At 48.9% G+C, this 48,756-nt stretch carries 49 protein-coding genes, 2 tRNA genes and 1 pseudogene; 25 read left to right on the top strand and 27 right to left on the bottom strand.

Going from position 1 to position 48,756, the window contains the following annotated elements; translation table 11 throughout:
* Positions 1-592: 592 nt before the first annotated feature.
* On the top strand, positions 593-1,693 hold the full coding sequence (gene trmA, locus BLP64_RS09330) for a tRNA (uridine(54)-C5)-methyltransferase TrmA (protein ID WP_092593793.1): 1,101 nt from the start codon (positions 593-595) through the stop codon (positions 1,691-1,693).
* A gap of 1 nt (position 1,694) precedes the next feature.
* On the opposite strand, the gene BLP64_RS09335 is transcribed toward trmA, so the two are convergent.
* From BLP64_RS09335 to efp, 3 genes are all read right to left on the bottom strand, one after another.
* On the bottom strand, positions 1,695-2,069 hold the full coding sequence (locus tag BLP64_RS09335; RefSeq protein ID WP_092593794.1) for a MerC domain-containing protein: 375 nt from the start codon (positions 2,067-2,069) through the stop codon (positions 1,695-1,697).
* Positions 2,070-2,130: 61 nt separating this feature from the next.
* Entirely contained in the window at positions 2,131-3,105 is a 975-nt protein-coding gene (gene epmA, locus BLP64_RS09340; protein ID WP_092593795.1) for an elongation factor P--(R)-beta-lysine ligase, read from the bottom strand.
* 10 nt (positions 3,106-3,115) lie between these two features.
* Complete coding sequence (gene efp / locus BLP64_RS09345) at positions 3,116-3,685, bottom strand: elongation factor P (protein ID WP_092593796.1); 570 nt, start codon at positions 3,683-3,685, stop codon at positions 3,116-3,118.
* A 122-nt stretch (positions 3,686-3,807) separates the two neighbouring features.
* On the opposite strand from efp, the gene epmB reads away from it, so the two are divergent.
* On the top strand, positions 3,808-4,797 hold the full coding sequence (gene epmB / locus BLP64_RS09350) for an EF-P beta-lysylation protein EpmB (protein ID WP_233340145.1): 990 nt from the start codon (positions 3,808-3,810) through the stop codon (positions 4,795-4,797).
* On the opposite strand, the gene BLP64_RS09355 is transcribed toward epmB, so the two are convergent.
* From BLP64_RS09355 to BLP64_RS09365, 3 genes are all read right to left on the bottom strand, one after another.
* Positions 4,794-5,318 (bottom strand): DUF3016 domain-containing protein, encoded by a 525-nt coding sequence (locus BLP64_RS09355; RefSeq protein WP_092593798.1) that lies wholly within the window; start codon positions 5,316-5,318, stop codon positions 4,794-4,796. The two genes, epmB and BLP64_RS09355, sit on opposite strands and share 4 nt — an antisense overlap.
* 287 nt (positions 5,319-5,605) lie before the next feature.
* On the bottom strand, positions 5,606-7,237 hold the full coding sequence (gene groL / locus BLP64_RS09360; RefSeq protein ID WP_092593799.1) for a chaperonin GroEL: 1,632 nt from the start codon (positions 7,235-7,237) through the stop codon (positions 5,606-5,608).
* Positions 7,238-7,251: 14 nt separating this feature from the next.
* Positions 7,252-7,545 (bottom strand): co-chaperone GroES, encoded by a 294-nt coding sequence (locus BLP64_RS09365; RefSeq protein ID WP_092593800.1) that lies wholly within the window; start codon positions 7,543-7,545, stop codon positions 7,252-7,254.
* Between the two features lie 183 nt (positions 7,546-7,728).
* On the opposite strand from BLP64_RS09365, the gene cutA reads away from it, so the two are divergent.
* The 10 genes from cutA to purD all read left to right on the top strand — a co-directional run bounded on the left by cutA (position 7,729) and on the right by purD (position 17,523).
* Entirely contained in the window at positions 7,729-8,052 is a 324-nt protein-coding gene (cutA, locus tag BLP64_RS09370) for a divalent-cation tolerance protein CutA (protein ID WP_092593801.1), read from the top strand.
* The gene (locus BLP64_RS09375; RefSeq protein ID WP_092593802.1) at positions 8,049-9,818 is read left to right on the top strand and encodes a protein-disulfide reductase DsbD; all 1,770 of its coding nucleotides are present in this window, start codon (positions 8,049-8,051) and stop codon (positions 9,816-9,818) included. The genes cutA and BLP64_RS09375 overlap by 4 nt, the downstream gene beginning before the upstream one ends.
* A 144-nt stretch (positions 9,819-9,962) precedes the next feature.
* A complete protein-coding gene (gene aroQ / locus BLP64_RS09380; RefSeq protein WP_092593803.1) occupies positions 9,963-10,427 on the top strand; it encodes a type II 3-dehydroquinate dehydratase in 465 nt (154 codons plus the stop codon).
* 31 nt (positions 10,428-10,458) lie between these two features.
* Positions 10,459-10,911: an acetyl-CoA carboxylase biotin carboxyl carrier protein gene (accB, locus tag BLP64_RS09385; protein ID WP_092593804.1), complete on the top strand. Its 453-nt coding sequence runs from the start codon at positions 10,459-10,461 to the stop codon at positions 10,909-10,911.
* Positions 10,912-10,935: 24 nt separating this feature from the next.
* Positions 10,936-12,291, top strand: coding sequence for an acetyl-CoA carboxylase biotin carboxylase subunit (accC, locus tag BLP64_RS09390; protein ID WP_092593805.1), 1,356 nt, complete (start codon positions 10,936-10,938; stop codon positions 12,289-12,291).
* Positions 12,291-13,172, top strand: a complete 882-nt coding sequence (gene prmA, locus BLP64_RS09395) for a 50S ribosomal protein L11 methyltransferase (RefSeq protein ID WP_092593806.1) — start codon at positions 12,291-12,293, stop codon at positions 13,170-13,172. Before accC ends, prmA begins: the two co-directional genes overlap by 1 nt.
* 124 nt (positions 13,173-13,296) lie before the next feature.
* Positions 13,297-14,262, top strand: coding sequence for a tRNA dihydrouridine synthase DusB (gene dusB, locus BLP64_RS09400; RefSeq protein ID WP_092593807.1), 966 nt, complete (start codon positions 13,297-13,299; stop codon positions 14,260-14,262).
* An 18-nt stretch (positions 14,263-14,280) separates the two neighbouring features.
* Positions 14,281-14,574, top strand: a complete 294-nt coding sequence (gene fis / locus BLP64_RS09405) for a DNA-binding transcriptional regulator Fis (protein WP_092593808.1) — start codon at positions 14,281-14,283, stop codon at positions 14,572-14,574.
* Positions 14,575-14,642: 68 nt separating this feature from the next.
* Positions 14,643-16,214: a bifunctional phosphoribosylaminoimidazolecarboxamide formyltransferase/IMP cyclohydrolase gene (gene purH / locus BLP64_RS09410; RefSeq protein WP_092593835.1), complete on the top strand. Its 1,572-nt coding sequence runs from the start codon at positions 14,643-14,645 to the stop codon at positions 16,212-16,214.
* 22 nt (positions 16,215-16,236) lie between these two features.
* Positions 16,237-17,523, top strand: coding sequence for a phosphoribosylamine--glycine ligase (gene purD, locus BLP64_RS09415; protein WP_092593809.1), 1,287 nt, complete (start codon positions 16,237-16,239; stop codon positions 17,521-17,523).
* 61 nt (positions 17,524-17,584) lie between these two features.
* Here purD and maoP read toward each other — a convergent pair whose 3' ends face one another.
* Entirely contained in the window at positions 17,585-17,950 is a 366-nt protein-coding gene (maoP, locus tag BLP64_RS09420; RefSeq protein WP_092593810.1) for a MaoP family protein, read from the bottom strand.
* 126 nt (positions 17,951-18,076) lie between these two features.
* The gene (locus BLP64_RS09425) at positions 18,077-19,363 is read right to left on the bottom strand and encodes an acetyl-CoA hydrolase/transferase family protein (protein ID WP_092593811.1); all 1,287 of its coding nucleotides are present in this window, start codon (positions 19,361-19,363) and stop codon (positions 18,077-18,079) included.
* A 56-nt stretch (positions 19,364-19,419) separates the two neighbouring features.
* Here BLP64_RS09425 and BLP64_RS09430 point away from each other — a divergent pair, with 56 nt between their 5' ends.
* Complete coding sequence (locus BLP64_RS09430) at positions 19,420-19,791, top strand: DUF423 domain-containing protein (protein WP_092593812.1); 372 nt, start codon at positions 19,420-19,422, stop codon at positions 19,789-19,791.
* Between the two features lie 20 nt (positions 19,792-19,811).
* Here the strand turns inward: BLP64_RS09430 and BLP64_RS09435 are convergent.
* From BLP64_RS09435 to orn, 3 genes are all read right to left on the bottom strand, one after another.
* A tRNA-Gly gene (locus tag BLP64_RS09435) sits at positions 19,812-19,887 on the bottom strand.
* Between the two features lie 140 nt (positions 19,888-20,027).
* Positions 20,028-20,103: transfer RNA gene (locus BLP64_RS09440), tRNA-Gly, on the bottom strand.
* Between the two features lie 103 nt (positions 20,104-20,206).
* The gene (gene orn / locus BLP64_RS09445; RefSeq protein WP_092593813.1) at positions 20,207-20,773 is read right to left on the bottom strand and encodes an oligoribonuclease; all 567 of its coding nucleotides are present in this window, start codon (positions 20,771-20,773) and stop codon (positions 20,207-20,209) included.
* 91 nt (positions 20,774-20,864) lie between these two features.
* Here orn and rsgA point away from each other — a divergent pair, with 91 nt between their 5' ends.
* Together rsgA and asd are read left to right on the top strand one after the other, a co-directional pair.
* Positions 20,865-21,923, top strand: coding sequence for a small ribosomal subunit biogenesis GTPase RsgA (gene rsgA, locus BLP64_RS09450; RefSeq protein ID WP_092593836.1), 1,059 nt, complete (start codon positions 20,865-20,867; stop codon positions 21,921-21,923).
* 35 nt (positions 21,924-21,958) lie between these two features.
* Positions 21,959-22,789, top strand: a complete 831-nt coding sequence (gene asd, locus BLP64_RS09455; RefSeq protein WP_233340148.1) for an archaetidylserine decarboxylase — start codon at positions 21,959-21,961, stop codon at positions 22,787-22,789.
* A gap of 68 nt (positions 22,790-22,857) precedes the next feature.
* On the opposite strand, the gene BLP64_RS09460 is transcribed toward asd, so the two are convergent.
* From BLP64_RS09460 to nudC, 4 genes are all read right to left on the bottom strand, one after another.
* The gene (locus BLP64_RS09460) at positions 22,858-25,959 is read right to left on the bottom strand and encodes an efflux RND transporter permease subunit (protein WP_092593814.1); all 3,102 of its coding nucleotides are present in this window, start codon (positions 25,957-25,959) and stop codon (positions 22,858-22,860) included.
* A gap of 5 nt (positions 25,960-25,964) precedes the next feature.
* The gene (locus tag BLP64_RS09465; protein ID WP_092593815.1) at positions 25,965-27,023 is read right to left on the bottom strand and encodes an efflux RND transporter periplasmic adaptor subunit; all 1,059 of its coding nucleotides are present in this window, start codon (positions 27,021-27,023) and stop codon (positions 25,965-25,967) included.
* 121 nt (positions 27,024-27,144) lie between these two features.
* Positions 27,145-28,215 carry a uroporphyrinogen decarboxylase gene (gene hemE, locus BLP64_RS09470; RefSeq protein ID WP_407681269.1) on the bottom strand — a complete coding sequence of 357 codons (1,071 nt, stop codon included), beginning with the start codon at positions 28,213-28,215 and terminating at the stop codon, positions 27,145-27,147.
* A 38-nt stretch (positions 28,216-28,253) separates the two neighbouring features.
* Positions 28,254-29,081, bottom strand: a complete 828-nt coding sequence (gene nudC, locus BLP64_RS09475; RefSeq protein ID WP_092593817.1) for an NAD(+) diphosphatase — start codon at positions 29,079-29,081, stop codon at positions 28,254-28,256.
* Between the two features lie 89 nt (positions 29,082-29,170).
* Here nudC and rsd point away from each other — a divergent pair, with 89 nt between their 5' ends.
* A complete protein-coding gene (gene rsd, locus BLP64_RS09480) occupies positions 29,171-29,644 on the top strand; it encodes a sigma D regulator (RefSeq protein ID WP_092593818.1) in 474 nt (157 codons plus the stop codon).
* Positions 29,645-29,659: 15 nt separating this feature from the next.
* On the opposite strand, the gene BLP64_RS09485 is transcribed toward rsd, so the two are convergent.
* Positions 29,660-30,424, bottom strand: a complete 765-nt coding sequence (locus BLP64_RS09485; protein ID WP_092593819.1) for an FKBP-type peptidyl-prolyl cis-trans isomerase — start codon at positions 30,422-30,424, stop codon at positions 29,660-29,662.
* 87 nt (positions 30,425-30,511) lie between these two features.
* Here BLP64_RS09485 and BLP64_RS09490 point away from each other — a divergent pair, with 87 nt between their 5' ends.
* Positions 30,512-30,745 (top strand): SlyX family protein, encoded by a 234-nt coding sequence (locus tag BLP64_RS09490; protein WP_092593820.1) that lies wholly within the window; start codon positions 30,512-30,514, stop codon positions 30,743-30,745.
* Positions 30,746-30,812: 67 nt separating this feature from the next.
* Entirely contained in the window at positions 30,813-31,691 is an 879-nt protein-coding gene (locus BLP64_RS09495) for a phosphoribulokinase (RefSeq protein WP_092593821.1), read from the top strand.
* Here BLP64_RS09495 and BLP64_RS09500 read toward each other — a convergent pair.
* The 8 genes from BLP64_RS09500 to rpe all read right to left on the bottom strand — a co-directional run bounded on the left by BLP64_RS09500 (position 31,688) and on the right by rpe (position 39,214).
* Positions 31,688-32,533 carry a 23S rRNA (adenine(2030)-N(6))-methyltransferase RlmJ gene (locus tag BLP64_RS09500; RefSeq protein ID WP_092593822.1) on the bottom strand — a complete coding sequence of 282 codons (846 nt, stop codon included), beginning with the start codon at positions 32,531-32,533 and terminating at the stop codon, positions 31,688-31,690. The genes BLP64_RS09495 and BLP64_RS09500 overlap by 4 nt on opposite strands.
* Positions 32,534-32,935 carry an OsmC family protein gene (locus BLP64_RS09505; protein WP_176754966.1) on the bottom strand — a complete coding sequence of 134 codons (402 nt, stop codon included), beginning with the start codon at positions 32,933-32,935 and terminating at the stop codon, positions 32,534-32,536.
* 39 nt (positions 32,936-32,974) lie between these two features.
* Entirely contained in the window at positions 32,975-34,444 is a 1,470-nt protein-coding gene (astD, locus tag BLP64_RS09510) for a succinylglutamate-semialdehyde dehydrogenase (protein ID WP_092593824.1), read from the bottom strand.
* Positions 34,444-35,472 (bottom strand): arginine N-succinyltransferase, encoded by a 1,029-nt coding sequence (astA, locus tag BLP64_RS09515; protein WP_092593825.1) that lies wholly within the window; start codon positions 35,470-35,472, stop codon positions 34,444-34,446. Before astA ends, astD begins: the two co-directional genes overlap by 1 nt.
* 18 nt (positions 35,473-35,490) lie before the next feature.
* The gene (locus tag BLP64_RS09520; protein ID WP_092593826.1) at positions 35,491-36,705 is read right to left on the bottom strand and encodes an aspartate aminotransferase family protein; all 1,215 of its coding nucleotides are present in this window, start codon (positions 36,703-36,705) and stop codon (positions 35,491-35,493) included.
* A 193-nt stretch (positions 36,706-36,898) separates the two neighbouring features.
* On the bottom strand, positions 36,899-37,516 hold the full coding sequence (locus BLP64_RS09525) for an anthranilate synthase component II (protein WP_092593827.1): 618 nt from the start codon (positions 37,514-37,516) through the stop codon (positions 36,899-36,901).
* 3 nt (positions 37,517-37,519) lie between these two features.
* Positions 37,520-38,524, bottom strand: a complete 1,005-nt coding sequence (gene trpS, locus BLP64_RS09530) for a tryptophan--tRNA ligase (protein WP_092593838.1) — start codon at positions 38,522-38,524, stop codon at positions 37,520-37,522.
* 15 nt (positions 38,525-38,539) lie between these two features.
* Entirely contained in the window at positions 38,540-39,214 is a 675-nt protein-coding gene (gene rpe, locus BLP64_RS09535; RefSeq protein ID WP_092593828.1) for a ribulose-phosphate 3-epimerase, read from the bottom strand.
* Positions 39,215-39,352: 138 nt separating this feature from the next.
* Here rpe and BLP64_RS09540 point away from each other — a divergent pair, with 138 nt between their 5' ends.
* Both BLP64_RS09540 and BLP64_RS09545 read left to right on the top strand, forming a co-directional pair.
* Positions 39,353-39,664 (top strand): hypothetical protein, encoded by a 312-nt coding sequence (locus BLP64_RS09540; RefSeq protein WP_092593829.1) that lies wholly within the window; start codon positions 39,353-39,355, stop codon positions 39,662-39,664.
* A complete protein-coding gene (locus BLP64_RS09545) occupies positions 39,645-39,866 on the top strand; it encodes a DUF2970 domain-containing protein (protein ID WP_092593830.1) in 222 nt (73 codons plus the stop codon). The genes BLP64_RS09540 and BLP64_RS09545 overlap by 20 nt, the downstream gene beginning before the upstream one ends.
* Here the strand turns inward: BLP64_RS09545 and prlC are convergent.
* Positions 39,823-41,898, bottom strand: a complete 2,076-nt coding sequence (gene prlC / locus BLP64_RS09550) for an oligopeptidase A (RefSeq protein ID WP_092593831.1) — start codon at positions 41,896-41,898, stop codon at positions 39,823-39,825. The genes BLP64_RS09545 and prlC overlap by 44 nt on opposite strands.
* Before the next feature lie 97 nt (positions 41,899-41,995).
* Here prlC and BLP64_RS09555 point away from each other — a divergent pair, with 97 nt between their 5' ends.
* Positions 41,996-44,305 (top strand): S9 family peptidase, encoded by a 2,310-nt coding sequence (locus tag BLP64_RS09555; protein ID WP_233340146.1) that lies wholly within the window; start codon positions 41,996-41,998, stop codon positions 44,303-44,305.
* Here BLP64_RS09555 and BLP64_RS09560 read toward each other — a convergent pair.
* Complete coding sequence (locus BLP64_RS09560; protein WP_176754965.1) at positions 44,269-44,997, bottom strand: M48 family metallopeptidase; 729 nt, start codon at positions 44,995-44,997, stop codon at positions 44,269-44,271. The two genes, BLP64_RS09555 and BLP64_RS09560, sit on opposite strands and share 37 nt — an antisense overlap.
* Before the next feature lie 128 nt (positions 44,998-45,125).
* Here BLP64_RS09560 and gorA point away from each other — a divergent pair, with 128 nt between their 5' ends.
* From gorA to BLP64_RS09570, 3 genes and pseudogenes are all read left to right on the top strand, one after another.
* Positions 45,126-46,484 carry a glutathione-disulfide reductase gene (gorA, locus tag BLP64_RS09565; RefSeq protein WP_092593833.1) on the top strand — a complete coding sequence of 453 codons (1,359 nt, stop codon included), beginning with the start codon at positions 45,126-45,128 and terminating at the stop codon, positions 46,482-46,484.
* Positions 46,485-46,611: 127 nt separating this feature from the next.
* Complete coding sequence (locus BLP64_RS10925; RefSeq protein WP_233340147.1) at positions 46,612-46,797, top strand: transposase family protein; 186 nt, start codon at positions 46,612-46,614, stop codon at positions 46,795-46,797.
* A pseudogene (locus BLP64_RS09570) lies at positions 46,760-47,197 on the top strand (ISAs1 family transposase); the annotation flags it as partial. The gene BLP64_RS10925 and the pseudogene BLP64_RS09570, both read left to right, overlap by 38 nt.
* A gap of 68 nt (positions 47,198-47,265) precedes the next feature.
* On the opposite strand, the gene BLP64_RS09575 reads toward BLP64_RS09570, so the two are convergent.
* A complete protein-coding gene (locus BLP64_RS09575) occupies positions 47,266-47,994 on the bottom strand; it encodes an ankyrin repeat domain-containing protein (protein WP_092593834.1) in 729 nt (242 codons plus the stop codon).
* A gap of 165 nt (positions 47,995-48,159) precedes the next feature.
* Between BLP64_RS09575 and BLP64_RS09580 the strand changes: the two genes are divergently transcribed.
* The coding region (locus tag BLP64_RS09580) for an ISAs1 family transposase (RefSeq protein WP_143001093.1) at positions 48,160-48,756 on the top strand (597 nt) is incomplete at its 3' end.

Raw genomic sequence — 48,756 nt, forward strand, 5'->3', positions numbered from 1 at the left:
CGCCAGCGTTCAATCTGAGCCATGATCAAACTCTTCAATTTAAAGTGTTTAATCGACCCATTGAATCAATGACTTAATAAAGCTTTGTTTGTTAAGCACCTCTTCAATCAGTCAGGTGGTGTCTAAGACACCTATTTCTCTGCACTGAATTCTCGGAAGTGCCCACACAGTTTGCTTGGCTTGGTAAATTGTTAAAGAACGTTCGCTCGTTTCGAGCAAGGCTGCGCATTATAGAGCCTTGGCGGTTTTAGTCAAGCTCTTTCGAGCTTCTTTTTTCTGACGTTTGACCGCTGCTTGGAGGGGCCTTGTTGCTCACCTCAAGCGTGGGGCGCATTTTAGAGATTTCAGCGCCTGCGTCAAGGGGAATTTAGACTTTTTTTAAGGTTTTTGAACTGACTGCTGGTTTTGTGAACGAAGCTGACAATAAACGACCAGAAATGTACAATTACGTAACAATTTGGACGGTTCCTTGTATCTTTCATTGTGTCTTCCATTGCTCATCTTCATGTGGACATTTGAAGCTTGGTCGTTACAATTCGCCCTTCTTGTCATTCAACGCATCGAATCAATGCACCGAGATTAGGAATCCTTCATGGCGTTAACCACTACATACCCCGAACACTATCAGCAACAGCTCATTGAGAAAGCAGAGCTGTTGACACAGATGCTGAGCCCTTTCAACCAGGCCGCTCTCGAGGTATTCCCGTCACCGCCTGAATACTATCGCATGCGTGCTGAGTTTCGAGTTTGGCATGATGGCGATGATTTGTACTACATTATGTTTGATAGCTCAACGCAACAGCGGATTCGCGTGGACCAGTTTCCAATCGCGAGTCAGCTCATCAATCAACTAATGCCGGCGTTGCTCGATTACATTCGGGAGCGCCCCACATTACGCTACCGCCTCTTTCAAGTCGATTTTTTATCCACCACAACGAATCAAGCCGTTGTATCATTGCTATACCATCGTTCACTGGAAGAGGATTGGCAACAAGAAGCAGAGCTCCTGCAAGAACACCTCAGTCAATTCGGTACTATCTATATAGTAGGGCGAGCACGTAAACAGAAACTGGCCGTCACCCAAGACTGGGTCATTGAAACTTTAAATATCCAGGGAACGCCCTATCACTTTCAACAAATTGAGAATAGCTTCACGCAACCCAATGCTGCGGTCAATCAACAGATGATTCAATGGGCTTTAGCAGCAACTCAAAACGCGACGGGGGATCTGCTTGAGCTCTATTGTGGCAACGGGAACTTCAGTTTGCCCCTAGCGCAAAACTTTAACTGCGTGCTTGCGACTGAAATTAGTAAACCCTCCGTTGCTTCCGCACAATTCAACTGCCAATTGAATAACATAGATAATGTCACTCTCGTGCGGATGTCTGCGGAAGACTTTAGTGCAGTCATGCAAGGTGAAAAACAGTCCCGCCGCTTACCACCAGAGGTTTATCAAAGTTTTCATTGCCAAACGGTGTTGGTGGATCCGCCACGAGCGGGGCTCGATGAGGCAACGTTGGAACTGGTGAGCCACTACCCAACCATCATGTATATCTCATGTAATCCAACCACGCTGGTTGAGAATTTATCCGAGCTAACGAAAACCCATGATGTTGTCAAAGCAGCACTCTTTGATCAGTTTCCCTATACCGCCCATATGGAAACGGGTGTGCTACTACAACGAAAGCAGTGAACTAAACAGACAAGCCGTCTGATAAACGAACCAGACGTAGGTTGAGCCAGTGGGCGGCAATAATTAACCCTGCGCCCACTAAGATAATAAGGGGTTCGCCCATGGCACCAAAAATATCTTTGTGCCAATAAATAACGCCGCCAGCAAATAACATGGTCAACGGATAAAAGCGAGCGTGTTTACGCATGCCGGCGAGCAATGCAATTAAGCCAACCACAATACTGGTGCTTAAGATAATACGTTCCAGCAGTGTCGCTCCAATAAATGACAAGCCGATCAGCGAGAGAACGGGTAATATCACCGGCAACAACAGACAATGCAACGCACATAAGGTCGTTACCCACATCCCTGTTTTATCTAATGATTGCTGCGTCATAAACTGATCTTCTCTTCGACATCGTACCTAAAGCGACTGTTACATTATAACATTACTTTGGTTAGGCGCAAGTCACATCGAAGGGTAAAATTTGACGAATCGCAGATTTTTTTGTTTGCAAAAGCAGCAGACGATCAACCCCCAGCGCCACCCCTGAACACTCAGGAAGTCCGGCCGCTAAGGCGTGTAATAAACGATGGTCGACGGGTTTTTGGGACTTCCCAAAGTGTGCACGTAGCTGATTATCTTGGGTAAATCGCTCACGCTGCACCTCGACATCGGTTAATTCCTGATAGCCATTCGCCAGTTCCACGCCCCCCACGTACACTTCAAAACGCAAAGCCACGCGAGGATCCTCAGGGTCAACTTGTGCTAAAGCTGCTTGACTGGTCGGAAAATGACTAATAATGGTGATTGCGGCGGGCGTCAATTGCGGCTCAATCACCAAGGCCAACGCCAGCTGTAAAAGCGTGTCTCGGTCCTGTTCCCGTTGCGCCAAATCCGCCACATGCGAATAATGACTCAAGCATGTTTGTAATTCTGCAACGCTCGCAGTGAGAGGGTTTATCGATAAGTAGTGTTGGAACACTTGTTGATACGTGAACTGATGAATCGGCCGCTCACCTAAGACGGTTTCTAGCAACGTCACGACTTCGGCAATCAGATCCGACATCTGAAACCCAACTCGATACCATTCCAGCATAGTGAACTCAGGATTGTGATGCCGCCCGACCTCATCATCACGGAATACTTTACTCAGTTGATAAATCGAAACTTGATATGCCGCCAACAGGCGTTTCATGGCGTATTCAGGAGAGGTTTGCAGATAAAACGTGTGCTCGGGATAACGGCTGATGTGGGTGACCAGATTTTCAAGATGCAAATCAGTGACGCCGTAACGGCTTAGGAGTGGGGTGTCTACTTCAAGGACATCGCGCGTTTCGAAAAACGCGCGAATCGTACGAAATAATGCAGCTCGCTGTTTGAGAGCAGCCAAACTTGCGCTGGGTTGCCACTGATCAGTGAGCTGCGTCATGTCTGAGTCCTTATTTTTGGACGCGCGACACGTACTCGCCAGAACGGGTATCGACTTTGACGATTTCGCCAATTTGTACGAATAAAGGAACGCGAACCACAGCGCCAGTGCTCAACGTGGCTGGCTTGCCACCGGTTCCTGCAGTATCCCCTTTCAAACCAGGGTCCGTATCCACCACTTCTAATTCCACGAAGTTTGGTGGCGTCACGGCAATCGGGCTGCCGTTCCATAAAGTTAAAGTACAAACATCTTGTTCAACTAACCATTTGGTCGCTTCACCCACGGCTTTTTCATCGGCCGCAAGCTGCTCAAATGTTTCGTTGTTCATGAAGTGCCAGAATTCGCCATCGTTATACAAATAAGCCAATTCCATATCGGCAACATCTGCGCCTTCCACAGACTCGCCTGATTTGAAGGTTTTCTCAACCACTTTACCGCTAATGAGTTTACGGATTTTGACACGGTTGAATGCTTGCCCTTTACCCGGCTTAACAACTTCGTTTTCGATGATGTTACAAGGCTCACCATCTTGCATGATCTTCAAACCAGCTTTAAATTCGTTGGTGCTGTAATTCGCCATACTTTCCTCATTAATAAGCATACGTGGAGCGATTTCGCGGGCAATAATAAACCATATTGCGATTATTTTCAGGTAAAATAATTAATACTCTGTCATAAACTTATTTGTCGTTGGTATCTAAATTGAATGTCACCTCGGTTCGCCCTCAATGGCAGCAAGAATTAGCGCAATCATTTACTGACCCTCAGCAACTTGCTCAGCACCTCAATTTGCCCTCGCAATGGGTCGAGCAGCATCAAGCAGCTCGAAGACTCTTTCCATTACGAGTAACGCGGCATTTTGCTAATTTAATGCAGCGCGGAAATACACAGGACCCCTTGCTGATGCAAGTCATGCCCCATGCCGATGAGTTTATCGAGCGTGATGGGTTCATCGCGGACCCATTAGCGGAGCTCAACGCGGGGCAATACGGAGTGCTCCACAAATATAAATCACGTGTGTTGGTGATTCTACGAGGCGGCTGTGCGATTAACTGCCGCTACTGTTTCCGCCGCCACTTCCCCTACGCTGACCACCATTTTGGTCCTGCAGAATTAGAGCAGTTAATCGAGCTCATTCAAAATGATGCCAATATTAATGAGGTGATTTTAAGTGGGGGTGACCCGCTGATGGCTACGGATAAGCAGTTGGACCAGTTACTCACTCGACTCGAACAATTGCCACAACTCAAACGGATTCGTATCCATTCACGATTACCGGTGGTGTTACCGAGCCGACTGACGCAAGAATTAGCGCACCGGTTGGCAGCAAGCCCATTGCAAGCAATTCTCGTGTTGCATATTAACCACCCACAGGAAATATCGCCGGCTCTAAAACAAGGGCTCGCACTTTGGGCTGATGCTGGCATCACGCTATTAAATCAAAGTGTTCTGCTGGCACAAATTAATGCTGATGCAGACGTTTTAACAGAACTCTGCGAAGCGCTCTTTGCTGCGCGAGTTTTGCCTTATTATCTGCACCAGCTCGATCAAGTGGCAGGAGCCAGTCACTTTGCTGTGAGTGACGAGGTTGCACGTGCGCTGTTACACCAATTGCAAGTCAATTTACCCGGCTTTTTGGTGCCTAAATTAGTCCGCGAAATTGCCGGTGAACCGAGTAAAACACCGCTTTAGTTGCTGCTGTTGGTAAAGCTGGAGTTGAACCAATCTTTCAGCAGTTCCTTTTCTAAATACAAGGAGTCACGGCCGGTTGCTAACAGACTCCGAGTATTTCGAATCGGGCTGACTTTGCGCAAGACCAGGTTCTCTTCAGCTTTAATAACCTCATCCGTTGCCGTCAAATATTGATAACTAATCACCAGTTTGGGAGATGAAATATCATCTAGAACCCGATAATAATCCACATTCGCCGCCCCATAAGTGGGCTCAATTCGTCCTGCTAAATCCACATCCTCAAAGGTCACAATCAACTTGTGCTCCTTTGGCAAGGTTGCCGCAAGCTCCTGCAAATACTCAGTTAACTCACCTTTTGTTCGAGTCGCAAAAGGCTCTTTCGGCTGGTTAGCCGACTCAAAATCCGTGTATTCGTCCGTATCTTGCCATTGCACCTCAACTTGTGCAGGAAATGCGTTGGCGGCACTCATGCCAGCCAAAACCAATCCAATACTCAATGCCAATTGTGTGATTGTTTTCATAATCGCCTCCTCATTCGTGCGGCTTGATCATCACATACTATTATATGACCTTTGCTAATAAAGACGCACAGCGGCACCGATTTGTGACACACCACACCGACTTCGCTGCCCTTGTTGCTAAGATGCTGAAGTCAGCGCCACGGTTCCGACATGTGCTGAAGCCTATGATATGTTGAGTGATTTAATCAACCATATGGCTCCATAATCCAGCCCGTGCAAGCAAACAAAAAGGGAGATGCCGAAGCACCTCCCTTTTTTAATGTCTACATTGCTGTCGACCAGTGGGCTTACATCATGCCCATGCCACCCATGCCGCCCATGTCTGGCATTGCTGGTTCGTCTTTCGGCAGTTCTGCAATCATGGCTTCAGTGGTGATCATCAAAGATGCAACTGATGCCGCGAATTGCAATGCTGAACGAGTAACTTTGGTTGGATCCAAGATACCCATTTCAAGCATGTCGCCGTACACGTCTTGACCTGCGTTGTAACCGTAGTTGCCTTCACCGTTTTTCACGTTGTTTGCAACCACTGACGCTTCTGCGCCCGCGTTATTGGCAATTTGACGTAAAGGAGATTCCATCGCACGCAAGGCTAGCTTAATACCAACGTTTTGATCTTCGTTATCACCACGTAAATCAGCTAACTTGCTCGCCGCTCGGATGAGGGCAACACCACCACCAGGGACTACCCCTTCTTCAACGGCAGCACGCGTTGCATGCAATGCGTCTTCCACACGAGCTTTCTTCTCTTTCATTTCAACTTCAGTTGCTGCACCAACTTTGATGACCGCAACACCGCCAGCTAGTTTAGCCAAGCGCTCTTGCAGCTTCTCACGGTCGTAATCTGAAGAGGTTTCTTCAATTTGCTGGCGAATCTGAGTGACGCGGCCTTCAATCGCAGCTTGGTCGCCACTACCGTCAACAATGGTGGTGTTGTCTTTGTTAATCACCACACGCTTGGCAGTACCGAGGTCGCTCAAGTCTGCTTTCTCAAGCTCCATGCCAATTTCTTCAGAAATCACATTACCGCCAGTCAACACGGCGATATCTTGCAACATTGCCTTACGACGGTCACCAAAGCCAGGGGCTTTCACCGCTGCAACTTTCACGATACCACGCATGTTGTTGACAACTAAGGTTGCCAAAGCTTCGCCTTCCACATCTTCGGCAATGATCAACAATGGTTTGCCTGACTTCGCAACGCCTTCTAATACCGGTAACAACTCACGAATATTAGATACTTTCTTGTCGACCAATAAGATGAACGGGCTATCTAATTCAACGGTGCCGTTTTCTTGGTTGTTGATGAAGTAAGGTGACAAGTAGCCACGATCAAACTGCATCCCTTCAACCACTTCTAACTCATCTTGCAATGCTTGGCCTTCTTCAACGGTGATAACACCTTCTTGACCAACTTTTTCCATTGCTTGAGCAATCAACTCACCAATGGTGCTGTCTGAGTTTGCTGAAATCGTTCCAACTTGTGCAATTGCTTTTGAGTTATTGCACGGTTGTGACAAGTTTTTCAGTTCTTCAACCGCAGCTGCAACTGCTTTGTCGATACCACGCTTCACGTCCATTGGGTTCATGCCCGCAGCAACCGCTTTCAAGCCTTCATTCACAATCGCTTGCGCTAACACGGTCGCAGTGGTGGTACCGTCACCTGCTTCATCATTCGCTTTGGACGCAACTTCTTTTACCATTTGTGCGCCCATGTTCTCGAACTTATCTTCTAGCTCGATTTCCTTCGCAACAGAAACACCATCTTTCGTGATTAACGGGGCACCGAAAGATTTGTCTAAAATCACGTTACGGCCTTTTGGACCTAAGGTGACTTTCACTGCATCAGCAAGAATGTTGACACCTTTCAACATGCGCTGACGCGCGTTGTTACCAAACTTAACTTCTTTAGCTGCCATAATTCATTTCCCTCTTAAGCTTCGATAATCGCTAAAATGTCTGACTCAGACATAATTAGGTATTCTTCACCATCGATTTTCTGTGTTTTCACACCGTAGCTTTCATTGAAAAGAACGATGTCACCTACTTTCACATCCAGAGCCTTCACATCGCCGTTATCCAAGATACGGCCGTTACCGACTGCAACAACTTCACCACGTGTTGATTTTTCTGCTGCTGATCCAGTCAGTACAATTCCGCCCGCAGACTTTGCTTCTGCTTCTGAGCGTTTGATGATCACACGATCATGTAAAGGACGAAGTTTCATCGTTGATAACTCCTTAACCTACAGTTTAGGGTTGATAACAAGACCTCAGAACCATTCTGAGGTCGTTAAAAATGTCTTGTGCCCTTGTTATGGGGGGTAAAAAATTGATATCAAGGTTTTCTGATAATTTTTTTTGAATTTCGTATACTGAATCCAAACCACAACTTAGGATAGGGCCTAGGTATGACGACCGAATTCCGTTTAGTAATCTGTAGTTGTCCGAGTAAACCCGTCGCCACCGCCTTGGCGGAGAAAGTTTTAAGAGCACGTTATGCTGCTTGCGTAAACATTAGTGCACCTTCCACATCCATGTATTGGTGGAATGACCACCTGCACGCCGACGACGAAGTATTGCTGCAAATCAAGACCACCGCAGATCAACTTGAAGCCTTATTTCAATTGCTTCAAACTGAGCATCCGTATGATGTTCCAGAAATTATTGCACTCAACATTAGCTCAGGCTCAGACGCCTATCTCAACTGGATAAAACAGGTTACCCAATCATGATGTTCACCTGGTTTCGCTGGCTACTAGTATTTGGAGTTGCAAGCTTCATCGCAACCGGCTCCGCACAATCTCAGTTCCAACTAAAAGTGGATGACCCTTTCGCTCAACAAACTCAGTTTCTGCCCGTTGACGAAGCGTTCCAGTTTGACTTTCGTCAGCAAGGCGAACAACTGCGCTTGCAATGGCGAATTGCCGACGGTTATTACATGTATCAGCATCGGTTTATGGTGCAATCTCCGGTGCAGCTCAGCGCAACACCGGAACTCCCCGAGGGGGAACCTCATGTAGACGAATTCTTTGGTGAAACCATTGTTTACCGTCAACAGGTGGAGTTGACCTACGCCCTTGCCCATGCCGCACCCAACCAAGAGTTTGTTATCTCCTATCAAGGTTGTGCAGATGCCGGGCTTTGTTACCCTCCCACTGAAAAAACCATTTACTTAACCGGTGTTCAAGGAGATGGGCGCCCGGTGATTGATTTTCAACAAGTCACTGAAAATTCCCAGCAGGTCAACCAGTCGAGTTTTGTCGAAACCATTACTGAACAGCCGCTCTGGTTGGTACTCATTTTGTTTGTGGTCTTTGGGATAGGGCTCGCATTTACCCCATGCGTGTTGCCAATGTATCCAATTATCTCAGCCATTATTATGGGGCAAAGCAATGCCGCCGCGGCGACCAGTCAGCCGCTCACTACCCGGCGGGCATTCACCCTGAGTTTGGCTTATGTACAAGGCATGGCTATCACCTATTCGTTATTGGGCGTCGTGGTTGCCTTAGCGGGATTACGCTACCAAGCCATGCTTCAACACCCTGCTATTTTGGTGGCCTTAGCCATTATTTTTGTGCTGCTATCGCTCAGTATGTTTGGGTTATACACCATTCAGCTACCGCAACGATGGCAAAATTATCTCAACCAAATGAGCCAGGGCCAGCGTGGTGGAGCGCATTCGAGTGTCTTTTTGATGGGCGCTATTTCGGGCTTAATTGCGTCGCCATGTACCACAGCACCGCTCTCTGGCGTGCTCTTGTTTATTGCCCAATCCGGTGATTTAACCGTCGGAGCAGCAGTACTTTATGCATTAAGTATCGGCATGGGGCTACCACTGCTGGTATTCGGTGTGACCGGGGGCAAGCTGCTTCCCAAAGCCGGCGCCTGGATGAACACCATCAAACGTATTTTTGGCGTGGTACTGTTAGGAGTCGCTATCGTCCTCGTCGAACGGTTGCTACCCTATGTGGTTGCCGATTGGTTGTGGATTGCCTTCGTAGTGGGCAGTGCGCTTTACCTGATTGGTACCGATTGGCGCGAGTTACCCCGCAAAACTGCCATCCGTTTCGCGACTCTTTGGGCTATTTTGGGCAGCGTCTTAGTCTACAGTTGGTGGCCTCAACCCCATCACCAATTGCCTTTTATCCAAGTGCATTCAGTGGCTGAAATTGAAGCCCAAATGACGCAAGCTGCATCCCAACAACAACTGGTGATGCTCGATTTGTACGCCGATTGGTGTGTGGCTTGTAAAGAATTTGAACGCGATACCTTTAGTGCAGAGGTGGTGGTAGCAGCCACCGACAATGTGATTTTGTTGCAAGCTGATGTCACGGACAATACGCCTGCGAACCATGATATTTTGGCGGAATACCAAGTCATGGGCCTACCTTCTATATTATTTTTTAAAGATAACAAAGAAGTAGAGCGTTCACGGGTGACTGGGTTTATGGCAGCCGACCCCTTTGCGCAACACATCGAGGCGTTAAAAGAACGTTGAATCTTGCAGCGATTAGCGGTGATAAGACCAGTATTTTGCTGCGTAATTTCATTTTTTCTCTATAATGCCGAAATATTTGTTGAACTAGAGGTCGAAAATGACCTCTAATATCAATATTGATAGTTCGCAGCAGATCGCAGCATTATGACCGCAAGTAATGAGAGAAAAAATAAAGTCCTTGTCCTGAATGGGCCCAACCTAAATTTATTAGGAACACGGGAGCCAGAAATTTATGGCACTACCACTCTGACACAGGTTGAACAGCGGCTTCATCAATGCGCTGAAGAACTTGGATTGCAGCTTGAATGTCGCCAATCAAATGCTGAGCATCAGCTCATTGATGACATCCACGCGGCCCAACAGATTGGGGTTGATTACATTGTGATCAATCCAGGCGCGTTCGCACACACAAGCATTGCATTACGTGATGCCCTCGCTGGCGTCGCAATACCATTTATAGAAGTTCATCTTTCCAATATTCATGCTCGCGAACCATTTCGCCAGCATTCGTACTTAGCAGATATTGCCGTTGGAGTTATTTGTGGCTTGGGTGTTCAAGGTTATGAATTAGCATTACACGCAGCCGCACGTCAGCTCACGGGGCAATAACGGACATCAAACATTGGGGTTAACAACCATCATGGATATTCGCAAAATTAAGAAGTTGATCGAACTGGTAGAAGAATCAGGCATCGCTGAATTAGAAATTACTGAAGGTGAAGAGTCAGTTCGTATTCACCGCGGTGGCCAGTTTAGTGCGCCAGTACATTATCAGTTACCACCTCAGCCAGCGGCAGCAGCTCCAGCACCTGCTGCACCAGCTGCGGCTGCAGAGCAACCAGCGGCTCCTGAGTTATCCGGCCACGTGGTTCGCTCACCTATGGTTGGTACGTTCTACGCAGCACCAGCACCAGGTGCGAAAGACTTCGTAACCGTTGGCCAACAGGTCAAAACTGGCGAGACGTTATGTATCGTCGAAGCAATGAAAATGATGAACCACATCGAATCAGATAAAAGCGGTGTCATCAAACAAATTCTTGTGGAAAACGGTGAGCCGGTTGAGTTTGATCAACCACTTTTCATCATCGAATAACACATATCGACACAGGACATCGTCATGTTAGATAAGGTAGTCATTGCCAACCGAGGCGAAATTGCATTGCGCATTTTACGCGCATGTAAAGAACTCGGCATTAAAACGGTTGCCGTTCATTCAACCGTTGATCGTAATTTGAAGCACGTGCTGCTCGCCGATGAATCCATCTGTATCGGTAACGCGCCAGCAACTGAAAGTTACTTAAATATTCCCCGTATTATTAGTGCCGCAGAAATTACTGATGCGACCGCCATTCATCCGGGATACGGCTTTTTAGCTGAAAACGCTGATTTCGCTGAGCAAGTGGAGAAGTCAGGCTTCGTTTTTGTCGGCCCAACCGCCGATGTGATTCGCTTAATGGGTGACAAAGTGTCCGCCATCGAAGTGATGAAAAAAGCTGGCGTTCCTTGTGTTCCTGGTTCCGGTGGTCCACTGGGCGAAGATGACGAAGAAAACCTCAAGATTGCCCAGCGCATCGGGTATCCGGTTATCGTTAAAGCAGCGGGTGGTGGCGGTGGTCGCGGCATGCGCGTCGTCCGTAAAGAAGAAGAATTATTACGTGCTATTAGCACCACCAAAACCGAAGCTGGGGCCGCTTTCGGCAACTCCATGGTCTACATGGAGAAATTCCTCGAGAACCCACGCCACATCGAAATCCAGATTTTAGCGGATGGCCAAGGCCACGCCGTTTATCTAGGTGAGCGTGACTGTTCTATGCAGCGCCGTCACCAAAAAGTGGTTGAAGAAGCGCCAGCACCGGGAATTACCCCAGAAATGCGCCAATTTATTGGTGAGCGCTGCGTGAAAGCCTGTCTTGAGATTGGTTACCGCGGAGCAGGTACCTTTGAATTCTTGTATGAAAACGGTGAGTTCTATTTCATTGAAATGAACACCCGAATTCAAGTCGAGCACCCAGTGACCGAAATGATCACGGGCATTGACTTGATCAAAGAGCAACTGCGTATTGCGGCCGGTCGTCCGCTCTCTATTTCACAAGAAGACATCACCATTACTGGCCATGCCATTGAATGTCGGATTAATGCGGAAGATCCAACCACGTTTATTCCTTCACCAGGCATGATCACCCGTTTCCACTCACCAGGTGGGATGGGCGTTCGGTGGGATTCGCACGTTTATGCGGACTATAAAGTTCCACCGAACTACGATTCAATGATCGGGAAACTCATCACTTATGGGGAAACCCGTGAGGTTGCCATTATGCGGATGCGTAATGCGTTGAGCGAACTGATCATTGAAGGCATTAAAACCAACGTGCCGTTGCAAAAAGACATCATGACTGATGAACACTTCCAACAAGGTGGGACCAATATCCACTACCTTGAGAAGAAACTTGGAATTGGTGGTCATTCGTCCTAATGCCTTGGATTCAATTAACGGTATCAGCACCTGAACGGCATGCGCCCCACGTGGGCGACATGCTGCAAGGAAATGGCGCCATGGCTGTTACCTACCGTGATGCGCAAGATAATCCAATTTTCGAACCACCGATTGGGGAACTGGTCTACTGGCAAGAAACCCTGGTCACTGGGCTATTTCCGGCAGAAACTGACTTAGCTCCGATCATTGCCAACTTGGCAAAATCTAGCTACTTCAAAGACGGCTTTCACTACAAAACCGATCAGCTTGAGGATAAAGATTGGGAACGTGAGTGGATGGATAGTTTCCACCCAATTCAGTTTGGCAATCGCCTTTGGGTGTGCCCTAGCTGGCGTGAAATTCCTGACCCAAATGCCGTGAATATTATGCTGGACCCCGGCATGGCGTTTGGCACGGGCACGCACCCAACCACCGCGCTCTGCTTGGGCTGGTTGGACGGGCAGCAGTTGGAAGGCAAAACCGTCGTCGACTTTGGCTGTGGGTCGGGTATTTTGGCCATTGGTGCATTATTACTCGGTGCGAGCCGTGCAGTTGGTATCGATATTGACCAGCAAGCTTTACTCGCCAGTAAAGATAATGCGGCCCGTAATGGCGTGGCGGAGCAATTGGAAGTGTATCTGCCGAGCAATCAACCGAGCCTGCAAGCCGATGTGGTCGTTGCTAATATTTTAGCTGGCCCATTGCAGGAGCTGGCAGCGGTGATTACCGATTATGTTGCACCTCATGGTGAGTTAGTCATGTCGGGAATTCTGGAACGACAAATCGATGCGGTGCAAAATGCCTATGCCGATCACTTTGAATTTAGCCCAGCTGAAATCAAAGAAGGCTGGGTGATGTTGCACGCAAAACGCAAACAGTGAGTTTCCTGCGATTTGTCAAGAGCAAAAAATACAAAAAAGGCGGCTTTTGTACAAATTACAGCCTTTCATTTAGCCGCCAAATTCCCTAAAATTTCCCTCCTTTGAGTTGCACAGTTTTTAACCGATGCGGATCGGCACATTTCAACTAACGAACCCAGTTATTCTTGCCCCTATGGCAGGGGTCACAGATCAACCCTTCCGACGGCTATGCCATGAGTTGGGGGCTGGACTGACGGTGTCTGAAATGTTGTCGAGCAATCCGTTGGTCTGGGATACTAAAAAGTCGCGTGACCGAATGGATTACACCGACGAACAAGGTATCCGTGCTGTGCAAATTGCAGGGTCAGAACCTGAGTTGATGGCGGCAGCAGCCCAGTTTCAAGTTGAACTAGGCGCACAGATTGTTGATATCAACATGGGGTGTCCTGCAAAAAAGGTAAACAAAAAATTAGCGGGCTCCGCACTACTGCAATACCCCGACTTGGTCAGTGAAATTATTTCTGCCGTGGTCGCGGCGGTAGACGTGCCAGTGACGCTAAAAATACGAACGGGTTGGGAGCCTGAACATCGCAATGGCGTTGAAATAGCCCGATTGGCTGAACAATTAGGCATTCAATCCTTAGCCGTTCACGGTCGCACCCGGGCCTGTATGTACAAAGGTCACGCGGAATATGACACAATAAAGGCCATCAAAGCCGCTGTCACTATTCCGGTGATCGCCAACGGGGATATCACCTCCCCCCAAAAGGCTAAACAGGTCCTTGAGTATACTGGTGCCGATGCCATTATGATTGGCCGCGGTGCCCAAGGGAATCCGTGGTTGTTTCGCGAAGTTGCGCACTATTTAGCAACCGGCGAACAGCTACCACCCCCCACCCTTGATGAAGTCCGCCAAATGGTGTTACGACACGTGCGCGAACTCCATCACTATTACGGTGAGTTCGGGGGCGTTCGGATTGCCCGAAAACACGTGGGCTGGTATTTAAATCAGCACCTGCCCACTTCTGATTTTCGTCGGGTGTTTGTCAGTATCGAAAGTGCTGATGAGCAGATTCAAGCCCTGACGGAGTTTTTTGCAACAGTAAACTAGAAGAGATAGAGCGCACCTATGTTTGATCAAAACGCTAATCGTGATCCGATTTCTCCATTTACAACAATCGGTAACAACGCCCAGCCAAAGCCGTTACGTGATTCTGTAAAGCAAGCCTTAAATTCATTTTTGAAGCAATTAGATGGTCACGACCCAGAAGAACTTTACGAACTGGTTCTTGCTGAGGTGGAAGCGCCTTTATTAGAAGAAGTTATGACCTATACTCGTGGTAACCAAACCCGTGCGGCGACCATGTTAGGCATTAACCGCGGCACACTACGCAAGAAACTGAAAAAGTATGGTATGAACTAATCTACCAACGGAAAAAGAGCGCCTTGTGTGCTCTTTTTTTCTTTGATGAATTCAGAAAGGTAACGCAAATCATGCAACATCGTCCTATTCAACGCGCTCTCTTAAGTGTTTCAGATAAAACTGGTATCGTCGCCTTTGCGCAAGCGCTCGTTCAACGAGGCGTCACAATTTTATCCACCGGTGGTACGGCGAAACTATTACGAGATAACCAAATTCCTGTCACCGATGTGTCGGAGCATACGGGGCAACCTGAAATTATGGATGGTCGGGTGAAAACCCTGCACCCTAAAATTCATGGCGGAATTTTAGGGCGTCGCGATCAAGACCAAGCGGTCATGGCAGAACAAGACATTGCTCCAATCGACTTGGTTGCCGTGAATCTGTATCCCTTCGCGAACACCGTAGCAGACCCCAACTGCACCCATGAACAAGCCGTCGAGAACATCGATATTGGTGGCCCAACCATGGTCCGTGCAGCAGCGAAAAACCATCGCGATGTTGCCATTGTGGTGAATGCGGACGATTACCAACGCGTTATTACTGAAATGGATGCGCACCAGAACAGCCTGACCTTTGAAACGCGCTTTGATCTCGCGGTGAAGGCGTTTGAGCATACCGCCCAATACGACGGCATGATTGCCAATTACTTTGGGGCGCGCCTGCCACAACAGCAAAGTCAGTTCCCGCGAACCTTTAATGCTCAATTCACGAAGCAGCAAGATTTACGTTATGGCGAAAACAGCCACCAGCAAGCAGCATTTTATGTTGAATCAACACCTCGTGAAGCGTCGATTGCAACGGCCGTACAGTTGCAAGGCAAAGAGCTCTCCTACAACAACATCGCGGACACTGATGCTGCGCTAGAGTGTGTGAAATCATTTGCGGAGCCGGCTTGTGTGATTGTGAAGCATGCGAACCCCTGTGGTGTTGCTATTGCAGCAGATGCCCTGAGCGCGTACGAACGTGCATTTACCACCGACCCAACTTCAGCCTTTGGCGGCATCATTGCGTTTAACCGTGAATTGGATGAAGCAACCGCAACCGCCATTATTGAGCGCCAATTTGTCGAGGTTATCATTGCCCCAACGGTCAGTGCAGCGGCTCGTGACGTGGTTGCTACGAAGCCTAACGTGCGCTTATTAGAGTGTGGACAATGGCCAGCCGAGCGTTCCCCAAGTTGGGACTATAAACGCGTCAATGGCGGCCTGCTGGTGCAAGATAGTGATTTAGGTGAAATCACGGCGGCTGACTTGCAAGTGGTGACGAAAAAGCAACCGACCGAAGCACAGCTGAAAGATTTGCTGTTCTGCTGGAAAGTTGCCAAGTTTGTGAAATCCAATGCGATCGTTTATGCACGCGATGGCATGACCATCGGTGTTGGCGCAGGACAAATGAGTCGTGTTTATAGCGCTAAAATTGCGGGCATCAAAGCCGCTGATGAAAACTTATCTGTGCCAGGCTCGGTTATGGCTTCTGATGCATTCTTCCCGTTCCGCGATGGCATTGATGCTGCCGCAGCCGCAGGAATCTCTGCTATTATCCAACCGGGTGGCTCTATTCGTGACGATGAAGTGATTGCAGCAGCCGACGAGCATGGCATTGCCATGGTCTTTACTGGCATGCGCCACTTCCGCCACTAATGACATAAGGAAGCAAGTGACCATGAATATATTGATTATTGGAGGTGGCGGTCGCGAGCATGCACTCGCATGGAAAGCTGCCCAGTGTGCCGGTGTTAACCAGGTTTATGTTGCCCCTGGGAATGCCGGGACGGCCGCTGAGAACGGCATCGAGAACGTTGCAATTGCCGCAGATGATATTGCCGGGCTATTAGCCTTTGCGAAGTCTCATGACATTGCCTTGACGATTGTCGGCCCCGAAGCACCGCTAGTCTTGGGAGTGGTGGATCGCTTCCAAGCGGCAGGGCTAACTATTTTTGGTCCAACGCAAGGGGCTGCTCAATTAGAAGGCTCCAAAGCGTTTAGTAAAGACTTTCTAGCGCGCCATCACATTCCTACAGCCGCCTATGCGACTTTTACTGACGTGGAAGCTGCTAAGGATTATGTTCGTCAGCACGGTGCTCCCATTGTGATTAAAGCCGATGGTCTGGCAGCAGGCAAAGGCGTTATCATTGCTCAATCGCAGCAAGAAGCCTTTGCGGCAATTGACGACATGCTGGCCGGCAATCGCTTTGGGGATGCAGGAAGTCGGGTTGTCATTGAAGAGTTCTTGGTGGGTGAAGAAGCCAGCTTTATTGTCATGGTCGATGGTAAAACGGCACTCCCCTTTGCTTCCAGCCAAGATCATAAAGCCCGCGACAACGGTGACCAAGGCCCGAATACTGGTGGCATGGGAGCTTATTCTCCCGCTCCAATCGTAACCCCAGAAATCCATGACTGGGTGATGACCCATGTTATTGAGCCAACAGTGGCTGGTATGGCCGCTGAAGGTCACCCGTACACGGGCTTCCTCTACGCAGGGCTCATGATCACCCCTGATGGCACCGCCAAAGTTCTGGAGTTTAATTGCCGATTTGGTGATCCTGAAACCCAACCCATTATGCTGCGATTAAATTCAGATTTGGTGCAGTTATGTCTTGCCGCTTGTGCGGGACAACTGGCTGGCCAAGAAATAGCGTTCGACCCGCGTGCCACGGTTGGTGTCGTGATGGCAGCGGGGGGGTATCCCGATGATTACGCCAAAGGCGATCCGATTACAGGCATTGAGCAGGCGGAGTTAACGGGTGCGAAGGTTTTCCAAGCGGGCACTCAGTTGAATGAACAGGGTGAATTGGTCACTGCTGGGGGGCGTGTGCTTTGTGTTACAGCCATCGGTGAGACGGTCACACAAGCGCAACAACGCGCCTATGCAGCGGTAGCCAAGATTCACTGGCGCGATGTTTACTATCGTACCGATATTGCTTACCGAGCCATCGCTCGTAAAGCCTAATTGTAAGAAAAGATAATTGCCCCGACGCCGCAAGCGCGAGTCGGGGCAAGTGTTGATTCGATTAATCTTCTACAACGATATCGTCGTCATCCACACCCGACATTTCAAAGGCTTCGTCGGTATAGCGGCTACGACCGTACATACTGCCAACTTTCGGTCGATTGATTCGTGCTTGGTATTTCGACCACGCTTTCTCAATCGGAGTTTCTGCTGCTTTTTCACCACGAGCAACCGCTAACAAAGATTGCTCTTCTGCTGATTCGGGCTCAATTTCACCACTCATCAATGCTGTGATTAAGCTGCCATGCTTACCTAGGAGTTCGCTTTCGCGAATTGAAAAGTCACCTGAACGGGCAAAACCGTACGGGTAATTTTTAAAGTCATTAAATGGCTTTTTGATGAGTTGTTCACGGTTTACAGTCGCCATTGTGTGTCTTTCCTCCAGACCTACAACCTACAGGTAAAAGATAACGCCTCTTGCGTCAGTGACGATATAGAGGCGAATGGCGATAAAGTCAATATTTTTATTGATTTTCACTGAAAATTAACCGTTCTAGCTGGTCTTGACGCGTAATCCCCAATCATCCCAGGCTTCCCGTGCCAGCTGCTCACGAAACTCAGGTGCAGCGATCTGAATTAAGGCGTCCGCACGTTCAGTCAAACTTTTCGCGCGTAGATTAGCGACCCCAAACTCTGTTACCACATAATGGACGTGAGCACGTGTCGTGACCACCCCTGCTCCTGGATTCAACATGCTAGAAATACGCGAGACTTTTCCGCCGCAGGCCGTTGCTGGAAGAGCAATCACGGAACGCCCGCCTTCTGACAAGCTTGCACCACGCACAAAGTCCATTTGTCCGCCCACGCCAGAATAAATCTTGGTTCCCATCGAGTCCGCACAAACCTGACCGCTCAAGTCGATCTGTAACGCACTGTTAATGGCCATAACTTGTTTATTCTGGCGAATCACCGCGGTGTCGTTGGTGTACTCCACATCAAGGAAAGCCACCAGCGGGTTATCATGAACAAAATCGTAAAGTTTCTGACTGCCCATGGCGAAGGTGGTGACTATTTTGCCGCGATGTTTACGTTTGCGAGAATTGTTAATCACGCCCCGCTCCACCAGAGGCAATACACCGTCAGAGAACATCTCGGTATGAATGCCGAGGTCTTTATGATTGCCTAAGCAGCGCAAGGTGGCATCAGGAATTGCGCCGATGCCCATTTGCAGACAATCACCATCATTGATGAGTCCCGCGACTAACTCACCGATCCGAGAGGTCACCGCCGACTGTTCCGGTTGTTGATGGATCGGAAGTGGCGCTTCATGCACAAAGTAGCGGTCAATTTGATTTAACGAAATAAAGGAGTCACCGTGAGTGCGTGGCATGTTGGGGTTTACCCAGGCAATCACTTTACGGGCAACTTGCAGCGCCGCACGAGTGGCCTCGACCGAAATACCTAAGCTACAATAACCATGAGCATCAGGGGGTGACACTTGAATTAAAACGGCATCTAACGGCTGGTCACCGGAGCGAAATAATTTCGGAATTTCTGAAAGAAACATAGGGACATAATCTGCTAAGCCGTCATTAACAGCACCACGCGTCGATTTCCCCACGAAAAATGCACGCTGCCGCAAGTGCCCCTTTAACTCAGGTTGGCTCAGGATCTCACTTTGCTCAGTGTGTAACTGTAAGAGGGTCAGGTTTTGGCGTGATAAGGCCACTTCCGCCAGCCCCTCAAGGAGCTTATAGGGGGTTGCTGCCATCGATTGGCACCAGATGACATCATTGTCTTCCAAAATTTGGAGCGCTTCATGTGCATTTTGAACGAGCATAGTGAGTCCTTTTCAGATACAGTTTCAACAATATCAAGATGAGGTTAAACAAGGCTATGAAAATATTCGTAATGCTCGGCGCAATCAATATGGCGTTGGGGGTAGTTTTAGGAGCATTTGGGGCGCATGGATTAAAACAATTTGCCTCCCCCGAACAAATTACGGTGTTTCAAACGGGCGTTCAGTACCAAATTTACCATGCACTCGGATTGCTATTAGTGGCAGTGCTGCTCAAACAATTTCCGCAAGCTCATGGGTTACGAACCGGGGGCTGGATTATGCTGGCTGGAATTATTTTATTTTCAGGCAGCCTTTATTTACTTGGGCTGACCGGTAATAAAATCTTTGGACCCGTTACTCCCGTAGGCGGCGTGTGTTTTATTGTTGCTTGGATTTGGACATTCTGGGCGGTGTTGAAAGAAATTTAATAGGACCGGTTGAGGAGTTTTGGAGCGGGAAACGAGACTCGAACTCGCGACCCCAACCTTGGCAAGGTTGTGCTCTACCAACTGAGCTATTCCCGCTTATCCTCGAAGTGAGCCGATTATTCTAACGACTCCCCCCGCAAAGTCAATACACCCAATGGGGGAGCCTTGCTTACCCCTCTTGCCTGCAAGCATAAAAAAAGCCCGAAAGATGAAAGTCTTTCGGGCTTTTCAGAATTTGGAGCGAGAAACGAGATTCGAACTCGCGACCCCAACCTTGGCAAGGTTGTGCTCTACCAGCTGAGCTATTCTCGCATGTGTTAACGAGGCCGTATTTTACTGATCCTCCGCGTCTCGTCAAGCGCTTTTTTCACCTAATCGGTGCGTTCGTTCGCTATTTAATCGGTTCGCATAAAAATCATGCATCATTGAGCGCAAAGGGCTCTTTAAATAAGTGTTTACGATAGTAACGCAGTTCCTCAATGGACTCACGAATATCAGCAAGAGCGGTGTGGGCACCTTGTTTCACTAACCCACTCGCAACTTCCGGCGCCCAATATTTGGCCAATTGTTTCAGAGTACTGACGTCTAAATTTCGGTAATGAAAATAGGCTTCCAAAGTCGGCATATGTTTCGCTAAAAAACGACGGTCTTGGCAAATCGTATTCCCACACATCGGGGAACTGCCTGGCGTGACCCATTGTTGTAAAAACTCAATGGTTGCGGCACTGGCTTGGGCGTCATCATAAGGACTTGCCTTGACCCGTTCTATTAACCCTGACCCAGTATGAGTTCGCACGTTCCAATCATCCATTCGATCTAACCATGCTTGCGGTTGATGAACTGCTAGCACAGGCCCTTCCGCCAAAATATTTAAGTCGTAATCGGTGACGATGGTCGCCACTTCAATAATATGGTTGGTTTCCGGGCACAATCCGGTCATTTCTAAATCGATCCAAATCAGTCGATCGGCACTCGCTGTCATTGATTTTTACCCTATATGGACACAATTAATTTCAGGCACTTCATATCATGATCATGTATGATTCTGCATAGTATGAACTGGAATGAAATTGATGGCAAAACAACGACGTTTAAACAAAGGACAATTACGCCGGATAAAATCCAATCAGGAACGGCGCCTTCAACAGGTTCAGCACGATGCGGACATCACTGATGACACCGCATTGGAAGCAGCTGAGCTCGGCGTTGTGGTTAGTCGTTTCGGGCAACAAGCCATTATTTGTACCGTGCAAGAGCCCGCGCTGCGCTGCCATATTCGTCGCACTGTCGACTCCTTAGTGTGCGGTGATAATGTAATTTGGCGTCGTTTTAAACAGCGCAATGATGACATTGCAGGCGTCATCGAAGCAGTGCAACCGCGCCAAACGCTATTAAGCCGTCCTGATTATTACGATGGGTTGAAACCCGTTGCTGCTAACGTGGATCAAATCCTGGTGGTCAGCAGTGTATTGCCTGCCTTTTCCAGCCAAATTATCGACCGTTACTTGGTGGCGTGTGAGGACATCGGCGTCACCCCAGTAATCATTCTGAACAAAGCCGATTTGTTACAACAATTACCGCCGGATGAGCAGCAAGAAATCACTGCTGCCCTCGCGGTCTACCGAGACATTGGTTACCGCGTTGAAATGGTCAGTGCGCTTGAGCCAGAATCCGTTGAATCGATCCGTCAATTGCTTGATCAGCATTGTTCCATCGTGGTGGGCCAATCAGGCGTGGGCAAATCGTCGCTCGTCAATGCGTTAATGCCACATATTCAAGCTGAGGTTGGGGATGTCTCCGATAACTCAGGGTTGGGTCAACATACCACCACAGTAGCAACACGCTATCAGGTTCCCACGGGTGGGGTGTTAATTGACTCACCGGGCATTCGCGAGTTCGCCCTCTGGCATTTAGAACCCGAACGAGTGGCCTGGTGCTTTATCGACTTTCGTCCCTACCTAGGCCAGTGTAAATTTCGTGATTGTAAACACCAAGATGACCCTGAATGTGCATTAAAAGAAGCCTGTGCAGCAGGTGACCTGCATGCCACTCGCTTGTACAATTACCACAGAATCATTGAATCGATGGCCTTAAAACCATCCCGTGCAACGACAAGAGGAAAAAAAACGTGAACTGGAATCGCGTGAAAGTACAACTGCAGCATGTTATGCCAAAACATGCCATTTCTCGGGCCATGGGTAAATTTGCCGCGGCAGAAGCGGGCTGGTTCACCCAGGTATTTATTCGCTGGTTTATTCGACAGTACAAAATCGATATGAGCGAAGCGATTCTGGAGCAACCCAGCGACTATAAAACCTTTAACGAGTTCTTCACTCGTTATCTAAAGCCTGAGCTGCGTCCATTGCTTGCCAATGAACCACACCTTTTCGCTCATCCAGTTGATGGGGCAATTAGCCAATTGGGCGATATCGATGATGATCGTATCTTCCAAGCCAAAGGGCACGACTATAGCTTGTTGGAGTTGCTAGGGGGCGATACAGAGGCCGCCGAGCAATTTCATGATGGCGAGTTTGCGACAATCTACCTAGCACCAAAAGATTATCACCGCATTCATATGCCGTGTGATGGCGTCTTGCGCAAAATGATCTACGTGCCTGGTGATCTCTACTCAGTCAACCCACTCACGGTGGCTCATGTGCCTAATTTGTTTGCACGGAATGAGCGTGTCATTGCAATTTTTGACGGTGAATTTGGCCCCTTTGCGATGATTCTGGTCGGCGCGACTATCGTGGCAAGCATCGGCACCGTTTGGTCAGGAACCGTGACGCCTCCGAAAGGTACAGATGTTCATACCTGGCACTATCCAGCATCCGGTGATCAAGCAATTCGGTTAAAGAAAGGGGAAGAAATGGGCCACTTCAAACTTGGTTCAACAGTTATCCTGTTGTTCCCTGATGATGTGATTGATTTCGATGATGATTTAGAACCTGGCAGTGTCACCCGAATGGGTGAAATTCTTGGTGAAAGAGACGACTAAGTACAACTCGAATCCTTGGTATTTAAGAAGGCTTCATGAGTCACCTCATGAAGCCTTTTTTATCCGGGTTAATCGGCTTTGTGGTAAGGATACTGAACTTCCAGTTCCTCTAGCTCTTTCGCAATCGTTTCTGGCGATGTGGTGTTTCTCGCCAACAACGAATACAGCGAAGGAATCACGAAAATAGTCAAGAATGACGAGAGTGCGACCCCGGCGAAAATCACCACCCCAATCACCACCCGGCTTTCAGCTCCTGGGCCCGTGCCAAAGATCAGTGGTAACGCACTTGCCAAGGTGGTTACTGCCGTCATGACGATTGGCCGCAACCGTTGTTGTGAAGCTTGCACCAGCGCATCGTCAAACTTCATGCCGGCATCGCGTAGTTGGTTCGCGAACTCAACAATCAAGATACCGTTTTTGGCCGCTAAGCCAATCAACATGATAATCCCAATTTGGCTATAGATGTTGATGGTCATATCCGCCAGATACAAACCAATAATGGCACCTAAAATAGCCAGTGGCACAATCAGCATGATCACGAATGGATGCACAAAGCTCTCAAACTGTGCCGCTAACACCAAGTAGGCAACCAGCAGCGCCAGCACAAAAACAAAGATGACCGAGCTGCCACTTTCTTTGTACAGCTGCGACTCGCCTTTATAGTCAATGGTGACATCATCCGGCAATTCAGTTCGGACAATTTCCTCAAGATAAGCTAACGCTTCACCCAACGAATAGCCTTCAGCTAAGTTCGCTTCAATGGTGATACTTCGCATCCGGTTGTATCGCTTTAACGAGCCTGCTGTCGCCTTTTCCTCAATGGTCACTAAGTTTGATAATGGAATCAGCTGACCTGAGGTAGTCGAACGTACATAAATGTTATCAATGGCCGTTGGGCTACGATAATCTGAGCGTTCCCCTTCTAAGATAACGTCATACTCTTCACCCCGATCAATGTAGGTGGTGGCACGACGTTGTCCAAGCATGGTTTCAAGCGTACGACCAATATCCCCCACCGACACGCCAAGGTCTGACGCGCGCTCTTGATTAATGCGGATTAACAGCTGAGGTAAGGTCGCCTTATAATCACTGTCTAAATCAAGCAAGTAAGGGTTGGTACTGGCTTTCTCGATAAGCACATCGCGGTAAGCAGCAAGTTGCTCATAGGTATTTCCTTGCAAGACAAACTGCACCGGGCGCCCGTTGCCTCCGCTAATACCACTGCGCATAAAGGCAAAGGCTCGAACCCCAGTGAGATCATTCAGTTTTTCAGAAACTTCATCCATCAACTCGAAAGTTGACCAGTCTCTATCTTCAAATGGAATCGCGCCCACGGTTGCGACCCCAGTCGAATCACCCCAACCTGGCGAACGAATAATCAGACGATCAATTTTGCCTGCATCCAAATATGGCATGAGGATACGCTCAACTTCACGCATGTGAGCTGAGTTCGATTCGAAACTTGCGCCTTCTTCCCCACGAACCAAGACAAAGAATGTGCCTCGGTCTTCTGGCGGAACAAACTCTTCTTCCACGAACTGCATGATGCCGTACGCTAAGAGTGCTGAAAAAACAATCAGCAAGGCAGACATCCAGGGATATGCTAGCGTTCGTTTCAGGGCTCGGACGTAACCTGATTCAATTCGAGAAAACGTCCGGTCAACAAATTGAGCAAATTTATTGGAGCGTTCCTTGCGTTGTAAAATCTTAGAGCCGAGCATGGGCGATAGCGTCAGTGCCGTTAAACACGAGAATACGACCGCAGCTGCAATAGCAAGCGCGAACTCGGTAAATAACTGGCCAATATTTCCTTCCAAGAAGGCTAATGGCACGAACACTGATATCAACACTGCGGTGGTTGCCAATACCGCAAACCCAACCTCACGCGTGCCTCGATAGGCTGCCAATAATGGGGGTTCACCCGACTCAATTCGGCGGTAGATGTTCTCTAACACAATAATCGAGTCATCCACCACCAAGCCGATGGCCAACACCAACGCTAGCAGGGTTAACAGGTTAATCGAGAATCCCATCGCAAATAGCGCTATATAAGACGCAATCACCGCTACCGGCACCGTCACGGCTGGAATAAGCGTGGCACGGAAGTTCCCGAGGAACATATAGATGACCACAATCACCAGAGTCATTGCGATAATCAGGGTCTTATACACCTCATCGATCGATCCCTTAATGAAAATTGAGGAATCATAGCTAGGAACGATAAACATCGATTCCGGCAGCGTTTGCATGATGGTGTCGATTTCGGTGCGAACGTTTTCAACCACTTCTAAGGTATTTGCTTTGGACTGTTTGACAATCCCAATACCGATCATGTTCACACCGTTGCCACGGAAGTCTGTTTTATCGTTTTCCGAGCCCATTTCGATGCGAGCGACTTCGGCTAAGCGCACTAGCTGACCATTGTCACCGCGCTTGATACTTAACCGCTCAAAGTGTTCTGGCGTTAAATAGGTTCGTGCCACCCGTACGGTAAATTCACGGTCAATGGATTCCACTTCACCCGCCGGGAGCTCGACGTTTTCGGAACGCAGACGGTTCTCAATATCACTCACAGTAATATTCCGCGCGGCCATGGCATCCCGGTCCAGCCAAATCCGCATGGCATACCGCCGTTCACCTCCCAACACCACGCGTGCCACGCCATCAACCACAGAGAGTCGTTCGGCAATGTAGCGATCGGCATAGTCGGTGAGTTCTAATACCGACATGGTCTCACTGCGTAAGTTGTACCAAACAATCGTACTCTCGTCCGAGTTCGCTTTAGAAACTTCTGGCGGGTCTACTTGCTCAGGTAAGTTATCCAGCACTCGGGAAACACGGTCACGAACGTCGTTTGCCGCCGCATCGATATCGCGGGACAATTCAAATTCGATGCTGATACGTGAACGACCGTTACGGCTGTTTGATGAGATATTTTTAATCCCTTCAATCCCGCTAATACGGTCTTCAATGACTTGGGTTATTTGAGTTTCTACGATATCCGCAGACGCCCCAGTATAGGTGGTATCAATTGATACGACAGGCGGATCGATGTCTGGGTATTCGCGCAGTGGCAGCATCGAAAACGCCACCACGCCGAACACGATCAATAGGATATTAACAACCGACGCAAAAACTGGGCGTTTGACTGACAAATCAGAGAGTAACATTGTGGTTAACCCTCCCGTACGAAGACGGCAACACCATTACGGAGGCGTATCATCCCCTCAGTCACCACTTTGTCGCCTGGTTTGATGCCGTCGATGATTTCGACAATACCCGGCTTGCGACGCCCGATGGTTACAGGTTTCTGATGTGCAATAAGCTGGTCATCAATAACGTAAACAAACATCTGATCGTTAATAGGGACGATGGCTTTTTCCGGAAGGATAATGGCTTCATCCACGCTCCGCAGCAGGCTCACGCGGAGTAACATGCCGGGACGTAATTTATTTTCTTTATTCGGCAAAATGGCCCGCACTAAAATCGAGCGAGTGAGCGGGTCAACCCGCGAATCAATGCTACGGATTTCACCGCGGAACTCTTCACCTGGGTAGGCACCACTACGAGCGACCACTTCCTGCCCTACTTTTAAGCTCGCAAAGAATAATTCAGGAACGTTGAAATCAAGCTTAATTGGGTTCACATCATCGAGTGTGGTGATTTGCTGGCCTGGGCTGACTAACGAGCCGACACTGACATGACGAATCCCGAGGCGGCCATCAAAGGGTGCCACAATGCGTTTCTGTGCTAATTGCGTTTCAGCCACTTCCAACGAAGCAATAATTTCTTTAACCGTGACATCCTGAGATTCTAATTGCTGCTGCGATGCGGCATTTTGGCGGCGCAAATCAACGAGCCGCTGATACTGACGGTTTGCTTCTGCAAGACGGAATTTTAATTCACGGACACGTGCGGTTTCTTCACGGGAATCCAGCTCCACCAACACATCACCTGCTTTCACCAAGTCGCCGTCATCAAAATAAACTGCCATGACAATGTCTTGGGCTTGCGCAGTAACGACAATGGATTCATTCGCTTGTGCGGTACCAAGTGCCTCGATGACATCACGGTATTCACTCATTTGAACTGTTTGCACGCGAACAGGGACGGGATTTTGGGGCCGTTCTTCTTTGCCGGCATTCGGGTCAGCAATTCCCAAAAAGTAGACAACAGCAACTGCTGCAATAAGAAGTATTATCGTGACTGGATTAAATAAGTTTCGTGCTGCCATAAATCCCTCAGGTTACCGCGTTGGCTTCATGTCATTCTATGACACTATTGTAACCTAGTGATTTATCGCAGCACCCCCGCTCATCGGACAATAAACGGGGTTTACCGCAAAAACGAAATGATCACCGGTGATAGGCAGGGCTGAGCTTGTGTACTGCGTCAATAAACGCCAGTGCATGTTCAGGATCAACGCCTGGGTGAATTCCATGTCCTAAGTTAAATACGTGTCCATGACCGTGGCCATAGCTTTCCAGAATAACCGCAACTTCTTCTTCGATACGAGCAGGCGGTGCGTATAACACGCTTGGATCCATGTTTCCTTGTAAGGCTACTTTGTCCTGGACCAAAGCCCGCGCGGTGCCTAAATCCATGGTCCAGTCGACGCCCAACGCATCACAACCGGTCGCTGCCATTTCAGGTAACCAAGCGCCCCCATTTTTGGTGAATAAGGTGACCGGTACTTGGCGGCCATCGGCTTCACGAGTTAAACCGGCGACAATCTTTTTCATGTACTGCAACGAGAATTCGCGATAATCACGCGGGCTTAACACCCCACCCCAAGTATCAAAAATCATGACCGCTTGTGCACCTGCGGCAATCTGAGCGTTTAAGTAGGTGGTGACAGATTCTGCTAATTTACTCAGTAGCATGTGCATCGCAGCAGGTTCACTGAACATCAGCTTCTTCACTTCGCTGAAGTTTTTCGTGCTGCCCCCTTCGACCATGTAGGTAGCCAAGGTCCATGGACTGCCCGAGAAACCAATTAAAGGAACCTGGCCATCTAATTCACGGCGAATGGTACGAACAGCATCCATGACATAGCGTAATTCTTGTTCAGGATCTGGAATTCCTAGGTTTTCAATCGCTGCGACATCACGCAATGGACGCTCAAACTTGGGGCCTTCACCGGTTTCAAAATACAGTCCAAGCCCCATCGCATCTGGGATGGTCAAAATATCTGAAAACAAAATCGCCGCGTCTAACTTGAATCGGCGTAATGGTTGCAAGGTAACCTCACATGCTAACTCAGCATTTTTACACAATGCCATGAAATCACCGGCTTGGGTGCGCACTTCCCGATATTCTGGAAGATATCGACCCGCTTGGCGCATCATCCAAATAGGCGTCCGTTCGGTCGGCTGACGCAACAACGCACGCAAATAGAGATCATTCTTTAATTCAGACATTTTCATACATCCAAGTTAACCAGAGAGTAAAGGACACTATCTTATCAGATTGGGCGATTTTTTTCCTGATCAATTTCAGCCTTTAGCCGCATGATCAGCTTATTTGCGATTGTTCCAGGTTGTGGAATGAGCGGGAGATGATCGATATCAAACCAACCGCCTTCTTCCAACTCAAAAGGATCAATCCGTACATCCCCACTTTCCCATTCGGCTAAAAAACCCATCATCAATGAGTTTGGGAATGGCCACGATTGACTCAGTACATAACGTGGGTTTTTAATGCGAATACCCGCCTCTTCCATCACCTCACGCGCTAAGGTTGTTTCGAGCGGCTCACCTGCCTCAACAAAGCCTGCCAATACCGAATACTGACCTTTAGGATGACGTTTACTACGCGCTAATAATATTTGTCGTCCCTTACGAATCGCCACAATAATACAAGGTGAAATGCGTGGGTAGCAGCGGTGCTGACAGGTGTGGCAATGCATCGCAATTTCCCAATCAACGGCTTGCATCCGAGCGCCACAACGACCACAGTATCGATGAGTCGGTAAAAAATCGGCGATTTGTTTCGCTCGAGCGGCCATCGCGAATAACTCATCGTCAGACCCGATCACCAACTCACGCACGCTTAAAAACTCGCCCACGACTGAGAAGTTTAAATCACCAAAATCAGCAATGATCAAATAGCAGCTGCGCTCCCGCAACTCACCAATATAGACCGTGGTATAGTCATTCAGATCAGGGAATGGCAACTCCTCTAAAAAGCCATGTGGAATTTGCCGTTCCTCGGTCATCAATAACTCACCCCCTGAGATGACGAACCACCACGCAGGTTCATCAGCAGCTGGGCGTTGATAAGGTTTTGTCATAACGCTAACCTGAATTAAAAGCCAAAATAAGTTGACGCTAGCTTAGCATCATCAGTAGATTGGTGGCTATGAATGAAATGGAGAACCCTATGTTAACGCGAAATGAATTGGCGAAGCAGCGTTGGGGCGGTGCCCATGCCGCCATCGATGCGTGGCTACAAGAACGACAAAATTTACTGGTCGAATACTTTATGTTGGCAGGGTTAGCCCCTTATGGACGTGAAACACAAGCGCTCCCTGCCGCAACAGACATCACCCACTTCACGGGGTTACTGATGGATTATGTGTCCGCAGGACACTTTGATATTTATGAGAAAATCGTCCGCAATAGCCATGAAGCACCCGATGAATTATTGCAGCACGCGAAAGAAGAATTGTTGCCGCGGATTGGTGAAACAACCAACGTGGCACTCGATTTTCATGATCGCTATGCGCACATTACGCCGGACACGGAGCTGCCAACATTTGATGATGACTTATCAGTACTAGGTGTGGCGCTAAGCCTGAGAATGGAACTGGAGGATCAGTTAGTCACAATGCTAGAGCAGCACCAGCTGCTCTAGCTTGCATCATTGCAATTAGAACAGCTCAACCGCTGCTTCATCTGACTCAGGGTCGATAATACCCAATAGCTCAACTTCGAATACGAGCGTTGCGTGAGGTGGGATTTGGCCCCCTGCTGCACCTCGCTCGCCATAAGCTAAGTGAGGTGGAATCACAAAGCGGTATTTATCACCAACGCTCATCAACTGAACGCCTTCTACCCAACCGCCAATCACACGGTTCAGAGGAAACACAATCGGTTCACCACGCTCAACCGAGCTGTCAAAAACCTCACCATTAATTAAAGTACCATGATAATGGACTTCAACCAGGTCGGTTTCTTTTGGTTTTGGACCGTCTTCACCTTGTGCAAGAATTTCATACTGGAGACCTGACTCAGTTACGGTGACTTCTGCACGCTGTGCGTTTTGTGCTTGGTAAGCATCCCCTTCTGCTTGCGCTTGGCCACCGACCACACTCGCGTGTTGCTCAGCATATTGCATTTGCATCAAGGTAATCAGCTCTTCTGCTTCTGCTTGGGAAATTTTTGCTTCCCCTTTCAATGCATCAACAAAACCAGCAATGACTAAATCGCGCTCGAGCACCATTTCTGCTTGCTCTTGGCGGTCCAGCGTGTCACCCACAAATTCACCTAACGTTGAACCAACGGCATACGCCATCCGCTCTTGTTCACTTTCCGGAGCGGTTTCACTTACCGGATATTGCTCTTGTTGTTGTATACACCCTGCTACCGCAAACGCAATGACGGTCAACGCTAAGGGTTTTTTTAATTGTTTCATCAATTGTCTCCAGGATTGAATTATCTGTCAGAGTAAGTTGTAATTCGTCGCACTTCGTATACTACACACATTTAGGGGCATTTGCCTATGGCTGGACAGCATCAAGATGAATTATTACATCGTATCGCGGACCTAGAAAGTCGCTTCGCCTTTCAGGAAGATACCATCGAAACACTTAACCAATTGGTAACACAGCAGGCCGACGAACTTAGCAACATGCAACGTAAGATGCAGTTATTGATTGAAAAGTTCCAACAACTGAATGAACACCGTAGTGATTTGCCGATCAATCCTGCCGATGAGATTCCCCCTCATTACTAACTTGTTGGAAACTTGACCTGATTTCATTGACCCCGTATAACAGATGTTCAACATTTGTGAGGGAATCATGTCAATTCAACATCCTATCATCGCGGTAACGGGGTCATCTGGTGCAGGCACCACCACAACCAGCCAAGCGCTGCGGCATATTTTCCGCTCGCTTGAGGTCCAAGCCGCAACGGTCGAAGGGGACAGCTTTCACCGTTATTCGCGTCCTGAGATGGAAGTTGCGATCCGTAAAGCCCAGGAACAGGGGCGCCATATCAGCTATTTCGGCCCTGAGGCAAATGACTTTATTCGACTTGAAGCCTTATTTAAGCAATATGGCGCGACCGGAACAGGAGAAACGCGGCGCTACTTACACACCTTTGACGATGCTGTTCCCTACAACCAACTGCCAGGCACCTTCACGCCTTGGGAGCCATTACCCGATAACACGGATTTACTGTTTTATGAGGGGCTTCACGGTGGGGTCTGCGGCGATGATTATAATGTCGCCCAATACGTGGACTTGCTGATTGGCATGGTGCCTATTGTCAACTTAGAATGGATTCAGAAATTATTACGGGATACCTCAGAACGGGGGCATTCTCGAGAGGCAGTCACCCAAAGCATCATTCGGAGTATGGAAGACTATATCCATCATATCGTGCCACAGTTTTCTCGCACCCATATCAACTTTCAACGGGTGCCTACGGTGGATACATCCAACCCCTTTAGCGCTAAAGATATCCCTTCGCTGGATGAAAGCTTCGTGATCATTCGCTTCCGCGGGATTAAGAATGTGGATTTCCCCTATTATTTACGCATGATTGATGGCTCATTTATGTCACGCATGAATACCTTAGTCGTGCCCGGCGGGAAAATGGGGTTCGCCATGGAACTGATCCTCACCCCAGTAGTGGAAGAACTATTAGCCAAAAAACGCACCGCGCAAGCGCGTTAAAGCCACAGGCACTGATACTCTGCCCCTTGGTCTTGCGCTAACAACGGCGTCAAGTAATTCATGATGGTGGTAGCCTGTTCTGTGAGCCCATAGGGTGGATTAATAAACAACATCCCGCAGCCATTAAAACGGCTGGCGTCGGTGGCTGAACGCACCAGCAAGTCCATCACATACACCTGCTCAACCCCACGAATTACTTTCACTTTTTGGTGAAAATCACCGACCACTAAGGGATCTTTGATGGGATACCAAACAGCATAGGTTCCCGTTGCCCAACGCCGTACTCCCGCCGTTAGTGCAGCGACAATCTGTTCGAATTCATCACGTTGTTCAAACGGTGGATCAATCAACACCATGCCCCGCTTTTGAGGCGGCGGCACGAGAGCTTTGAGTGCAGCATAACCATCTGTCGCAGTCATTACTTTAATTTGGCGAGCAGCCGGGAATTCATTCGCATTTGCCGCCAGCAGCAAGCTGTCTTGCGGATGCTTTTCGCACAAAATAAGACTATCTTGCGGACGCAAATGGAGGGCACTTAACCACGGGGAGCCGGGATACCAACGCAATTCCCCATTCTCATTTAATTGCTTTACCGCCTCAACGTAGGGGGCAATAGCGGCCGGCACATCGGAACGTTCGAGTAAACGAGCGACACCCGCCATTGCTTCGCCAGTTTTAGTCGCTTCCTCGCCGGTTAAGTCATACATGCCGATGCCGGCGTGCGTATCGAGAACCCAAAATGGTTTTTCTTTGTTCTGCAAATAGCGCAACGCCACGCATTGAACAACATGCTTGAGAACATCGGCAAAATTGCCCGCGTGATAGCTGTGGCGATAATTCATTTACTCGGTCTCAATCGCGAAACTATGAGTGATCTGCACTGAGGATTCCAACATTTTGGCCACCGAACAGTACTTGTCGGCAGACAACGCCACCGCACGTTCAACATGATGTTCCGCAAGGTCGGTACCACGCACCAAAAAATGCAAATAAATGGTGGTAAATACCGCAGGAATCGCATCGGCGCGCTCCCCTTTGACATGGCATTGCACACCCGCAACCTGCTGCCGTGCTTTTTGTAAAATACTGACCACATCAACCGATGAGCATCCGCCGGCAGCCATTAACACCAATTCCATAGGGCTGGCGGCGACTGCTTTATCGCCGTCCATGACTACCGCATGCCCGGTTCCTGATTGGCCATCAAACACCAACCCATCACGCCAAGTGACTGTGGCTTCCATCGTTGCTGCCATCATTAACTCCTTACTCAGCTTGTTTCATTAGAATCGTAAACCCGGAGACAACTTATCCGGTAGGCTCACCGCTTCTGCTTCTACGGAGGCAACTGGGTAAGCACAGTAATCGGCCGCATAATAGGCGCTGGGTCGATGGTTACCACTGGCTCCTACGCCGCCAAATGGTGCCGCACTGCTTGCCCCGGTAATAGGTTTATTCCAATTCACAATGCCGGCACGAATGCGCTGATAGAAATAACGATAGGTTTCTTCACTGTCACACAAAATTCCAGCTGATAAACCGTATTTGGTGTTATTGGCTTCGGTAATTGCCGCATCAAAATCGGTGTAACGATAAACTTTCAGCAAGGGTCCGAAATGTTCCACGTCAGGCATATCCGTCATCGCCGTCACATCAAGAATACCTGGGGTAACAAAGCCCAAACTCTGATCTTTATGCAGCATTTTCAATAAGGTTTTTGCTCCCGCAGCAAGGAGATCATCCTGCGCTTGAACCATTGCCGCTGCCGCTTGGGCCGAAATCATTGAGCCCATGAAAGGTTGCGGATCGGCTTCATAGTCATCCACCAAAATATTCTCAGTGACTTCAATCAAGCGTTTGATAATGGCATCCCCTTGCGGGCTTTGCTCCACGAACAAACGACGCGCACAAGTACAGCGTTGGCCCGAAGTGATAAATGCAGACTGCACAATGTCATGAACTGCGGCATCAATGTCAGCCACATCTTTCACGATTAATGGGTTATTGCCGCCCATTTCTAAGGCTAAAATCTTATCGGGGTGCCCACCAAATAACTTATGCAGCACATGCCCCGTATTGGAGGACCCGGTAAAGAACAAGCCATCAATTTGTGGATGTGCGGACAGCGCTTTGCCGGTTTCAACCAAGCCTTGCACCAAGTTCAATACGCCCTTAGGTAAGCCTGCTTGCTCCCATAGTTTGACTGTGTATTCAGCAACTTTAGGGGTGAGCTCACTCGGCTTAAATACCACAGTGTTACCGGCTAATAGCGCAGGAACAATGTGGCCATTCGGCAAATGACCAGGGAAGTTATAAGGGCCATAAACTGCCACCACACCGTGCGGTTTGTGGCGAATAAAGGCTTTGGCACCTGGCATGGGGTTTTCTACCAATCCAGTACGTTCATGATAAGCACGCTCAGAAATTGCCACTTTGCCAATCATGGCTGCCACTTCGGTGAGGGTTTCCCAAATTGGCTTGCCGGTTTCTTCCGCAATTAAATGGGCAAAACGCTGTTTATTGTGTTCTAACAACGCCGCAAACTGTTGGCAAATTGCAAGGCGTTCGCTAAAAGGCGTTTCGGTCCATGCAACAAACGCACGACGCGCTGCCATCACAGCCGCATCAACTTGCTCATCATTTGCTGCTCGGGCTTCCCAGATCACTTCATTGCGAGCGGGGTTAATGGACTTAAATAACTCGCCGCCACCAGCCACCCAGTGGCCATCGATAAACAAATTTTGATCAGACATTAGTTTGCTCCTGTCAATGCGACAAATCGAACGTAGTCGCCTGCTTGCACCCGCAATGCGGCTGCGACTTCGGCGTCGATAATTACCTGCTCCGGCTCAGCCACGAGTGGTGCTTGCAATGCTCTAAAATCAGCAACGCGGGTGTTGCAGATAATGAATCTCGGGCTCGAGCTTGGTACCGCACCAATTTTAACGGGCAGTCGTTTACTTTCACGGACGCTGCGAATATTTTCTACTTCGGCTTCCACGGTCGGGCCCGCATCGAAAATATCCACATACCCACGGAAGCGGAATCCTTCACTTTGCAGCATGGTTAATGCTGGTCGCGTGTTTTCGTGAACTTTGCCAATCACGGCTTGCGCTTCGGGTGGCAATAAGTTCACGTAAATCGGTAGTTTCGGCATGAGTTCATAAACAAAAGTTTTTTCACCCACACCGGTCAGATAATCCGCTTGCGTAAAATCAATGGAAAAGAAATGCTCTTTTAACCACCCCCAAAACGGGGATTCTCCATGAGCATCAGATACACCACGCATTTCGGCAATGGTGATATCGCTAAAACGGTTGCGAAACTCCGCCATAAATAACATGCGAAAACGAGACAGTACGCGACCATTCATATTTTTACGAAATGGCTCACGTAGAAATAAAGTACATAGCTCACTCACCCCCGTGTAATCGTTACACAAGGTGAGGGTTTGCAAGGTATTGTAAACACCAAGCTCTCTAGAATGGTGGACCACGGTCCCGACATGATAATGGTAGAATGCGTCCGACAACCCAACGGCAGCCTCAATTGCACTGCAACCGACAATCTCTCCCGTGGCAGTGTCTTCCATCACAAACAAGTACCCTTCCTCACCCGGTTCGCTAACGCGTTCCCTTGCGAAGGCTTCCTGTGCGCGAGCAATTCGTCGCCGCAAGAGTCCTTCATCAATCGGTAATGAGGTGAAACCATGGCCGGATTCCACTGCACAGGTATATAACGCCGCATAATCCTGCGGCGTGATTGGGCGCACCACTAACATAACGAATCTCCGCTGAACTTATCCAGCCAGCTTCGCAACAGCTCGTTCAAAGCGCGCAAGACCTTCGACAATGTCTTGCTCTGGAATAATTAATGACGGGGTAAACCGAATCACATTCGGGCCCGCAACTAACACCATCACACCTTCATCAGCCGCAGCATTCAAGAAGTCACGTGACTTGCCGGCAAAAGCATCAGTGAGTTCAGCACCGATCAATAACCCTTGGCCGCGAATGTCTTTGAAGATGTTATAGCGCGCATTAATAGCAGCTAAAGCTTCTTTAAATTGTTGTTCACGTTGCTTCACGCCGGCCAACGTCTCCGGGGTATTCACCACATCGAACACAGCTTCGGCCACCGCACAAGCCAGCGGGTTGCCGCCGTAGGTGCTGCCGTGGGTACCTGGTTTTAAATGGCTCGCAATCGCTGCCGTTGTCAACATTGCACCAATAGGGAAACCGCCCCCTAAGGCTTTCGCCGTGGATAAAATATCTGGCGTTACGCCAAGAGCTTCATACGCATACAGATGACCTGTACGACCGAAACCTGTTTGAACTTCATCAAAAATGAGCAACGCATTGTGACGGTCACACAACTCACGCACGCCTTTCACGAACTCGGCAGAAGGCGTAATGACGCCACCTTCACCTTGCAGAGGTTCCATGATGACTGCGCAGGTTTTTTCGGACATCAACTGTTCTAAGGCAGCGAGATCGTTATAGTCAACGTGCTCGATGGCGCCAGGCTTAGGTCCGAACCCATCTGAGTAAGCCGCTTGGCCACCGACCGTTACGGTAAAAAACGTACGACCATGGAAGCTTTTGTTAAACGAGATAATTTGGTTTTTAGTTTCACCATAGTTATCCAATGCCCAGCGACGTGCCAATTTTAGCGCAGCTTCGTTCGCCTCAGCGCCCGAGTTAGCGAAATAGACGCGCTCAGCAAAAGTAGCAGAGGTCAATTTTTGGGCAAGGCGAATGGCCGGCTCGTTGGTAAAAACGTTACTTAAATGCCAGAGTTTATTCCCTTGCTCGGTCAGCGCTTTTACCATGGCTGGATGGCAATGCCCCAAACAGTTCACAGCAATCCCACCAGCAAAATCGACATATTCTTTGCCTTCTTGATCCCACACCCGCGAGCCTTCGCCTTTCACTGGAATCATATTGGCTGGATTATAGTTGGGTACCATCACCTCATCAAAATCCGCACGCTGAACGCTTAAATTCTTAGACATAACCATCCCCCATTGCCGTAATCATTGGTCACTATTAACCTGAATTTGGTTTTCAAAAAGTGGCTCTATTATTGCAGAAAAAACCAACGCTGTCGTGGGCTGGTGAGAGAATTAAGTGAATGTTTCGGAAGGCTTAGTTTGAATTGCATGAGGCCTGCATAACTATGCAGGATTAGCTCACCCGCTTGAATAATTAAGCTGGTTTTTGCGGATTTAAGGAAGCCTCAGAATAGCCACAGGCAAGCAGAAACTGGCGTAGCACCGCATGCCCGTAGTCAGTTTCAATCGCTTCAGGATGGTATTGCACTCCCCAAACTGGCCATTGCTGATGACGTATTGCCATCACTTCACGCCGCCCATCTGCTAAGGATATCCAGGCATCCACCACTAATTCTGCGGGAATGGTGTCGGCGTCGAGCAACAAGGAATGATAACGTGCCACCTTGAATGGCGATGGCAACCCGACGAACAACCCTTCTCCGTGATGTTCTAGGAGGGATGTTTTACCATGCATAACTTGCGCCGCACGTACTACTTGGGCACCAAAATATTGGCCAATGGCTTGATGCCCTAGGCACACTCCTAATATCGGCAGTTGTCCAGCAAAGGCACCGATAGCAGCCAGTGAAATCCCGGCATCGTCAGGAGTACCGGGACCAGGTGAAATCACTAGACCGCGTAGCGGCAATGCTTGGATTGCCGCCAGTTCAATTTCATCATGACGAACCACAACAACTTCTGCCCCCAACTCGCGCAAATAATGCACCACGTTGTGGGTAAAAGAATCGTAGTTATCAATCATTAACAACATAGTTTATGGCCGTGGCACAAAACCGATGGCGTCATAAACACGCTGTAACGTGACTTGTGCATGAGCCTGAGCCGCTTCAGCACCGCGCCGCATCACGTCATTCAAATAGCTCCGGTCATGTCGGTATTCTTGATAACGTTGCTGAATCGGCGCCAGCATTTCTACCACCGCAGCAGCCGTATCTGTTTTCAAGTGCCCATACATTTTATCTGCGTACTCAGGCACTAATTCCTCAATGGAACGCCCCGTTGCTGCCGACAAAATAGATAGTAAGTTAGAAACCCCTGCTTTTTCAGCAGGATCAAAATAGATACGCGCTTGCTCATCCGAGTCGGTCACCGCACGTTTCAGTTTTTTCGTGATAACTTTCGGATCTTCCAGCAAACCAATAAAATTATTCACGTTATCGTCAGATTTGGACATCTTTTTGGTGGGATCTTGAAGGCTCATGACCCGCGCGCCCACTTCTGGAATAAAGGGTTCTGGTACGGTGAAGACGTCCCCATAAATGTTATTGAAGCGAATCGCAACATCACGCGCCAGCTCCAAGTGTTGCTTCTGATCATTGCCTACCGGCACTTCATTCGCTTGGTAGAGCAGAATATCGGCAGCCATCAACGCTGGGTATGTAAAGAGTCCGGCATTCACGTTATTGGTGTGACGATCGGCTTTATCTTTAAACTGCGTCATCCGGTTTAATTCGCCCATTTGCGTGTAGCAATTCAGCACCCAGGCTAATTGGCTATGTTCAGCAACGTGCGACTGCACAAACACCACACTTTTATCGGGATCAAGCCCACAGGCAAGGTATAACGCCAACCCATCTAAAGTCGCTTCACGCAATTGCTCAGGATCTTGGCGCACGGTAATCGCGTGCAGATCCACCAGCATAAAACGGCAATCATGGGTTTCTTGCATGGTCACCCACTGCCGTAAAGCACCGATATAGTTACCAATGGAAAGTTGTCCAGAAGGCTGACAGCCACTTAGTACAATGGGTTTACTCATCATTCATCGATTCCGTTATTGTGCTACTTTGGCAAGTTCGTCACGCATGGCACGAATCACTTGCGCATAATCAGGTTGGTTAAAGATTGCAGAGCCCGCCACAAACATATCGGCGCCTGCCGCGGCTATCTCCGCGATATTTTCGACTTTCACGCCGCCATCAATTTCGAGTCGGATTGGCCGCCCACTTTGCTTAATGCGTTGCCGTGCCTCGCGTAATTTATCGAGCGTTGATGGAATAAACGACTGGCCACCGAAGCCTGGATTCACTGACATCAGTAAGATGACGTCCACTTTATCCATCACATAGTCGAGGTAATGCAAGGGCGTGGCTGGGTTAAAGACTAAACCTGCTTGACACCCAGCATCACGGATTTGCTGTAAGGAGCGATCGATATGGGTCGACGCTTCTGGGTGAAAGGTAATGATCGATGCCCCTGCGGCGGCAAAGTCAGCAATCATTCGATCCACCGGTTGGACCATTAAATGCACATCAATGGGTGCGGTGATGCCATAGTTACGCAACGCCTGACACACCATAGGGCCAATGGTCAGATTCGGTACAAAATGGTTATCCATGACGTCAAAATGAACGACATCAGCGCCTGCGGCTAATACTGCGGACACCTCCTCGCCTAAACGAGCGAAGTCTGCAGACAAAATGGATGGTGCAATTAAAAAATCGCGCATAGCTGCCCCTAGAGTCATTGAAGTGGCCCTAGTGTACCAAAGCTCAATCTGCTTGGCAGTTAAAAATCATCAACTAGGCATGGCAGTTGGGTAAAAAAACTGCTATTTTATGGGTTCTTGACTGCCGCGGAGATGCACATGAAACTGTCAACCTTGTCAGCAATTCTCGTGTTTAACCTAGTGCTTGCATGCGCTGTGGTCGCTGCTGCGTGGCAATCTCACCCCGACGCGCCAGTGGCTAATGCTTGCGTCGCATCGGTGCCGGCATCATCAACGCCTGAGCCCACCGCCGAAGCAGCCACCTGCGCTACGACAGACACCGACATTCGTCAAATCACCTGGAGCAATTGGCTATCAGGAAAAAGTCGTTCAGCTCAGTTTCACTTTTTAGATTTATTTGAATTGTTGTTTGGTTCAACCGATAAGAAACATGACTATCAACCCTTTTGACGAAACAACCTCAAAGCCTTCTTTTTGGGCGGTCATTTGCAGCATTCTTGCTGCTTTGTTTGGCGTACAATCAGAGCGCAACCGACAACGTGACTTTAAGCATGGGAGTCCCGCTGTATTCATCACCGTCGGTGCGATCTTTATTGTGCTATTTGTGCTTACCTTGATACTGATTGTGAACTGGGTGCTGCCGAGTTCATAATCCCCGAATGGCGAAGCAGAGCGTCAATTTGGGGCTCTCGACCACGAAATTGTTTAAACAATTCCATCGCATCCCGCGAACCGCCTTGCTCTAAAATGGCCTGCAAGAAGTCAGCCCCTGTGGTGCGGTTAAAAATTCCATCTTCTTCAAACTTCGCAAAGGCATCGGCCGATAGCACTTCCGCCCATTTGTAGCTGTAATAACCTGCTGCGTAGCCACCCGCAAAGATATGCGCAAAACTATGTTGGAAGCGGTTATATGCAGGTGGAAGTACGACGGCAACTTCTGCTCGCACTTGATCCAAAGTATCCTGAATAAAGCTCGCAGGAGCACCCGTTTGATAGTCACGATGAATCCGTAAATCAAATAAGCTGAACTCTAATTGACGTACCATTTGCATGGCCGACTGGAAATTACGGGCCGCTAGCATTTTCTCAAGCAAGGCTTGTGGCAGCGGCTCTCCGGTCTCGTAATGCCCTGAAATCAAGGCTAAGGCTTCAGGCTCCCAGCACCAGTTTTCAAGGAACTGCGACGGCAATTCCACGGCATCCCAAGCCACTCCATTAATCCCTGAAACACCCGCTACATCCACCTTCGTCAAAAGGTGGTGCAAGCCATGGCCGAACTCATGGAACAAGGTAATCACTTCATCATGAGTAAACAACGCAGGTTTGCCGTCAACCGGGCGATTAAAGTTACAGGTCAGATAAGCCACTGGGTGCTGCAAGGTTCGCTCCGCAGTGTTCCGCCGGACCGCGCATTCCGCCATCCACGCCCCGCCCCGTTTACCACTACGGGCATATAAATCCAGATAGAAGCTGCCGCGGAATTCATTGTGCTGATCGTGGATCTCAAAATAACGTACCTGAGGATGCCAAGTGACTGTGGGCTGTTCATTAATACGCAAGCCAAACAAGCGCTCGACGACCTTAAACAGACCTTGCACCACCTGATGCTCTGGGAAATACGGCCGTAACTGCTCATCAGAAATTGCATACTCTTGTTGCTTTAGTTTCTCACTATAATAAGCCACATCCCACGCGTTTAATTCGGTCACCCCATCTAATTCACGCGCAAATTGAACCACGTCTTGGTATTCCGCTTCTGCTTGTGCATGGGAACGTTGCGCAAGGTCAGCTAAAAACTGTTCCACTTGTTGGGTGGATTCTGCCATTTTGGTTGCAATCGACAACTCAGCGTAATTGGCAAATCCCAATAACTGCGCGAGCTCGTGGCGTAATGCTAAGATCTGCTGCATCAACTGAGTATTATCAAACTGCCCCGCTTGTGGCCCTTGATCTGACGCGCGCGTGGTGAATGCCTCATAGAGCTGACGCCGTAATGTAGCGTCATCGGCATAGGTCATCACGGCAAGATAACTCGGGAAGTCCAATCCAAAGCGCCACCCTTGCTGATCATGTTCTGTCGCAGCAGCGCGGGATGCCGCAATCGCGCTTTCGGGCAAGCCTGCCAGTTGTGCTTCATCAGTCACTAATAAATGCCAGCTATCCGTGGCATCCAATAAATGGTTGCTAAACTGCGAGGTTAACTCAGAAAGCTGCGCTTGAATTTCTGCGTACCGTTGCTTTTGCTCGGCCGGCAACGCAATGCCTGAAAGCTCAAAATCACGCAAAGTATGTGTGATCACTTGCTGCTGTGCGGTGGTTAACTGGGTGAACGCAGCGCTATCACGAAGGTTTTTAAACGCGCGATAAAGTCCCTCATGTTGCCCCACAAAGGTGCCGTATGCTGCCAATAATGGTAAGCACTGATCATGAGCTTCGCGCAGCTCAGGCTCACTCATCACCGCATTCAGATGGGACACTGGTGACCAGCTTCGTTCCAATAAATCATCGGCCTGTTCGAGTGGCGCGACCAACCCATCCCAGCTAAAATCCCCTTGTTCCAATACCTGCTCAATGGTCGTTTTGCAGTCAGCAATGCGCTGCTCAATCGCAGCCACGATATGAGACGGTTTTATTTGATCAAACGGGGGCAAATGATAATCGCTGAGTAAAGGGTTTTGACTCATGGAACGTCCTCTTTAATAATGCAGTTACTTCATCATACACTATAACATGCGGCTTCTTGAGTGATATTCAAGAGCACGCTTAACCACAGGGTTCACTATGACAGGCTTGTATCATTCCCGCCTACGCCATACCTTTACCGCGCTCATTGCCAGCGTGGCATTGGCTGGTTGTAGCACCACCATGACTTCAACTCCCACTGAGTCGACCCAGCATACAGGGCAATCCGGCCAGCAAGTACAGTTTGACGACTTATATGATCGGGGTTTGTATCATGCCTCAGGCGTGGGCCCCACCCGTTGGCTCAGTGATGGCTCCGGGTACACGGTATTAGAGCCTGCCTCTGCAGGAGGGCAGTCACTAGTCCGTTATCACCCCGCCACGCAACAACGGGACGTGCTCGTTGCTGCAGACAAACTGCGACCTAGCCCCAGCGAGGAGCCATTAACAATTGCCGATTACAGCTGGTCCGACGATGGGCAAAAGTTGCTGATTTTTACCAACACCAAACGCTCTTGGCGAACCCATACTTTGGGGGACTACTGGGTGTTTGACCTAGCGACCCAACAATTGCAAAAGCTGGGTGGTAGTGCTGAGCCATCGACGTTGCAATTTGCCAAATTCAACCCAGCGGCAACACGCGTTGCCTATGTGATGAAAAACAATATTTATGTTGAAGAGTTGGCGACCCGCCGTATTACTCAGCTCACCCACGATGGCAATGACACCATCGTTAACGGCACCTTTGACTGGGTGAACGAAGAAGAATTCATGTTGCGTGATGGTTTCCGTTGGAGCCCCGATGGCCAATACATCGCTTATTGGCAGCTTGATACAGAGGGAACACCTCTGTTCACGATGATCAACAACACCGACTCGCTGTATCCAACCGTGAAACAATTTCCTTATCCCAAAGTAGGGGAAACCAACGCAGCGATGCGGATTGGCGTATTGCCTGCGCAAGGTGGTAAAACCCGTTGGATGAAGATTCCAGGGGACCCGCGCCAACATTATCTAGTGCGCATGCAATGGGCAGGAAATAGTTCGCAACTACTGATCCAGCAACTCACTCGCTCACAAGCCGTCAACATTGCCTTTTTAGCAGATATTGCAACGGGCCAAGCGCGTCCACTGGTGACCGAAACCACCGACAGCTGGGCAGAATATGTCGATGACGTTGAGTTTATTCAGGGAGGCCAAGCCTTTACCTGGCTGAGCGAGCGCAGCGGCTACCGTCATCTTTATCGTGTACAGCGCGATTCTGGCCGAATCCAAGCCATCACACGTGGCCACTGGGATGTCATTGAAGTTCTGCAAATCAATGAAGCCAATGGCTGGGTCTATTTCATTGCTTCTCCTGAGAACCCACTGGAGCGCTACCTATTCCGTGCCAGCTTAGACGGCAGTGGGAAATTAGAGCGCCTTACTCCCGCGCAACCTGGCACTCATAGTTATCAACTCTCTGCAAATGCAAACTATGCCGTCCACACTTATTCCAACATTGCACAGGTTCCTGTGGTCGACATGATCAGTTTGCCTGATCATCGCAGTATTCGTGTCATCAAAGACAATGTTCGTGCTCAACAGGCATTTGACCAGCTGCAACGCGGTGAGTTTGAATTCTTCCAAGTCGAAGCTCGCGATGGTTTAGTGTTAGATGGTTATTTGATGAAACCCACCAACTTTGACCCCAACCAGCGCTACCCCATTGTCTTTTATGTGTACGGCGAACCTTGGGGGCAAACGGTGAGTAATAGTTGGGGTGGTGAACGCATGCTATTCCATACCTATTTAACTCAGCAGGGCTATATCGTGGCCTCGGTGGATAACCGTGGCACGCGCTCACCTCGTGGTTTTGAATGGCGTCGGTCCATTTATAAAAACCTGGGAGATATTACCGTTCGTGACCAATACGACGCCTTACAAGGTATGTTGCAACGTTGGTCGTTTATTGATGCCGATCGGGTCGGTATTTGGGGCCACAGTGGCGGCGGTTCACAAACCTTGAATGCCATGTTCCGTTATCCTAATGCTTATCATGTTGGCATCGCCTTAGCGCCCGTTCCAGACCTCACGCTCTATGACACGATTTACCAAGAACGGTATTCCGGTCTGTTGCCTGAGGCCGCTGAGCGCTACCGCGAAACGTCCGCAATTACTCATGCCAGCGCACTGGCAGGGCGCTTGTTGTTGGTGCATGGCACCGCGGATGACAACGTTCACTTTCAAGGCACCGAACGATTGGTGAATGAACTGATTAAACATGGGAAGCAATTCGATTATTTTGCATATCCAAACCGTACCCATGGAATTCACGAAGGGAAAGGCACAACTCGCCACCTGCGCACCATGATGGCAGACTTTTTACAACGTTATTTGCCGGTGAACGATTCCTCGACCTCACAATAATCTAAGTATTGGTTGCTCAGCACGGTCATCCCGTGCTGACGCAGCCATTGTTCAGCCGCTTGATAGTCGGCTGAATAACGCGCGACCAATTGCCAGAATGCAGCACTGTGGTTGAACTCTTGTAAATGACACAGTTCATGAATCACGACATTCCGTACCACCCATGACGGCGCCAGCCACAATTTCCAACTAAAGCGCAACGCTCCGCTCCGCGTACAGTGCCCCCACTTACTCGAAAAATCGCCCACGGACCACGTACGAGGCGTTAACTCAGCCACTTGCCAATGCTGGAAAAAGTCATCGAGCCATTGTTGCGCTTGTGCTTGATACCACCCGCGCACCAATTGATGGGCAGTGGTTGGTAATGGACTGCGGGCTGCCAACGTCAGTTGGAGTTCACTGCCCACTCGCTCGATTCGCTTACGCGTTCCCCGCGCGATCACGAGGGTTAACGGTTGCCCCAACCAGCGTATTTGCTCCCCCGTTTGCCACTGACGCAGTGGCAAATGACGCAACTGAGCTTGCTGACTTTCCAGATGTTTTCGAGCCCATGCAGCCTTCGCCTGTACCACCGCCGCAATGGTGTCATTGGATGCATCTGCAGGCGCTAACACATACAACTCTCCCCCACTAACTTTCAAAGCAATGTGGCGGCGGCGGGGACTGCGATTGATTTTATAGATTAGGCTCATCGGATTTTTCATGGCATTCAGCGTGAGTTCTCGGGTGGGTTACATTGCACCGAGCGTCCTTTTCAGCGATCATAGCCATTATTCATTTAAAAATCTGTAGCTATAAGCATGTCCAAGGAGTTATGCACATGAGTCGACATTATGATTATCTTGCCATTGGAGCGGGTAGCGGCGGTATCGCCTCAGCGAACCGAGCTGCAATTCGTGGTGCCAAAGCCGCGGTCATTGAGGCCAAAGCGGTGGGCGGGACTTGCGTTAACGTCGGCTGCGTTCCGAAAAAGGTCATGTGGTTTGGCGCGCATATTGCTGAGGCGATTAAGTACAGCTCAGCATACGGCTTCCAATTAGAGCAAAAAGGATTCGATTGGAGCACCTTGGTGCAAAACCGTGAAGCCTATATCGAACGAATCCATGGCGCTTATCATCGCGGTTTTGCTGGCAATGGTGTCGATTATATTGAAGGTTTTGCTCGCTTTGTTGATGCCAACACGGTTGAAGTGAATGGCGAACGTATTACAGCAGATCACATCACCATCGCCGTCGGTGGCCGCCCGTTGATTCCACAAATTCCTGGCGCCGAATATGGGATGGATTCAGACGGTTTCTTCGCACTGACCGAACAACCCAAAAAAGCGGTGGTTGTTGGAGCCGGTTACATCGCCGTAGAAATTGCTGGTGTCCTGCACGCACTTGGAACCGATGCTCATTTAATGGTGCGCGGCGACCGCCCTTTGCGCTATTTTGACCAGGATATCACCACTGCCTTGCTCGAACGCATGCAACAAGATGGTCCAACACTCCACACCAACTCTGTCGTTGCTCGAGTAGAAAAAGATGCCACCACGAACCTACTAACCCTGCATACCGAAGCTGGGGAAATAATTGATGGCATTGACTGTCTGATTTGGGCCATTGGCCGTGAACCTGCCACCGATGCCATCAACCTTGAAGCAGCGGGTGTGGTCACCGATGAGCAAGGGTTTATCCGCACCGATAAATACCAAAACACCAACGTCAAAGGAATTTACGCGGTAGGTGATATCACCGGCGAAGCACAATTAACACCGGTCGCGATCAAAGCAGGTCGGTTACTCGCGGAGCGCCTGTTTAACAAAGACCTTCCCGATGCACATATGGACTATAGTTTGATTCCAACCATCGTCTTTAGTCACCCGCCAATTGGTACCGTTGGCCTTACCGAGGCCGAAGCACGGGAGCAGTATGGCGATGCAGTCAAAGTGTATCGTTCACAGTTTGCGGCCATGTATAACGCGGTAACACCGCACCGTGCGCTGAGCACCTTTAAGCTGGTTTGCGTCGGTGCCGATGAAAAAGTGGTCGGCCTCCACGGTCTTGGTGAAGGCATGGACGAAATTCTGCAAGGTTTTGCTGTTGCGATTAAAATGGGCGCAACGAAAGCAGACTTTGATGCCACCGTCGCTCTGCACCCTACCAGTGCAGAAGAGTTTGTGACGATGAGGGGCTAAGGTAGTAAAACTGAAAGGCCAGGGCGAGATCGTGAACGTTTCTTATCCACCTGAGCGAAAGCTAAACGATCAGTTTGACGATCCAGTGTAGTCGTGATCTTATACTCTCTTTTCGGGGAGTAAAGCCATGTATATCGAAGCCTTCACCACACACTTTGGCGAATTATCTGACAATCATCAATTAGCAAAAGTGGCTTATCCGCTTGAGGATATTTTATTTATCACCTTGTGTGGTGTTGTCGTATTAACTGGATGCAGGCTGTGCACGAAAGCACCGAAGGGCAGCTCGCACCTACCATGTGTTAAGCGCTAATGACGTGAGCAAAGCGTTCCCGCAATGGCCTAAGCTAAAGACGCTCGGCATGAGCATGCGCTTCCGCCAACAACAAGGAAAGCCGCCCGAGCTGACATACCGTTACCATATCAGCTCAGCGTCATTGAGTGAGAAACAACTGGCCGAAGCGGTACGTTCTCATTGGGCTGTAGAGAACAGCCTTCATTGGGTTCTGGACGTCAGCATGGGTGAAGACGACTGTCAAATCCACCAGAACCACGGTGCCGAAAACTGGTCGATGCTGCGCCATCTGGCGCTCAACATGCTGCGTGCAGAGTCATCAAAAGGCAGCATACCAGCTAAGCAAAAACGGGCTTGGATGAAAGCCAGCTATCTGGAAGCTGTGCTAACAGCGGGCTTCAGCAGCATGATTAATTAATGAGCATTCATGCGGTTGCCCTGCTTGTTTTCCTGATTGGAATTGCAAATTAACGTTAATAGCTACCATCAATTATGTCTTGTTTTAGCGATAGTCTGAGGATCTATATCCAGCTTATGTAAGAACTTCAAGTACCATTCATAGTGGTCACTATTTAATTTTATTCCGGCATCACCAAACATTTTAAGTGTATCTACAGGTGAATTTCCCCATTTATCTTTTATTGTCAAATCAGCACCGTTATCCAATAAGTAATTGGCTATTTCAAAGTTTTTAATTGCAATTGCGCTATGAATCGGTGTTTTGCCATTTGGACCAACAGCGTTTATGTCAGCGCCATAGGACACAAGTAGTTTGACGTTGCTAGGTTTTGTAGCCACGACAGCTTGGAATAGAACCCCATATTTTAAATAGCTATCTAATGTATTTGGGTCTGCTCCTATCTCTAAGAGAATTTGCAAGAATCCTTCATTCTCTGAAATTGCAGCTTGCTCCATTACAACCAAGCGCTCTCTTGGATTTCCCTGCTCATTTCTAAAGTTGAAAGTGGCACCATTTTCTAATAAAAATTTAAAAATACGTAAGTCGTTATTCATTATTGCTAATAACAACAAAGAATTACCATTTTCATCTACTAGATTTGGATTCCCCCCATCTAGCACATACTTTTTTAAAGACCCTAAATCAGAGCTTTTTATATAGGAAAATGCTTTATTTTCGCTAGGAGCCACACTCTCAACTCCGCATGACACAATCAATAATGCAACCAACAAGACCTTTAAGTGCGTATAATTCATCTCAACTACCTTCCTGAAAACTGTGAAATTGAGTGTCTACCGAGAGGGCTATCATACCAGGGCGAGATCGTGAACAATTCTTAACCACCTGAGCGAAAGCTAAACGATCAGTTTGACGATCCAGTGTAGTCGTGATCTTATACTCTCTTTTCAGGGAGTAAAGCCATGTATATCGAAGCCTTCACCACACACTTTGGCGAATTATCTGACAATCGTCAATTAGCAAAAGTGACTTATCCGCTTGAGGATATTTTATTTATCACCTTGTGTGGTGTTATCGCTGGAGCCGAAGGCTGGAGCGAGATCCGAGATTATGCTGACGGCCACCTTGACTGGTTTCAACAGCATGGTTACCTGCGCGAGGGCGTCCCCGTTGATGACACCATTGCCCGTACCATTTCGCGTATCGACCCAGAGCAGTTCAGAGCCTGCTTTATTAACTGGATGAAGGCGGTGGAAGATGCGTTTGCTGAGACACGCAAAGCGCCCCTTGGTGGTTTAACCTTCGAGCAAAAACGGGGTCGCATAGAAGCCCGAACATACCATGTGTTAAGCGCTAATGACGTGAGCAAAGCGTTCCCGCAATGGCCTGAGCTAAAGACGCTTGGCATGAGCATGCGCTTCCGCCAACAGCAAGGAAAGCCGCCCGAGCTGACATACTGTTACTATATCAGCTCAGCGTCATTGAGTGAGAAACAACTGGCCGAAGCGGTACGTTCTCATTGGGCTGTAGAGAACAGCCTTCATTGGGTTCTGGACGTC

Origin of the sequence: Pseudidiomarina indica (genome assembly GCF_900104245.1) — a bacterium.
Taxonomy (GTDB): domain Bacteria; phylum Pseudomonadota; class Gammaproteobacteria; order Enterobacterales; family Alteromonadaceae; genus Pseudidiomarina; species Pseudidiomarina indica.

Bases quoted from the DNA above. Each gene is read 5' to 3' on its own strand.
- trmA (WP_092593793.1), top strand. From the start codon at position 593: ATGGCGTTAACCACTACATACCCCGAACACTATCAGCAACAGCTCATT.
- BLP64_RS09335 (WP_092593794.1), bottom strand. From the start codon at position 2,069: ATGACGCAGCAATCATTAGATAAAACAGGGATGTGGGTAACGACCTTA.
- epmA (WP_092593795.1), bottom strand. From the start codon at position 3,105: ATGACGCAGCTCACTGATCAGTGGCAACCCAGCGCAAGTTTGGCTGCT.
- efp (WP_092593796.1), bottom strand. From the start codon at position 3,685: ATGGCGAATTACAGCACCAACGAATTTAAAGCTGGTTTGAAGATCATG.
- BLP64_RS09355 (WP_092593798.1), bottom strand. From the start codon at position 5,318: ATGAAAACAATCACACAATTGGCATTGAGTATTGGATTGGTTTTGGCT.
- groL (WP_092593799.1), bottom strand. From the start codon at position 7,237: ATGGCAGCTAAAGAAGTTAAGTTTGGTAACAACGCGCGTCAGCGCATG.
- BLP64_RS09365 (WP_092593800.1), bottom strand. From the start codon at position 7,545: ATGAAACTTCGTCCTTTACATGATCGTGTGATCATCAAACGCTCAGAA.
- cutA (WP_092593801.1), top strand. From the start codon at position 7,729: ATGACGACCGAATTCCGTTTAGTAATCTGTAGTTGTCCGAGTAAACCC.
- BLP64_RS09375 (WP_092593802.1), top strand. From the start codon at position 8,049: ATGATGTTCACCTGGTTTCGCTGGCTACTAGTATTTGGAGTTGCAAGC.
- aroQ (WP_092593803.1), top strand. From the start codon at position 9,963: ATGACCGCAAGTAATGAGAGAAAAAATAAAGTCCTTGTCCTGAATGGG.
- accB (WP_092593804.1), top strand. From the start codon at position 10,459: ATGGATATTCGCAAAATTAAGAAGTTGATCGAACTGGTAGAAGAATCA.
- accC (WP_092593805.1), top strand. From the start codon at position 10,936: ATGTTAGATAAGGTAGTCATTGCCAACCGAGGCGAAATTGCATTGCGC.
- prmA (WP_092593806.1), top strand. From the start codon at position 12,291: ATGCCTTGGATTCAATTAACGGTATCAGCACCTGAACGGCATGCGCCC.
- dusB (WP_092593807.1), top strand. From the start codon at position 13,297: ATGCGGATCGGCACATTTCAACTAACGAACCCAGTTATTCTTGCCCCT.
- fis (WP_092593808.1), top strand. From the start codon at position 14,281: ATGTTTGATCAAAACGCTAATCGTGATCCGATTTCTCCATTTACAACA.
- purD (WP_092593809.1), top strand. From the start codon at position 16,237: ATGAATATATTGATTATTGGAGGTGGCGGTCGCGAGCATGCACTCGCA.
- maoP (WP_092593810.1), bottom strand. From the start codon at position 17,950: ATGGCGACTGTAAACCGTGAACAACTCATCAAAAAGCCATTTAATGAC.
- BLP64_RS09425 (WP_092593811.1), bottom strand. From the start codon at position 19,363: ATGCTCGTTCAAAATGCACATGAAGCGCTCCAAATTTTGGAAGACAAT.
- BLP64_RS09430 (WP_092593812.1), top strand. From the start codon at position 19,420: ATGAAAATATTCGTAATGCTCGGCGCAATCAATATGGCGTTGGGGGTA.
- orn (WP_092593813.1), bottom strand. From the start codon at position 20,773: ATGACAGCGAGTGCCGATCGACTGATTTGGATCGATTTAGAAATGACC.
- rsgA (WP_092593836.1), top strand. From the start codon at position 20,865: ATGGCAAAACAACGACGTTTAAACAAAGGACAATTACGCCGGATAAAA.
- asd (WP_233340148.1), top strand. From the start codon at position 21,959: ATGCCAAAACATGCCATTTCTCGGGCCATGGGTAAATTTGCCGCGGCA.
- BLP64_RS09460 (WP_092593814.1), bottom strand. From the start codon at position 25,959: ATGTTACTCTCTGATTTGTCAGTCAAACGCCCAGTTTTTGCGTCGGTT.
- BLP64_RS09465 (WP_092593815.1), bottom strand. From the start codon at position 27,023: ATGGCAGCACGAAACTTATTTAATCCAGTCACGATAATACTTCTTATT.
- hemE (WP_407681269.1), bottom strand. From the start codon at position 28,215: ATGAAAATGTCTGAATTAAAGAATGATCTCTATTTGCGTGCGTTGTTG.
- nudC (WP_092593817.1), bottom strand. From the start codon at position 29,081: ATGACAAAACCTTATCAACGCCCAGCTGCTGATGAACCTGCGTGGTGG.
- rsd (WP_092593818.1), top strand. From the start codon at position 29,171: ATGTTAACGCGAAATGAATTGGCGAAGCAGCGTTGGGGCGGTGCCCAT.
- BLP64_RS09485 (WP_092593819.1), bottom strand. From the start codon at position 30,424: ATGAAACAATTAAAAAAACCCTTAGCGTTGACCGTCATTGCGTTTGCG.
- BLP64_RS09490 (WP_092593820.1), top strand. From the start codon at position 30,512: ATGGCTGGACAGCATCAAGATGAATTATTACATCGTATCGCGGACCTA.
- BLP64_RS09495 (WP_092593821.1), top strand. From the start codon at position 30,813: ATGTCAATTCAACATCCTATCATCGCGGTAACGGGGTCATCTGGTGCA.
- BLP64_RS09500 (WP_092593822.1), bottom strand. From the start codon at position 32,533: ATGAATTATCGCCACAGCTATCACGCGGGCAATTTTGCCGATGTTCTC.
- BLP64_RS09505 (WP_176754966.1), bottom strand. From the start codon at position 32,935: ATGGAAGCCACAGTCACTTGGCGTGATGGGTTGGTGTTTGATGGCCAA.
- astD (WP_092593824.1), bottom strand. From the start codon at position 34,444: ATGTCTGATCAAAATTTGTTTATCGATGGCCACTGGGTGGCTGGTGGC.
- astA (WP_092593825.1), bottom strand. From the start codon at position 35,472: ATGTTAGTGGTGCGCCCAATCACGCCGCAGGATTATGCGGCGTTATAT.
- BLP64_RS09520 (WP_092593826.1), bottom strand. From the start codon at position 36,705: ATGTCTAAGAATTTAAGCGTTCAGCGTGCGGATTTTGATGAGGTGATG.
- BLP64_RS09525 (WP_092593827.1), bottom strand. From the start codon at position 37,516: ATGTTGTTAATGATTGATAACTACGATTCTTTTACCCACAACGTGGTG.
- trpS (WP_092593838.1), bottom strand. From the start codon at position 38,524: ATGAGTAAACCCATTGTACTAAGTGGCTGTCAGCCTTCTGGACAACTT.
- rpe (WP_092593828.1), bottom strand. From the start codon at position 39,214: ATGCGCGATTTTTTAATTGCACCATCCATTTTGTCTGCAGACTTCGCT.
- BLP64_RS09540 (WP_092593829.1), top strand. From the start codon at position 39,353: ATGAAACTGTCAACCTTGTCAGCAATTCTCGTGTTTAACCTAGTGCTT.
- BLP64_RS09545 (WP_092593830.1), top strand. From the start codon at position 39,645: ATGACTATCAACCCTTTTGACGAAACAACCTCAAAGCCTTCTTTTTGG.
- prlC (WP_092593831.1), bottom strand. From the start codon at position 41,898: ATGAGTCAAAACCCTTTACTCAGCGATTATCATTTGCCCCCGTTTGAT.
- BLP64_RS09555 (WP_233340146.1), top strand. From the start codon at position 41,996: ATGACAGGCTTGTATCATTCCCGCCTACGCCATACCTTTACCGCGCTC.
- BLP64_RS09560 (WP_176754965.1), bottom strand. From the start codon at position 44,997: ATGAGCCTAATCTATAAAATCAATCGCAGTCCCCGCCGCCGCCACATT.
- gorA (WP_092593833.1), top strand. From the start codon at position 45,126: ATGAGTCGACATTATGATTATCTTGCCATTGGAGCGGGTAGCGGCGGT.
- BLP64_RS10925 (WP_233340147.1), top strand. From the start codon at position 46,612: ATGTATATCGAAGCCTTCACCACACACTTTGGCGAATTATCTGACAAT.
- BLP64_RS09575 (WP_092593834.1), bottom strand. From the start codon at position 47,994: ATGAATTATACGCACTTAAAGGTCTTGTTGGTTGCATTATTGATTGTG.